The organism is Trichocoleus desertorum AS-A10, assembly GCF_039962155.1.
GTDB lineage: Bacteria > Cyanobacteriota > Cyanobacteriia > FACHB-46 > FACHB-46 > Trichocoleus.
In genome coordinates this window covers 57,672-115,342 of the sequence record NZ_JAMPKN010000014.1, presented here as the reverse complement: position 1 = coordinate 115,342, position 57,671 = coordinate 57,672, and the positions used below count along the sequence as shown (strand labels likewise).

Below are 57,671 nucleotides of genomic sequence, written 5' to 3'. Positions count from 1 at the left end.
GTATTTTGCCTAGCATGCGCGATCGCCAACAGGGAACCATCATTAATGTGGTGTCCATTGGAGGACAGCAAGTTTTTCCCAACTGGGGAGCTTACTGCGTCAGTAAGTTTGGCCTCATGGCCCTCTCCAAAGCCCTAGCGGCTGAAGAACGAGCTAACGGTATTCGGGTCTCTGCTATTTGTCCAGGCTCAGTTAACACACCGCTTTGGGATACTGAGACTGTTCAGGCTGACTTCGACCGCTCGGCGATGTTAACACCAGAAGTTGTGGCTCAAGTAATTCTACAAGCCGTGCTTTTACCCAAGCAGGCTGTGATGGAAGAGTTAACCTTGATGCCCAACGCAGGAGTGTTTTAAGTTTTTTCCACTCCTGATTCGGCAACACCCACTTTGCAGCTACAAAATCTCTAACTTATGACTACTGCTTCTTCCAACAGTGCTACCGGCTCTAACGTACCTACTGTGTCTGATTCCATAACCCCTGAAGTTCGGCCCGATCGCAATACACTTCATGGTCAAGAGGCCAAAGTAGTTCCTCCTGCGGATAACGAACTCAAGGATGAGATGGCGGATGCCGTCCGGACTCTTTTGCTAGGGGTGGGAGAAGATCCGGAGCGAGAGGGATTGCTGAAAACTCCCAAGCGAGTGGCAGATGCTATGCGCTTTCTTACGAGTGGCTATACCCAGTCTTTAGAGCAACTGGTGAATGGTGCCATTTTTGATGAAGGCCACAACGAAATGGTCTTGGTGCGAGACATTGATGTTTTCAGTCTCTGCGAACATCACATGTTACCGTTTATGGGCAAAGCGCATGTTGCTTACATCCCCAACCAAAAGGTGGTAGGTCTGAGCAAATTAGCTCGGATCGTTGAGATGTATGGCCGTCGCTTACAAGTGCAAGAGCGCCTAACTCGTCAGATCGCTGAAGCGGTACAACAGATTTTGGATCCCAAAGGTGTGGCTGTTGTCATAGAAGCGACTCATATGTGTATGGTGATGCGGGGTGTGCAGAAGCCAGGCTCTTGGACAGTCACTAGCGCGATGGTCGGTGTGTTTCAGGATGACCAGAAAACTCGTGAAGAGTTTCTCAACCTGATTCGTCATCGTCCTTCTTTCTTCTAAAGCACCATTCTGGGTGACCTAACCCCCAGCCCTTTCCCTAGCAGGGAAGGGGAGCAAAATAAAAAAGGTAGGGGTGAGTCTAACTGACCCCTATTTTTTGTGTTTGTTGAAGTTGGTGAAAGAGGTGAGCCACCTGGGATAAATCTTTGTCGCCGGGCGATCGCTCAACTCCACTTGAGAGGTCGATACCGTCGGGTTGTAGCTGAGCGAGTGCCTGAGTAATATTGTCTGGGTTTAAGCCACCAGCTAAAAACCAAGGACAAGCGGGCGCAAATTTTTGCAAGCTTTGCCAGTCCAGGGTGACACCTGTGCCTCCTAGGAGCCCAGGGTGATAGGCATCCAATAGAAGGGTATGAACGTGACTATAGTAAGCGGCGGCTTCCTGGAGTGCTGCTGCCGCTTTGATTCTGAGCGCTTTAATCACTTCTATGTCTGGTAATGTCTCACGTACCTGAACACAGAATTCTGGGGTTTCTGCGCCATGCAGTTGAACAGCGTTCAAGCCAGCGATCGCGACGACTTGACTAATCTCAGCTAGCGTTGCGTTGGCAAACACACCGATCCGATCTACTAAGTGACCTGTTTGGAGATTAAGGGGTAACTGCTCTACTACCTGACGAATTTGGTCAGCCGAAACATAGCGCGGGGAAACTGGAACACAGATAAATCCTAAAGCCGTAGCTCCCAGTTCTGCGATCGCTCGCCCTTGGTCTGGTTTGGTAATGCCGCAAATTTTAACCCGCATGCTGACTTGTAAACTCGTTAAGTAGGTTGTCGGTAAGATGTTTAACCAAGGTTCAGGATTGATCGAGGTGGTTGCAATCGCGATCGGTTGCCGAAACTGTTGCGGATTTGTAGCAAAAGTTTAGTGGACTGTTAACTCTTAAGACAAATCCTAATTGTTTAGAAGGCTCTTTTTATAATCCTTCTTGTTTGTATAAGTTTATCAATGCAGGAGACAAAATCTTGCTTTATCCGACCTTGCTAGCGCTACAGGTGGCCTCGGCTCGCTCCACTGATTGGAGCCCCACTATCGGGCTAATTATGACTGCTTGCTGCTTATTTGCAGTTGCGATCGGTCGCTTTGCGATCAGAAAGAAGGGTGTAGGTCCAAAACTTCCTGTCCAAACCCCTGCTCTCTTTAGCAATTTTGGCGTTCCTGAGTTACTCGCCACCATGAGTTTTGGTCATATCTTAGGTGCAGGTGTCATCCTGGGGCTCACCAACGCAGGTGTTCTCTAGACTCCGCACTTTTTGAAACTCTCAATCTAGTTCAGGTAGTAGCGCTCAGCCTTGCGAAGTTTCTTGACAGGCTAGCACTACTACTTTTTTTTGCCTATTTTCTAGCTGCTGATTATCTACGGCACCGCTAGCCTGATGTTTCCGTGAGCCATTGTCTATGCTATTAGGGAGAGGGCTCTAGCTAGATGGTTGTTTCATAAAATTAGTACCGCATACATCGACTGAGCCTGACTTAGCTGCACCTTTAGGAAAGGCAGCGCAGAACAATGGGGCTGGGTTTTGGCCGCATTGATCAACCTCAATTTAGGAAATTCCTATGCAGGCAGGCTGGCGAATCGGATCTGTATTTGGTATTCCCCTCTTTATCGACCCCAATTGGTTGTATGTTCTCGCGTTCTTTTCGATCCTCAACAGCGAGAACTACCTCAAACAACAATCCTGGAATCCAGCTTTTGCTTGGGCTGCGGGTTTCATACTCGCTCTATTATTGTTTACCTCGGTACTGCTACACGAATTGGGTCATAGCCTAGTAGCACAGTCGCAGGGAATCAAAGTTAACTCAATAACGCTGTTCTTGTTTGGAGGGATTGCCTCCATCGATCAGGAATCTAAAACTCCAGGCAAAGCGTTTCAGGTTGCCGTCGCGGGGCCTGCGGTCAGCCTCAGCTTATACCTGCTGTTGCGAGCGATCGCACATACTTTACCAACTCAGAGCGTGATTGCAGTCGTCACCGCTGATCTATCCCGCATCAACTTAGTTTTAGCCTTGTTCAATTTGATTCCTGGACTGCCACTGGATGGAGGCCAAATTTTTAAGGCGGCGGTGTGGAAGGCGACAGGCAACCGATTTCAAGGTGTGCGTTGGGCAGTACGATCTGGCCAAACTTTGGGCTGGTTTGCCATTATCCTCGGAATGTTCGTTGTCTTTTTGAACTCAGACTATTTCATTAGTGGATTGTGGGTGGCGTTTCTGGGTTGGTTTATCTTGCGGAATGCTAACGCTTACGATCGCATGACTGACTTGCAAGAAGCCTTGATGCAGATCAAAGCCGCAGATGCGATGACCCGAGAATTTCGAGTAGTAGATGCCAATCTCACCTTACGTCAGTTTGCAGATGACTATTTGCTAGAAGTTGCTCAACCTCCCACTTACTTTGCCGCCTCAGAGGGGCGCTATCGCGGGATGGTGGCGGCTGATGACTTACGCCAAGTGGAGCGGAGCCAATGGGAAAACCAAGCCCTACAAGCAGTGCTGCACCCATTGACAGCAATTCCTGCGGTCCAGGAGTCTACTGCCTTGATTGAGGTGATCAATCAAATGGAGACTCAGCAGCTCAACCGGATTACCGTATTGTCTCCAGCTGGTACTGTTGCAGGCGTGATCGATCGCGGTGATATTGTCCGAGCAGTTGGCAATAAACTGAATATCCAAGTTTCTGAAGCGGCCATTAAGCGAATTAAGGAAGAAGGCAGTTACCCTCCGGGTTTACCGTTGCCTGCGATCGCTCGGACAACCGCAGAATCATTTTCTCTAGAAGCTAACTAACCGCTGCCCAGAGCCAGCGCGTGATTGGCTCAGCTCTGCTTGGGTCATGAAGGCTTGCCACTCCGCGTCTGAGAGCGGTTGCGGCACTAGTTGCACCCCAAAGCAGCGTTGCAATGTTGTGGCCAAAGTTTCTATAAGCGTTTGAGTCAAAGCTTCTCCCTGTAAAGATAAAGGCAACTTCGGCAAACGCAGGTTATCAGGTCCAAATACTTGGGCAAAGAGAGTAGCATCGGGTTCTAAGCGCATAGAGCCATGCTGTAGAATTGCAGACCCTCGGCGTAGCTGGGCACTACCAATCAGTTTTTCGCCGTTTGACAGAACTAAATCTGCGCTAGTGGCTGTGCCAAAGCAGTTGGGATTGTGAATGTAGCCTCGGCCTGCCTCGCCATATTGCAACTCAACGCCAAGCGATCGCCAGCCCTGAATCAAAAACTCGCAAATGGCTTGGTACGCTTGCGTGCGGTTGCCTGCGAAACTGGAACTAATCACGGCATAAGTTAAGTCGCCTTGATGCAGCACAGCGCGACCGCCAGTTGGTCGTTGCACCAACTCTAATGGCCTTTCCTGCCAAGTAATTTCTTGCCACTCAGCAGGCCACTGCCGCTGATGGAAGCCCAAGGAAATTGCCGCTGGAGCCCAGGTATAAAACCGTAGAGTGGGAGGGTGAAGTCCTAAGCAATGTTGACGAAACAGCCAAGCATCCAAAGCCATTTGCACTCGGCCTGGCGCTTGGAATGGGGGAATGAAGCGCCACGGAGTTGCAGACTCAAGCGGCACTAAACTCAGCTTGGAGGGCGTCGTCGTTGTCATCGGCAATAGAGGCAACCACAGTAATGGCGCGGGAGATTTCACCCGGAGATAACTCTGCAACGGTGCGGGTGGCCACAACGACAACTTGCTCATCAATCAGAGCAAAACGAGCTTCAAAGGTGTCGCTCCAGTTCATCTCCAACAATTTGCGGAGAAGCTGGGCTTCATTTTGCACAGGCAGCTTCAAAATCTGCGCCCAAGTGGTAAATGTGTCGTCGTCCGTGTTGCCCGTGAGTTGGACAAAAACTTCGACGCTACCATACTTAAATTTCCACAGATGGCCGCTCTCGGTATGATTGACCATTGCGCTTTGGTCTTGATCCAAACTAGAAATCACTGTTTCAATCACATCTGCGTGATTGTTCTGGGTAGAATTCTCGATTAGCTCGTTAACCAGCTGATTGCTAGATAAACTCTGGGTTGAGACAGCTTCCGCATCGGGTTGATAGTTAGTCATAGGAGTTCCTGCTCAGTAGAGTAGATCGGCGTGACGCAAGTACCAATCTACCTCACGTCTCGTCGGTTGTCGCTACCCCAACTGTAGCTTGTGAGGGATTTTTCAATCACGGAATAATTCAAGTAAGGGCAGGTCTTGTGCCGATTCTGTCACCGGGCAGGGCAACCACAAGGGATTGCCCCTACAGACAGCATTTCATAATGTGCAATGCCATTATGTGCGTTTAGTCAATCGCCAGACCGCTAGGCGGTGGCTTTGGCGTTTTCCGGCTTGCTGGTGCTTGGTTTGCTGATGCCACTGATAAACATAGGGACAAATTTTTGTAAGAAAGCTTGAGGGTCACGCTTCCAAGCCCGTTGCACCACGTCAATCCGCGTTTGTTGCAGATCGGGTGCCAGTAGGGTTTGGGGCAACCGCTCCATCAGGTATTGAGGGCGTTGCCACAATGGCATGGTCTCGGCGATCGCCATCAGTTTCTCCACCCGACGGATCTCAGCCCCCAGCGTAATGTCCATACCTGATTCAAAGGCAGCTTGCTCAACAGCTCCGTACTTGCGCTTGGCTAAATCTACTTTCTGAGCGTGTTCTGGACTCTTGCGAGCCAGTTCTGCTAGCCAGCGGTTGCCCCAGCGTACATGCCCCGCTTCCTCAGGCAAAATCCGCTCAATGGTTTCCCGGATTTTGATATTTTCCTCAGTTTGCGGAGCTTTTTTCAAAGCATGAATGTGAGCCGAAAAATACTCGCAACCGCGCTTTTCAGTGACGTTAATGGCTGCTAGGACCGAAATCAAGAATTCATCGCGATCGCGTCCTAGATCCACAGCCTCGCTATCAAGTAAGCGCTCAAACTCTTGAATATAAGAAGAACCAGGTGGCAAGCCGACATTGGCACCCAAATCCACCAAGAGATCCGTCAGCCACATGGCGTGCCGAGCTTCATCAGAAATATGTCGAGAAAGATCACGGATTAGCTCCGGAGGCTGCCCATCCAACTGTTCGATTAAATCAGTTAAGTCTTTGCAACTGCGCTGCTCACTATAGCGGTAGCGGTTGAGAGTGACTAAATGTAGCTCGCGATCGCGCACTACTTGGCTCAAAATCTCGCGTGCGCCCAGCGTGTTGAGCAGCTTGCGAGGATAAGCAACAGTCATACTTTTTATGTGGTTTTGTAAAGCAACTCTCTCATCCTAGCGTAGTCATTCCTGGCTTAGCCTAGAAAATTGATGCGCTATGCGAGCCATAAAAAAGCCACCCCGTAGAGTGGCTTGCAAACTACCCTGAGCGGTAGCTAAAAAACTAGATGTTCAGGGCATTCAGGAGATTAGACATCGTAGTAGAGCGCAAACTCGTAGGGGTGAGGCCGTAACCGCATGGGGTTGACTTCGTTGTCGAGCTTGTACTCAATCCAGGTATTGATAAAGTCTTCGGTGAAGACGCCACCCACAGTCAGGAACTCATGGTCTTCTTCCAGAGCCTTTAGGGCATCGAGCAGAGAGCCAGGGGTGGAAGGAATCTTCGACAGCTCTTCAGGGCTGAGGTCGTAGATATCCACATCCAAAGGCTCACCCGGATCGATTTGATTCTTAATTCCATCGATACCTGCACAGAGCATGGCTGCGAAAGCGAGGTAGGGGTTAGAAGTCGCATCAGGACAACGGAACTCCAAGCGCTTCGCTTTGGGGTTAGTGCCAGACAGCGGAATCCGGATAGAAGCAGAGCGGTTGCCTTGGGAGTAAGCCAAGTTTACAGGCGCTTCAAATCCAGGTACTAAGCGCTTGTAGGAGTTGGTGGTGGGGTTGGTGAGAGCCAACAGAGCAGGAGCATGCTTGAGGATGCCACCAATGTAGTGGAGAGCCATCTGGCTCAGGTTGGCGTAGCCATCACCCCAGAATAGAGGCTGACCACCTTTCCAAATGGATTGGTGAGTGTGCATACCAGAACCGTTGTCGTTAAACAAAGGCTTAGGCATGAAAGTAACGGTTTTGCCGTGACGCTTGGCAACGTTCTTGATCACATACTTGTAGGTCATCAAGTGGTCTGCGGCGCGAACCAAAGTGTCAAAGCGGAAGCCCAGTTCGCACTGACCGCCCGTAGCAACTTCATGGTGATGCTTCTCGATGGGCACGCCGCACTCAGCCATCACCAACAGCATTTCGGTCCGGATGTCTTGCAGTGTGTCGGTGGGCGCAACGGGGAAGTAGCCTTCTTTGTAGCGAGGCTTGTAACCTAAGTTGCCGCCTTCTTCTTTGCGACCAGAGTTCCAGCGACCTTCTACCGAATCCACATGGTAGTAGCCTTCGTTCTCGGTTTGGTCAAACCGTACATCTTCAAAGACGAAAAATTCTGCTTCAGGACCTAAGTAAGCGGTGTCACCAAGGCCCGTGGAGGTGAGGTAATCGACTGCTTTTTGAGCAATGGTGCGGGGACAACGGCTGTAAGGCTCACCCGTTCTAGGCTCTTGAATGCTGCAAATAATGCTGAGAGTAGGCTCAGCCATGAACGGATCAATCCAAGCGGTGTTTGGATCGAGCACCATTGACATGTCTGATTCATTGATGGCTTTCCAGCCCCGGATGCTGGAACCGTCGAAGGGCACCCCGTCGGTGAAGCTGCTCTCATCGATTTGGTCATGATAGACCGTGAGGTGCTGCCAGGTTCCTGGCATGTCAATGAATTTAAGATCAATCATCTTGATCTGTTTTTCTTTGATCAGATTCAAGATGTCTTGTGCAGTCGCCATGAATTACTCCTTAATGTCTGGGCAAATCTAGGAAGGGAGAGGTCTGCGAGCGATGGAGGTCAGCCAGGTGATATAGATGGAGCACAACCTGATTCAGAACTGCACTGCCTCAACGGTGTGACAAAGGTAGAGCCGAGACATGAGCAGTCAGCCAATCCCAAAGTCACTAGCGGTTGATGGGTGATCAGTCACAACTTTTACTTGATGATTCCTGCGACTCGTTATTTCTAGAGGCACTTTGCATTTTGCAATGTTTGCGGCGTCTTTTAGCACACACTCATCGGCAGGGTTGGTGATACCTGAATCATCCTAAAAATAGGGTTGGGGATAGTTTGTATCCTTTGCTACCAAACTCTCTTGAAGCTTACCAAAATACGGACGAAATTAAATTTGTCGTTGTCCTCCTTCAGCCTTCTCTTGAAAAATGAAAAATTGTAGCGGAATTGACAGTTTTTCATTTTTAGGCTGAGTTGGCCCTTAAAATAGTATCAGAAGCTACAGTTCCGTATTTCTAATCACTATGATTTTTGAAACTGATTTTGACCAACAAGAGGCCCTGAAATATCGGCCAGGCCAGAAGGTTGAGCTGAAGCATCAGCCAGGTATGGTGGATGTGATTGCCAGTTACGACCCGATGATGGTACCGCCCATTTCTCTGGTGAGTGACCCTATGCCTCGCTACCCGGAAGAATTGCACGTTTTGCCAGCTCCAGCCCTGAGCCGCAATTGGCTGAGTTTCTCTGGACAAACTCAGTATCCGGCTTGTTCGTTGGGCGATCGCGAAGCATCACGGCGGGTGAATTGTGAAGTGTCACGTCAAGTGAATCGTCGAAGTCAGCAGTCAACATTTGGTCAGCGCTCTAAAGACAAAGTTTTCTCTTAAATCTTTAACCTTACTAATTCCTACTATTTCTAAATGTTGAGAGTAGTAGAAAATAAGGCACATAAAACTTAACAGATTAGAAGCCATTCAGCTCGAATTCAGCGCCAATTACGCTGATCTTGCCGTGGTAAACTTAACCCTAAATCCTAATGCACCAGCCCGACTCACGGTTGAAGTCAGCGCTGTGCTAGGAGTACAGAGTCATTTTGTGCAGTAAGCTGTAGCAATTGCATGGGCCATCTTCAACCTATTAAAACGTCCAGCGTTTAGTAGCTAGAACGACTGGCTATTAACTGGTTGACGCGGGTCAAAAATAGCAAACACGTATAGGAACCACTTAGGAGAGTCATTTCATGCGGGACGCAGTGACAAGCCTGATTAGAAACTACGACATTACGGGCCGATATCTTGATCGGGACGCCCTTGACTCACTGAAATCCTACTTTGGCAGTGGCACAGCTAGAGTTCAGGCCGCAGCAGTCATTAACGCGAATGCTGCCACCATCGTCAAGCAAGCAGGATCGCGCCTGTTTGACGAACTTCCAGAATTGATTCGTCCTGGTGGTAATGCTTATACCACTCGTCGCTATGCAGCCTGCCTGCGGGATATGGACTACTACCTGCGCTATGCCAGCTATGCTCTGGTCGCAGGAGATATGGACGTTTTGGATGAGCGAGTTTTGGAAGGTCTAAGGGAAACCTACAACTCTCTAGGAGTTCCCATCGGCCCCACAGTACGTGGCATCCAATTAATGAAGGACATTGTCAAAGAGCAAGCAACCGCCGCTGGTATTGCTGATCCTGCCTTTGTGGATCAACCCTTTGACTACATGACTCGCGAACTCAGTGAACAGGACGTTTAATTGCTCGATTAACCCCTAGGTTTTGGGGTGAGTCTTGGCATTCAGGTTTGAGCTAGATAGGGGTAGGTTTGGGAGCAAGATTTGCGAGTGGGCAAAGGTTGTTGCTGAGCTTACCCCTATTAGTTTTGCCCTTACTAGTTTTTAAGTTTTGGCATTTGTTGCCAGGATTAAAGGTGCCGGAAGTCTAACTCAGCATCCGGTTCTAATACCCAAACCACATCTCCCTTGACGCTGCTAGTAATAACAGTTTGATCACCACGACGGCTCAGCCTAGCAGCAACCTCAAGTGCTTGGGCTCGGTCTTTAACAACTTTGAAGAAGCTGTAATACTGTCCCTCGACTGCAATGGCTGACAATCGGTGCTCCAAATCCGGGACTCGGATATGGCAGGGACGATATTGGTTGCGAGATTCCAAAACTTTAGCTGTTGCTGGGCCTTCTCTATTGCCCGTTGTCTGTGCCGTGGGTGCTAAATCAGTCTGAGCCGGAAGATCTAGATAAGCCTCTCGCTCTAAGACCCAAATTGCATCCCCTTTGATGGTCGCCGTAATAACAGCTTCTTCACCTTTATTGGCGAGACGGTTGGCGATTTCTAGAGCTTGCTGTCGCTCTTTCACTAGCTTAAGTAGGCTGTAGAACTTACCATTCACACGAATTGCAGCAACGCGAGTGTCTAAGTCGGGTACTCGGATGTGGCAAGGCTGATATTGAGTTCGAGACTCTAAAATGCGAGGTGGAGGATTCACGGTCGTCTGCGAAGAACCTTCGGGTGGCATGGTGGAAGATGAGATGGCCTCAAAAGCTTTATTTTATAGGTGTTCCTTCATTTTAATTTTTTAGTGCAGTTCCTTGGCTAAGCAACGACTCGATACCTTACTTGTAGACCTAAAACTCTGTGATTCTCGACAGCAGGCCCAGCGCTTAATTCGAGCGGGGGAAGTCAGGGTGAACCAGCAGGTCGTGGATAAACCGGGTACCGAGATTGACCCTACGGCTCAGATTGCCGTGAAGCAGCGATCGCCCTACGTGTCTAGAGGCGGCGAAAAACTAGCCAAAGCCCTAGAAGCGTTTCCCATTGAAATCACTGGTCGTGTCTGCTTAGATGGCGGCATTTCTACAGGCGGCTTTACCGATTGTCTGTTGCAGTCAGGAGCGCAGAAAGTCTACGGCATTGATGTTGGCTATGGGCAAGTAGCCTGGACCCTGCGCCAAGACTCGCGTGTGGTCCTCCGAGAGCGCACTAATCTCAGGCACTTAAAACCAGAAGAGCTGTACGAGCAAGGTCAGCCCGATGCCGATCTAGGAGTTGCCGATGTCTCCTTTATCTCCTTAACGAAAGTATTACCCGCTCTGTGGCAATTGCTCAAAGAACCACGAGAAGCAATTTTGCTTGTGAAGCCACAATTTGAAGTGGGGCGATCGCGCGTTGGCAAGAACGGCGTAGTCCGCGACCCCAAAGACCAAGCAGAAGCGATCGCCCAAGTCATCCAAACTGCCCAAGCCCTCGGTTGGCACTACCAAGGCTTAACTTGGTCCCCCCTACAAGGCCCAGCCGGAAACATCGAATACCTTTTATGGCTAAGCATGAGTGACTCCGTTCCCACCCCGGACCTAGGCGCGATCGTCCAGAGCACTAAAGCGGCTCAACAAGCACTTACGGGAGTGAAGGAGGAAGGATAACGGATGAAGGGGTTAGGCGGCAAGTGTCGGAGGACAGCGAGAAAAGTTCAAGATATCGAAACACTTCCACTAAAGCTCGTTTGGAGGGGGTCTGGGGGACGCAACCGTCCCTCAGCGGGGGTTTGGGGGCGAGTGCCCCCAAGACTCGGTAACTCAGCTTCACTAGCTACCCCAAAAACTCCCCAATCTCCTGCCGCAACCGATAAACAATCGTATTCGGCTCAATTTGGCTCAAAATATCTTGAATCACCGTATTTGGCCCTTGTGGTCCCCAAGTACAACCTTGCTCCAAATACACCTGAGCCGCCCGTCCGATCGCGTAGGCTCCATATCCAGCCGCCGCTGCTTGCACCACAGCTACCCCAGCATAAGCAGAAAAGTTGGCTGGGTTCTCACCCGAAGCGATCGCCGCCGTACTCTTGCCTAAACCTAACAAAACGCCACTGCCTAATTCACTCAGCAGCAAACTGCCGGAACTGAGCAAAATGGTTTTCCAAAGCTTCCCAGCCTCATAGCGAGTCATCGGTAAGCCGTAGAGCCGCGCCAACTCTCGAATTAGCGCTAAATCCGCTACCACACCCCCGGCTAAATCCAAAAACGCGATCGGATTTAAGGCAATCGCCATTGCTTTATAGCGCGTAAACTTCCAGATCAGCGCCTCCGCTTCCGGACTGCACAGCTCAATCGTCGTTTGGGCAATCTTGGTTTCGGCTTCCCGCGCTTGCCGCAAAGCATTCAAAGCTAGGAGCGATCGCCCTTCCCGGTTCAACAACGTCAGCAGTTTGTCTTGCAACGGCTCAATCTGGGGTGGTGGCGATTCCCACTCATAGGTGACACGACCATCGGGCCACTCTACCCGCACTTGCAACGGGGCAGGCTCAGCCGCCACCATCACAATCTCCTCAGTCGAGAGCAATTGCTGGAGGCGTCGGCTGTCTCTGGTGTTGGCTCCTAGTTGCTGTAGGTTTTTATAAATCGCTTGGCGATCGCGATCGGGATACAGATCAATTTTGTTGAACACCAAAAGCAGCGGTTTTTGAGCATCCCGCAGTTCGCACAACGCTTGATACTCAGTCCGGGTAATATCGCCAGAGACCACGAACAAAATCAGATCTGCTTGGCGCGCCACATCGCGAGCCATTTTGGCCCGAGCCTGTCCTTGCACCTCATCCAAGCCAGGCGTGTCAATTAATTCGACTTGCACCTTGCTGTCTGCATTCGGCACCCAACGCACCGAGCGGGGCCATTGCGTGACCCCATTCAGCGGACCCGTTTGCAAAACTTTTTGGCCTAACAGAGCATTTAATACGGCTGACTTCCCACGACTCACCAACCCAAAGGTGGCAATCCGGATCACTCCTTGGTCCAGCTTATTCAGGGTGGTAGCTAAGCTCTCTAGCTCTGTTTGCAAAGCCGCTTGTAACTCTAAATTGTTAGGCAGCTTAAATTGCCGCAAACGGTGGGTATGCCGCGCCAAGATTTCCCGTAGGCTGGCTCTAGCTCGACTGAAATGTGATTCTTGTGGAGTAGAACGAGCGGAACTGGAGACAGACTGAGCGTTGTTAGGAGCGTTAGGTTGAGAGGAGGGAGGTTGACTCAAGGCTAGTACTGGAAAGACTGACCGCAGATCTATTCTCCTCTACCAGCTCCAATTCGTGGCTAGCTAGCTGTAGGTTTGGCAACGGGATAGATGCCAATGGTAAGGCTGGCTCTGTGGCAGCGAGTAATTGCAATTGAGGTTGTGGCTGAGGAGAGGAGGTGTGTGTAAAGCGCTCTGTCACCTGCTTCACTAGAGCCTGGAAGAGACTCACCTGCTGGTTTTGCTGAAAGACGGTTTTGAGAACTTGAGTCAGACGATCGAGACTGAGGGGATTTTCCGCCTCTGGGCGAATCGAGGCACTTTGTTCCTCAAAATATTCACTCAAACTCAATCCAGCCAAGCGAGTTAAATAAGCAGCACTAGCACCTTGCATAGCCCCACCTGCCACATAAGTAATGGCATGGCTCTTGAGTACGGTACCGATCGCCTGGGTAGATAGCTCGACTAAACCTAATTTCAGCAGCAAACTAGCCATTGTCTTAGCAATGGTCTGCGCCTGTTGTAAGGAAAACTTTTGCTGATAAATGGCACTCAGGTCTAGGACTAGCTGAGCATTAATGGCGCTGGTGGCTAAGAGATCTAGAGCAGGGACTGGGCTGGCAAAAGCCGTAGCTGCGGCGATCCATTGGTATTGCTCAATCAGCGGCAAGGCCCGATCGCGGCGAACCTGATTTAGAACTGCCTGCACCTCAGCCTTCAAAGCGATCGCGCTGCGCCAAGTGGTTGCCCAAACCAATTGCTGACTCTCCTGAGTTAACAACTGCTGCAACCGCTCGAAGAGTAAATTAATTTCGGGTTGGGGCTGTTCCATCCATTCCTGCACCGATCCATCGGCTTGGTGTTGGCGCACTTTCAAGGGGCTAGGAACTGCCGCGATCGCCACCACATCAGCGCTGTTTAGATACTCTTGAGTGCGAATTTGCAATTGCTTGAGGACTAGCGATCGCTCAGTGGGTAAATACTGATCTTGCTTATTCAGAACTAGAAGTAAGCGCTGATTGGCCGTAGCCAGTTGTTGCACCACTTGCAACTCTGACGCAGTCAAATCTCCTGCCACCACGAAAATGACTGCGTCTGCCGTTTGCACCTCAGCGATCGTATCGGCATCGAGGGTGGAAGTTTCTGCTGCGAGCAGAGCGGGTAGATCTTGCCAAGAAACAGATGACGATAAAGATAACCCTTGTGCTTGCAGGACGTGAACCAAAGAAGTTTTGCCCACCGCTTGTCCCCCCACCACGGCAACTCGAAGTGCCTGCCGCTCTAATTCCGGAGTTAAGGCTTGAAGCTGCGCTTTTAGGGTTGGAATCCGGGCAATGGTTTCCGGGCGCACCTTGTCTAAGGTGGCTACTTCAGCTTGTAACCGCTGAATTCTGTCTTCAACTTCTGTGAGGCTTTGCTTGACCTGTAGACGGCTCACAGGAGACGCTGGAGCAGAAATGGGAGCAATTTGAGCGTTAGGTTTCTGAAGAAACCAAAGACCTGTCCCTGCTGCGATCGCTCCTAGGGTGACTAAACCGCTGACCTCTGCCAACGAGTGCACCATATTCTCTAGAAACCACAGCCCAAAGGTAAGCCCTACTCCCCCGACTAAAACAGGTCGCCGCCACAGGACAGTCATAGAATTACCAGCAATTGATAAAAAGTTTTTGTTAGCAGTTCTAGCCTGACTAGTATCACTTCTGCGGCGAAAAATTCCACGCCTGACCAAAAGTGTTACTTGCCTAGCTTCACATTGCTCTTGATACCTCTATTCTACGGGTAGGACTCTGCTTCTAGAGGGTGTAGTTGGGTGGCTAACAAATTCAAGACAAAAATAAAGCTCTGTAGCGATTAACTACAGAGCTTTATTTTTATTTGGTGGCGGGGCATGGATTTGAACCATGGACCTTCGGGTTATGAGCCCGACGAGCTACCAGACTGCTCTACCCCGCGTCGGCTTTATTAATATAACCAAAAGCTTCTGAGATTGCAACCCCCAATTTCTAAATTAGGGATAATTCACCCAAAACGTCTAAACGCTTGAATGAACTCAGGGTAATAAAGCTCTCGGTTAGAGTCTCTGCGATCGCCGGTGTCACCCAACCCAGCTGCTTCAGAATGTGAATTGCTGCTGCATATTTAGCTCGCTTCGCTCCATCCACCACCTTAATGGCTAGCCCTAAGCCTTCACCCACTCGACCAATGCACTGCACGCCTTCAGCACCCGATTTGCTGACCAACTCGCCTTGAGTCAGACGCATGACCTCGGTGTCAAACTCACCCTCTCCCGCCACCATATTTGGGTGATGGGTCATGGCTCGGACAATTCGCTCCATATCTAAACTGCTGCCAGAGGCAAGCTGGGCATAGAGGGTCGCCATTTGTCCCAACTGCAAGAAATAAGTAGGAGCACCGCAGTCATCGCGTGCACCTATAAATTCCTCGGCTGGCATGCGGAGCAGCTCGGCAACCTTAGCCAAAATCAATTTCTGAACTGGATGATTGCGTTGTAAATAATTAGACAGCGGCCAGTTGCGTTGTTGACAGACTGCTAGCATCCCAGCATGTTTGCCAGAGCAGTTGTACTCCAATGGGCTGCGCTTGCCTTCAGGAGTTGGGCATTGCAGCGCCGATGGATCAATGTCGCTCCGCCACAGGATATTAAAAGCCTGCCGCACTTGCTCAATCGTGCCCTTGTGCGAGCTACAAATAATCGCTAAATCTCGATCGGTCAGGTTGTAGCGCTCTAATGTGCCCGTTGTGGTTATAGATAGCGCCTGAAACGGCTTGAGTGCAGAACGCACAAAGGTAGCAGTTTCTGCATTGCCTGCAACTGACAACACCCGCCCTCGGTCATCACAGGCGACAGCTTGGACGTGATGGCTGGACTCGACCAAACCTTCACGCAGTAATCTAACTTCTAGCTCAGCGGCTTGAGTTCGTTTTCCCCTAGTCATGGCTAAGACTGTGACATACTCCAGTTCCCAAGGCAAGCCTAGCTCACAGAGCTATAACACTTGCAATATTTTGGTTAATTTTTGTGGGACTAATTTTATCGGCTAATGTTCTGGGACTTAGATTTAAGGCTTAGAGGTATTGCCAAACAATGCCACCACAACAGAAAAGCGCGATGAGACCTCCGAAGCTGCGCTGTAAACGCCGTAAAACCGGTTGAATTTCGTAGCTGACAATTAAGCGATCGCGCGTCAGCACTTCCGGCGGCTTGGGCCAATATTGACCGTCATACCAACCAGACTCTTCGTAGAAGACAGTTTCGTTGAGGAGGCGATCGCGAATATAACTCCAGCCCAAATATAGGCGGAGTAAAGGCAGCGCCACCATCAAGCTGGCCCCTGCTGCACCGCTGAGCGCAAACTGCACTGGATGCTTCACCCAGGAAAAGCTGTAGGTTGCCACTGGCCCAACCACAACCCAACTGCAAACCCAAATCCAGAGCATTGTGGTGAAGTAAGTTTGCAGAGGTAACGTAGCCCAACGGAAAAACCAAGACTCCTTCAAGTCTTGGTATTCGTTGAGCGGTTGCTGCTCAGAAGGAACGGGACAAATAGGGGTAGAAATATCCATAGGCAACACTAGCAAGTGCAGAGGCTACCCGAGAGCCATCTAGTCCCTTTAATTTACCTAATCCTTTGCCAACGTGGAAAATTCAATTTTTTCCGCATGGCCCCAAAAGGCTTCAAGATTATAAAATTCTCGCTGCTCTGGCATAAAGATGTGGGCAATAACATCGCCGTAGTCTTGCACCATCCAGGTACCATCGCCTTGGCCTTCTGTGCGGAGTGGGAAGCGTTGGGATTCTTCCTCTACCTTGTCCTCAATGGAGCGTGCGATCGCCCGCACTTGGACGCTGGAGAAACCTGTGACTAAGACAAAATAATCTGCTAAGTAGGAAACCTCAGAGACTTTGAGGATGACAATGTCAGCTCCCTTGCGATCGTCGGCAGCTTCAGCAACCATCAAAGCCAATTGCTTACTAGTATCTTGCTTCGCCACATCAGCTGGTTGAGATGAAGTAGCAACCGCTGGGTAAGAACGTACTTTGAAATCGGTCATTATTTAGTTCTCAATTCCTTGTGTAATAACAGAATTCGTGGGATGCGATCGTTTCAAGAACCAATTGCGCGTGAGAACAGTTCGAGGATGAATTAGCCGATGGGTATTGAGAAAATACTTCAAAGAATAGTCACAAGTTAAGTAAACTGCTTGGTGTAAATCCTGCAAACTGCTTTGTCGCAAGGTCTCTAATTCAGGATTCTCTCCTCGTCCTGGCTCTAAACTATCTGCTAAAAAGACAACACAACTCAATAAACCCATTCCAGGTCTACCTAATGTGTGGTCACAGATAGCTTGCAAGACTTCTTCGTCTTCAATCCCAAACTCATCTCTAGCTACAATGGCACTTGCGGGTGCATGAAGTAAGTGAGGATGGGCCGCCTCTACAGGGTCTATCTCCAAACCCTCAGCTTCAGCCATTTCTAGGAGACGTTGGGGCTTGAAATACTTTGCTAGATCATGCATCAAGCCTGCCTGGGCCGCTTTCTCTACATCTAGACCATGATGCTGAGCTAGCTCTACAGCAGTTTGCTCCACTCTCAAAATATGCTTGAGCCGCGCGTCAGGCACATTTTCTGCTAGCCAACTCAACACCCGTGCGCGTTCTACTATACCTGGCTGATAGTCAATGCCAGGAGGGAGAGGGCCAGAAGCATTTGGAGAGTGATTAGAGGGACGATTGCCCAAACTAGAAGATGGTTTGACCTGCAAAATTTTTGAGGAAAGATTTATTCAATCTGCCTCCCATTTTAGCTGAATTATTGGTATCAGCACCTAAAGTTAGGGGTTTGTAAACCGTACAAAAATGCCCAGATACCACGATACCTGGGCTAACACTGGTTTTCAGTGTGAAGTTTCTCTCCTAGAAGATTTAGAGATCGACCAAGGATTTTTCAGTCACAAGTTCTGGTAAAACAGGACGCTTATTAGAAGCGTTTGCTGCCACCGTCTTAAACAGAGCCTCATACTGGTTAAGTGCTTGGTCAAAGGCATAGCGCTCAACCGCAAACTGTCTACCTTTCTGGCCTAGCAGTTGGGCTTTAGCAGGATTGGCGTGCAGTTCCAAGATGGCGGCGGCCAGTGCTTCAGGGCTTTCTGGCTCAACTACAACACCCCCCCCGCTTTGCTGGACTGCTCTAGCAGCCGTTCCAGTGTCAGGAACTGAGGCAATAATGGGGCGACCACTTGCCAATAGCACCTGGGTTTTGGATGGCATATTGAAAGAGATCACATTGCTCTTTTGCACAATCAAGCCAATGTCAGAGGCGGCGAGCATTTCCGGCAATTTCTCTCGTGGTGCAAAAGGCAAGAGCAGTACATTATCTGCCCCTCGAGATTGGCAGTAGTTTCGCAAGCCTTGCAGCGCTTTTTCCTCACCTACAATCACTACAGCGATTTCGGGAATGTGGCGCAGGCGGGTAGCGGCTTCAACGACTGTTTCTAGCCCTTGGGTCAGCGCGATATTGCCAGAGTAGAGGACGACAAACTTGTTTTCGAGTTTATGGGCGACTCGAAAGGCATTGTTTTCTTTAGGCAGGGGTCGGATGAAGTTGACATCCACCCAGTTGGGAATGCAGACCATCTTGTCTGGATCAACTCCCTTCGCGGTGAGGTTGTCCACGAACCCCTCCGTAATCACGCTGATTTTGGTGGCGGTGCGATAAGCAAATTTTTCTAAGGCTGAGAAGACACGAATCATAGTCTTACTCTTCAACAGCCCGACATGCACCGCTGCATCAGGCAAAATATCTTGTAGATTCAGTACCACTGGGCAGCGTCGTATCCAGCCGAGTAGCGCAGCAGGAACACTAACGGGTAAAGGTGGAACCGTGAGCAAGATGACATCAGGCCGCCAACCGCGCATGGCTTGCAGGAAGCTGGTCAAGACAAAGCTGCCATCTAGGAGAATGCGATCGAGTAAACCAGGCTTTGGCTTCACCCAAACAAAACTGCGTTGGATTGTAACTCCGTTTTTTTCTTCAGTGACATACCACTTCCCTTGATATTCGTCGTAAATGCGACGTTGGGGGTAGTTGGGCATGCCAGTGACGACGCGAACTTCGTGGCCTCGTTGCACCAATCCTTCTGCCAATTCGGTCATTAAGGGGGCAATCCCGATTGGCTCTGGATGGTAATTATAGGAATAAATCAGAATTCGCATAGTCGCTAAACTTAGATCGTTCTACGGAGCTGCGAGTCCAACGCACACCTTCAGAGTTTGCCTATGTTGCATAGGACTCTAGAATGTTGCTGCGTCCTCACTAGCAACTTAGCGATAGATCACATACTTAAGAAACTTTAATGGTTATGCTTCAGCGAATCTTTTTGTAGGATTTTGTTCTTTTAAAGATCCGATGAACCTTTCCTCTAAAAGCGGCTGTTTTTCTGAGTGGGGCCACTGAACCTAGATACACCCCGAATTTTGCGCTGTTTGGTCGTCTACAATGGGTTTTCCCTGCTAACGGCAATTGTTGAGATGACCGCTGACACCGCCACAGCTCGCTTGGTTGAAGTCTTTTCAGCTATCCAAGGCGAAGGACTAAATGTAGGCACGCGCCAACTTTTTATTCGGTTTGCCTTCTGCGATTTACGTTGCCACTTCTGTGATAGCGCTCATACCTGGACGGCCCCTACTTCTTGTCAAATTGAGCGATCGCCTGGACTACGAGATTTTGAGACGCATCCTAATCCAGTGACTTTACCCACTTTATTGGAGTGGGTGCAGCGGCAAAATCAGCCAGGGCTACACGACAGTATTAGCCTGACAGGAGGCGAACCTTTGCTGCACGCAGCATTTCTAGCCGAATTTTTACCTCAAGTGCGTCAGCAAACAGGACTGCCCATTTACCTCGAAAGTGGTGGGCATCGCCCTGAGCAGTTGGCAATGATTTTGCCGTATCTAGATGCTGTCGGGATGGATGTGAAGCTACCCAGCGTCAGTGGTGAGACTCTGTGGCAAGCTCATACCGAGTTTCTCCGACGCTGTCATGATGCTTCGGTAGAAGTGTTTGTCAAGGCGATCGCCTCCCAAGCCACCAAACTAGAAGATTTAGAGCAGACGGCTGAATTAGTAGCTGCGGTGGATCCAGCGATTCCAGTCTTTCTTCAACCTGTAACTCCCCTAGATGCTGCTCACTCCCTGGGTCATGATTTTTCGCCACCCACTCCCGATCAAGTTCTGACCTGGCAAACTCTGATGAAGCGCTATTTAAAACAAGTTCGGGTTGTCCCCCAAACTCATAAAATGTTGGGCCAACTGTAAGGCAGAGTTAGGGAGTTGGCATAAGTTAAAACGGAGCTGAGTGTTTCCCCAACTCCGTTTGATTCAACTAAAAAGTCTCAACAACGTGACTCAATAATAGATTTCTTACAGTTCCGGACGGCTACCCTTGGCTTTGGCTTTAGCTTTCGCTGCACTGCGCTTCAAAGCTTCCAAACGGGCTTCGTATTTGCCTCGTTGCCGCTTCTTGGGAGTTTGGTCAATTAAAGCTTTGAGGGCACTGCCCAGACTCTTGTAAGCATTTGGTAAGCTATAGCCAAATCGAGTTGCTAGGGCGATCGCCTTCTCATCAGCATCGATCGCTTCTCGTACTGTACGCTCGTTATTGTTCTTCTGGAACAAGCGGTAGCCCGAAACCCCACACAATCCTAGGGCTAGCAGCAACAGCAACCCATCTTGGACCCAAAGTTCTCCTACAGCGCCACCCAGACCAATGGCTAAAGCTGCCATTTCCCAACCATCTTTGGGGATTGTATCGTTCTGGATGCGAGCGACTTCGTGCCAAAATAGTAAGTTACGCTGATCGATCGCTAGTTGCTCCCAGCGAATTAAGTCAATCTGAATTTCAACTTGATCCTTGCCAATCTCTTCAGCCGTAATCAGGGGAGGGTTAACAGTTGTGGCTCCCTCCACCATGACCCAACTTTGCAGTTCAGGAGGTAGCAAGGCTTTTAAACGCCGGAGTTCGCTCATCTCGGCTCTGGTCGTGGAGGTTGCATACGATGTCATAGTCCGGGCCTTGGCAACTCGCAACAAGAAAAGATACTACTTTGGAGTATAGCCGTCTTTCTATGCCAATAATTCTCTGCTTATCTAGTTAATCTAGGGCATTAGACGAGAATTACATCAGCAAGAATAAACTAGCGATCGCCTCCGCCTTATTTATTATTTACTCAGACGGAAACGTACCGCGTCGTTTCCTAGCTTCCATTGCTCGCTCTAACAGCTCCAAAAGTCCCGGTGCTTGTTCTTGCAGCGCCAGTAATAGTCTTTCCCCTTCTTCTTCGTAGCCTGGGTCCTGCCCAGTCTCCATCACAGCTTGCAATCGTGGCATTGCAACTTCATCTACGATTTGCACTAACCCTGCTAAACAGCGGTTAAATTGGCGTTCTGTCAATAGAGAATCTTCGAGCGGAAATTCAATGATGGCTCGAATTTCACCATCGGACGGATCGTATTCCCATTGCAGCATCTTAGTTTCCCAAGAGATGCACAACATAGTTTGCAGGATGGCATTTTTGTGGGGGTGATTTTGGATATCCGAAAGGACTTGAGGGGCGAACAGTTTAAAGAACTTGCCTTCCTCGTCTAGCTGAACCACGATGACGAAGTTTTCTAGATTATCCGCCTCAACGCCTGTGACGATACGATAGTCTGCTTCATCAAGATCGTAAGTCCAACCTTTGTTATCTAAATATTTGGCAATCTGTTGCAATGTCGCGCCCATAGGTGCCTCATCGGTGATTCGCTAAGCAAGCGGGTGAAATCAAAATGCTTAATCCTCTGCCCTATTGAATTTATCTGAGAAGAGGTAATCAGACAAAACCCCCACCAAGGGTGGGGGCAGAGCAGAGGTATAGATCACAGGAGGTAGATGCTGACAGACTAGAGTTTGGCTTCTTCTCGGACCAGCTTATCCCAACCCAGGTCTTTCAGATTATTGTTTCGACGAAGGGGCCGAGTTACCAACTCGAGAATGTCACGGGAGTTAGTAAAGCCATGAATCTGAGCGAAAGTAAACTCCACAGACCATTTGGTATTGATACCGCGCGCTTCCAGAGGATTGGCGTGGGCCATACCAGTGATCACTAAGTCTGGTTTGAGTTCGTGAATCCGTTGAATTTGGTTGTAATTGTCAGGCTTTTCGACAATTCGGGGGGTTGGCACTCCCATTTCGTGACAAGTCTTCTCTAGTAGCGCCAGTTCAGCCGCTTGGTAGCGCTTGTCCATATAAGGGATGCCGATCTCTGGACAACTCATGCCACAGCGAATCAAGAAGCGAGCCAGAGAAATTTCTAGCAAATTGTCTCCCATAAAGAAGACAGATTTGCCCCGAATTAACTGGAGGTAATCTTCCAAGCTTGCCCAAATCTGAGCTTCCCGCTCGGCTAAACCTTGGGGTTCAATGCCGAAGACTGAGCAGATTTTTTCTAGCCAAGCCCTGGTGCCATCGGGACCGATGGGGAAGGGAGCACCAATCAGCTTGCATTTGCGACGACGCATGAGTGTAGTAGCAGTGCGGCTGAGGAAAGGATTTACCCCAGACACGTAGTAGTTTTCTTCGATTACGGGCAGCTCGGTGTAACGTTTGGCAGGTAGCCAGCCACTGACTTTAATTCCTTGCCGCTTCAACTCTAAGGTGAGTTGCGTAACGACAGGATCAGGCAATGAGCCAAACAGAACTAGAGGCGGATGCTCGGCGTATTCCGATTCTTCGGCGGCGACTTCTTCTTTCTTGCGACCAAAGTTGAGCAGTTTGGCGATCGCATTTTGCTCATTTTTACCTGCCTCGGTCGTCGCAGGCTTGTCTGGGCAGCGCTGAGCCATTGCCGCTAGAACAGTATCCTCTCCTTGAGTGAAGGCGTAGTCCAAGCCATTAGCGCGAGCCACCACAATCGGAATCCCAATCTCCGACTCTAGCCTGGGAGCCAAGCCTTCCAGGTCCATTTTGATGATTTCGGTAGTGCAGGTGCCGATCCAAACAATCACACTGGGGTTGCGATCGCGCTTAATTTGATCACACAAACGCTTGAGTTCTTCGTAGTCGTTGAGCTGAGCTGAGATATCTCCTTCTTCCAGTTCTGCCATCGCATAGCGAGGTTCGGCAAAGATCATCACGCCCATCGCGTTCTGTAGGAAGTAGCCGCAGGTCTTGGTGCCAATGACCAGAAAGAAGCTATCTTCAATTTTTTGGTAGAGCCAAGCCACGCAACTAATCGGGCAGAAGGTGTGATAGTTACCAGTTTCACACTCAAAATTGAGGGCTTGGGGCTGAGTATCAGCAAGGGTCATGAACGGTGTTCCTCTCCAGGGTTCTATTAATTTGGGGCGGCTGGTGCTTAAACCATCATTAGATCTAGTTCTTCGTCTTCTCTCTTGGGCGCTGGGGCGGGGTTGAGATAGAAATCGGACAATAGAGCAAACAGATCCCGATCAGGAGTATCGGTGGGTACGACACCTTCGGGTTGAGCCAAGATCTGGTCAGCAATGTTGAGGTAGTAGTCGCAGACAACGTTTAAGGAAGGATCAGACTCGGCCATCTCGAACAAAGTTTTGCCCTTGACTCGGGAAACCCGGATGTCTTCGATCAGAGGTAACACTTCGAGTACAGGCATGGGCACTTCTTCAATGTACTTGTCAATCAAGTCGCGCTTGGAAGTCCGGTTGCCGATCAAGCCAGCGAGGCGTAGGGGGTGGGTTCTAGCTTTTTCTCGGACAGAAGCCGCAATCCGATTAGCTGCAAACAAAGCGTCGAAGCCGTTGTCAGTCACAATCAGGCAGTAGTCAGCATAGTTGAGAGGTGCCGCAAAGCCACCGCAAACGACGTCGCCCAAGACATCAAACAAAATTACGTCGTACTCATCAAAAGCGTTGAGTTCTTTCAACAGTTTGACGGTTTCACCTACCACGTAGCCACCGCAACCTGCCCCAGCGGGTGGACCACCAGCTTCCACGCAATCCACGCCGCCGTAGCCTTTGTAGATGACATCTTCTGGCCAGACATCTTCGTAGTGATAGTCTTTGGCTTGCAGTGTGTCAATGATAGTGGGAATCAAGAAGCCCGTGAGGGTAAATGTGCTGTCGTGCTTTGGGTCGCAGCCAATTTGTAAAACCTTTTTACCGCGCTTGGCTAGAGCAGCTGAAATATTGCAGCTCGTTGTCGATTTGCCAATTCCGCCTTTGCCATAAACTGCTAGTTTCACGCCAGTCTCTCCTATAGCTTCGTATCAAAATCTGGGGGACGCATTAGCTGCACGGCGCTTGGTGTGACCGTGGAATGCGCTTTAGTCAACCTGTTGAATGCATTATTGTTGAACCTCCAAGGAAAAGAAAGGGGGTGTGAAGACGTTTGGAGGCGCATAAGGATGCTAGAAAGCTGTGAGAGCTCTCTAAGAGGGTTAAATCTATCAGAACCTAATTCAGGGCTAGAAAAATTCAATTAACTAGTTTTGTTGAACAGTTTTTATAGAAATTGGAACAAAAAACAAAAAATGTTCTGACTCAATTCTTATATAGAGAGGATTTGGACTCTTTCAAACCGCGATCGCTCTTAACCCACTCAATCTCTTACATGAAGGGCCAGAAATGATTAAGCGGCGATCGCGACACTCTAGGCTCCCTTTGTCTCTGCTTCAATGGCTTGAACCTGGAAACGCTTGAATACTCAGCAGTTTTAGTCAGCAGTGAACAATTGGGTGAAGGGCGATCGCCAACTTGAAATCAACCTACGATAAGTACATATCCTCAGGCGAAAAAGGCGAGACCAGGTAGTTTCAAGAGTTTTGTTAAATATGGTGAATTTTGCCCTGATCAGCCTCAAAGCTTTATCAAACGTCACATCGCATCTAATCCTCCAACAATATCCACAAAAAAATTGGGGTGAGTGAATCTCGCCCCAACTCGTAAAGATGACAAAGATGGTGATTACTTTTGTTCTGGGTGCTCGGTGTTAGGAGAAGGTAGACCCAAGCGATTGATAGCAGCAATCAGTTGGTACAGTCGGCCTAAATCACGTTGATTGAAATACAAGGCCAATCTAGGCAAGTCGATTGTCTCGTCTGGAGCTTCCTGTGGCAGGGTTTTGCTTCTTTCGATCCGACCCTTCACCACAATGTCACTGAACTCTTCATTCAGCTTTTCTATATCTTTATCCATTAACTCGGATTTGAGCCGAATGATCAGTAGACTGCCGACATAACGACTAGAGTGAAACACTCGATAGAAACTCGCGATCGCCTCGCAAGCCAAATCTAGGTCATCAGTAATCGTATACAAGCTGGGGTCCTCTGGACTAATTAAACCTCGCTGTAGCAACTGCTTGTCAATGTATTCAGCCCAGCTCCGCCAATAATCTCCACCTGGGCGATCGATCAACACCAGAGGCACAGGAGCAGATTTACCAGTCTGACTGAGCGTTAAAGACTCAAAAGCTTCATCTTGCGTCCCAAAGCCACCCGGAAACAGCGCTAGAGCGTCACTTTCCTTTAAGAACACAAGCTTACGAGTAAAGAAATACTTGAAATAAACCAGCTTGGGATCGCCTTGGATAAAAGGGTTGGCTCCTTGCTCAAAAGGCAAATGAATGTTGAGGCCGAAGGATTGACCTACTCCCGCTCCTTCATTGCCTGCCTGCATAATGCCGCCGCCTGCTCCGGTGATCACCATGAAACCTTGTTCTGTGATGCGACGGGCAAACTCAGCAGCCATTTGATACTCAACACTGTCGGGTTGAATCCGGGCAGACCCAAACATAGAAATTTTGCGAACGTGACGGTAAGGATAGAAAGCCTTAAAGGCTCGCTCCATATCCTGTAAGGAAGCAGTCACAATCTTCCAATCCAAGCGGTCTACTTCACCCTCGGCCATCCGTATAATAGTGACCAAAGCTTGTTGAATTAACTCTCCCTGCTCATGTGTCGGCAGACGATTAATTAATTCAGTGAGATTGGTCTGGAGCGATGCAAGCTCGTTGAAAGATGACGAGGAGACCATGAATGATTCTCAACTGGCGGCATTCTATTCTACCGAGATTCCCAGAGGATTTGTACGTCCCAGAAGGAAGCTGAGGCTTGAGGGATAACGGTAGGGATCAACACTGGACCCGTAAAAATTAGCAGGAACGCACTAAAACTTGGTGCAGTCGTTAAGGGTGAAAAATATAAAAAAATGCAAAAAGCGCTTCGGCATTTACATCCCAAGCGCTGATATTAAGAGAAGGCTTAAGTTCTAAGACATTAAAGCAGACAAAGCTTCGTAAACCAGGCTATTGAATCAAATAAGACCTGAAATACAAAAGATTTCTCAACAAGATGGTTTGGCCCGATCAACTTAAAGATACTTTTCTAAAGTGTTCGCTAAGGTGGTCTTTGGTACAGCGCCAACTACCATATCAACTCGCTGCCCTCCCTTAAAAATCATTAGCGTTGGGATGCTGCGGATACCATATTGGCTAGCAACGCTAGGATTTTCGTCAGTGTTGACTTTGACGACCTTGATTTGCCCGTCGTACTGTTGGGCAATTTCGTCAACGACAGGAGCGACCATCCGACAGGGACCGCACCAAGGAGCCCAAAAATCGACTAAAACTGGAACTTCACTCTCAAGTACTTCTTGCTTAAAACTAGAATCCGTAACTTGTGCGGCTGCTGACATGCTCGGAAATCCTTGCCTACGTTGTTTTCCAAAATTTTATCATAGACAAAACAGTCCCCTTGGCTCTTAAAGCTTATACATTTAGGTAGAGATTCCAGAGCACCAATCCTCAGAAAATCTTCCTTTAAAGTTAAGAACCGCCCGAACGGTAAGTCCAGGCGGAGTGTGGTGTGAGGAGTGAACGGAAACATGCGTCTCCGCTACTTCTATTGTAAGCGACAGCTTTATTTTTTCCAGGGTTCCTGGGTAGAGACCGGAAAAGTTTTAAGAATTTATTGGGAAGTAAAATTACTTGCCCATGCCTAGCTGTTGCGCTTTCTGATAAACCTTGCCTTCAGTGAGCAAAGAGGGAGCAATTACGACTTCAACTTGCTGCATTTCCTTGATGTTTTTAGCGCCTAAGGTGCCCATGCTGGTTTGCAAAGCCCCGAGGAAGTTGTGAGTACCGTCATCAAGTTGGGCGGGACCACGGAGAATCTGCTCTAGTGTGCCTGTGGTGCCGACTCGAATTCGGGTTCCGCGTGGCAAGACGGGGCTAGGAGTCGCCATACCCCAGTGGAAACCGCGACCTGGTGCTTCGGCTGAGCGAGCAAAGGGAGAACCAATCATCACTCCATCCGCGCCGCAAGCAATGCACTTACAGATGTCGCCACCTGTCACCAGTCCACCATCCGCGATCACGGGGACGTAGTTGCCCGTTTCTTGGTAGTAGTCATCCCGCGCTGCGGCACAGTCGGCGATCGCGGTGACTTGAGGCACGCCCACACCCAGGACTCCCCGAGAAGTACAAGCCGCACCTGGGCCAATGCCGACCAATACGCCTGCTGCTCCTGCTTTCATCAGGTTTAGGGCCACTTCATAGGTGACACAGTTGCCTAGAATCACAGGCATGGGCATTTCTTGGCAAAACTGAGCTAGATCCAGGGGCACAATGGACTCTGGAGATAGATGGGCTGTAGAAACGACCGTTGCTTGAATAAAGAACAGATCAGCGCCTGCTTTAGCCACAATCGAACCAAACTTGGCCGCTCCAGCGGGAGTTGCGCTAACCGCAGCAATACCGCCTTGGCTCTTAATTTCTTGAATTCGCTGCTCGATCAGCTCTGGTTTAATCGGCTCTGCGTAAAGCTCTTGCATCAGGGGAACAAACTCAGTGGTTCCTACCGAAGCGATTCGATCCAGAATGGGGTTGGGGTCAGCATAGCGGGTTTGAATGCCCTCTAGGTTCAATACACCCAACGCTCCCAACTGAGATAGGAGCACAGCCATTTTGACATCTACGACTCCATCCATTGCACTCGCAATGATTGGGATTTGCCGTTCGATGCCACCAATCTTCCAGCTTGTATCGGCCAAGCTCGGATCAAGCGTCCGCTGACCGGGCACTAACGCAATTTCGTCGAATCCGTATGCTCTACGAGCCGTCTTACCCCGCCCAAGTTGAATTTCCACGCTTCTATTTCTTCACAAGACCATTTGGACTAGACTACCAAATTTGGGTGAAGGATGGGTCTTGTCAGCGTTAAGGATTTGGTCTTTTTCGATTAAGGGTGTCGCGATCGCGTAATTTTGTCTGTCTATCCGGGAAAGCACTAAGCGGTTTTTAGTTTAACCCTGGACTATCTATTTCTTTGTCAAAAGCTAAAAGAACTTAACGATCAGCCTGCTGGCCGAAATTCTCAATCTTCAAAAGACTAATGTTGCTGGGTGTGGATGGTAGGCGATCGCAGGACAGAAGCAGCTCGTTACAATATAGATAGAAGCGTAGAGGTTCGATGATTCGGACTCGCTAAGTTTAAGATTATTTAATCAATTCCCAGTCACCCATTCATTGAGACTCGGCACTCAGACTTTGATTCAAGCTGAAACTTTAGACCTTTTAGAATGGCCGCGCCTGTGCCAACATTTATCGACCTTTGCGGCTACCAAGTTGGGGGCGATCGCAGCGCGACACCTCACCATTCCCAATACATTAGATGAAAGTTTAGGGTTGCTGGCCCAAACCAAAGAAGTTTATCAACTAGAAAGTCGCCTCGCATCGGGGCTTTCGTTTGAGGGCATCAGTGATATTGGGGAGGCGCTAGAACGGGCAGAACGCCAAGGGCTATTGACTGGAGAAGAATTATTTGCGATCGCGACAACATTGGCAGGAGCACGTAACCTCCGCCGCGTGATCGACAACCAGACGGATGTGCCCGTCTTAACGGAGTTAGTGGCAGAACTGCGAACCTATCCAGAATTAGAACAGGAAATTCACCGCTGCATTGACGAGCGCGGCAAGGTGATGGACCGAGCTAGCCCCAAACTGGGCGAAATTCGTGAGCAGCAAAAGCAGGTACGCGATCGCGTCTATCAAATGTTGCAAAGCATTCTGCAACGGCAATCGAATGCGGTGCAGGAACAGTTGATTACACAGCGAAGCGATCGCTTTGTACTCCCGGTAAAAGCGCCGCAGAAAGACGCAATTCCAGGCATTATTCATGACACTTCCATGAGTGGGGCGACGCTATATGTCGAGCCGCATTCCACGGTGCAGTTGAATAACCAGTTGCGGCAATTGCTGCGGCGAGAACAAGCGGAAGAAGAAGCGGTACGTCAAGTGCTAACCGCTCAAGTGGCTGAAGTTAAGGTGGATTTGGAGCGGTTGTTGGCGATCGCGACGACACTCGACTTAGCCACTGCCCGCGCCCGCTACAGCTTGTGGTTGCAAGCCAATCCGCCCCGCTTTGTCGATCGAGTGGCAGGGGAAAACGTGACGTTGCGAAATTTGCGCCATCCACTTCTGGTCTGGCAACAACAGCACGAACAAGGGCGAGCCGTAGTCCCCATCGATCTAATGATTCGGCCCCAAATTCGTGTGGTCGCCATCACCGGACCCAACACGGGCGGTAAGACCGTGACGCTGAAAACCTTGGGCTTAGCGGCTTTGATGGCGAAGGTGGGGCTGTTTATCCCGGCTCGCGAACCTGTAGAAATTCCTTGGTTTGACCAAGTTCTGACTGACATTGGCGATGAGCAGTCGATTGAGCAGAGCCTTTCCACGTTTTCCGGGCACATTCGCCGGATTAGTCGCATCCTGGAGGCCATGACCGAGCGATCGCTGGTGCTGCTTGATGAAGTCGGCGCAGGTACCGATCCTTCGGAAGGTAGCGCCCTAGCAGTAGCTTTATTGAAGTACTTAGCAGATCAGGCTCAACTGGCGATCGCGACTACTCACTTCGGCGAACTCAAAGCTCTGAAGTACCAGGACGATCGGTTTGAAAATGCCGCCGTGGAGTTTGATGATGTATCGCTCTCACCCACGTACCGCTTACTGTGGGGCATCCCAGGTCGTTCCAATGCTTTGACGATCGCGCGTCGCCTCGGTTTAAAGGCAGAAATCACCACCCAAGCTCAGCAATATGTGGGTGGCGCGTCCGAAGAGGTAAACGAGGTAATTGCGGGCCTGGAAGCACAGCGCCGACAGCAAGAAACCAAAGCTCAAGAAGCGTCCCAACTGCTAGAGCAAGCAGAACGGTTGCATCGCCAAGTTTCTCAGAAAGCAACGGCACTTCAAGAGCGGGAGCGGGATTTGCAACTGGCGCAAGAACGAGCGGTACAAGACGCGATCGCCCAAGCCAGAGGGGAAATTGCCCAGGTAATTCGGCAGTTGCAGCAAGGCCCGATGACTGCTCAGGAAGCGCAAAAAGCCACCAACGCGCTGAATGAGATTGCGGGTCGCCGTCTGCCCTCGAAACAGAAGCCAGCACCACCCAAGCCTGCTTTCCGTCCCCAAGTCGGCGATCGCATTCGGATTCCCCGCTTAGGTCAGACCGCCGACGTCCTTAGCGGTCCCGATGACGATGGCGAGCTGACGGTGCGGTTTGGCTTGATGAAAATGACAGTGAAACTCCAGGATGTCGAATCGCTGGATGGGCAAAAGCCAGAAATAGTAGCCAAGCCCAAGCCAGCCCCAGAACCTGCTCCGGTAGAGGTAAAGCCTGCTCCGGTGATTCGCACCTCTCGCAATACCGTAGATATTCGGGGCAGTCGTGTGGCCGATTCAGAAGCCACCCTTGAGGCTGCAATTAGAGAAGCTCAAAGTCAGGGAACCGTGTGGATTATTCATGGTCATGGCACTGGTCGTTTACGCCAAGGCGTGCATGAGTTTCTCAAGCACCATCCCCAAGTCGAGCGGTTTGAACTAGCCGAACAAGCGGAAGGCGGTTCAGGCGTAACGGTTGCCTATCTCAAATGAAGGTGGACCATTCAGTTAGTAAAATTGCAATAGCTCAGGAGCATTTCTGCGATCGCGGCGGTCTATCTTAGGAAAGAGGCGGACTGGATCTGTCTCTATCCAAGAGGGTGATTGGATTGCGTCAGGCTACTCGTTAGACTAGCTAAAATGGCCCTTAAACCCTCGCATTCCTATTTTCTTCTGTCAGGTAAAAGTTAAGAGCTTTACCTGATTCCCCCAGTCTTGTTTCAAGACTTGTAACCGTCTGCTTGTGTCTTGCCCCGTTCTCTATCCTGAAGATATGCGCTCCACCGTTAAGCCGCCTGCTTCATCTCAATGGGAAGAGTTTCCCCTACCCTCCCAACCTGACTCTGGACAACTGGACAATATCAAAGCTCATCTGGACTTGATATTGTTGGCCCTAGAGGCATTGGCAGGGATTGGTTCTGAGGCCATGCTGCAAGCAGCCACAGATCTAAACCTAGAAGAGATGGTGAGCGATCGCGTGGCTCTATGGCGGTTGCGGCAGTCGAGTCCGCTACGTAAGGGCCAGGGGGGGCGCAAGAAGTTGGATGTTGAGGAGGCGCGATCGCTCGTTTTAATTAGTTGTCACCTGGCCAAACAGCACCAAGAATTAATTCGTCGAGCTGTGGCGCTACTCGAACAACTCACAGAACAAAACAAGGAACCTCACCAAGCAGCGCTTCTGGGAGATTATCTAGACAAATTCAATAACACCTATCAGGAGCGCATGGAAGAAGGGGAAGACACGCCACCCGACATCCTGACTCACTTGGCGCTCAAGCTGCTGATCGACCTCTTGTTCTACAGTGCGCCTGGTGGCCCTCGTCGTTTCTGGCTGGCCCTCTTGGATCGTTCACGGGATGGCGTAGCCGCTGTCTAACCCTGTGGGTTAGCACCCTTACTTCACTCAGTTTCGATTGCCTAGCCTACTCCGACGCATTCCAGAACCACCCATGCCTTTTTTGTCTACCTCAGTCCTGCGACGGTATACTCCGCCTACCTGCACCCTAGAAATCGTTGCCAATGATTCGCCATTGTCTCGTTGGGCAGGTCGTCCACTCCTGAGAAAACTGCGATTTCATCTGAGTTTGGATGACCCTCGTTTGACAGACTCTGAGCAGATTTCCTTACGGGGCGATCGCTTTCAGCTAGATGAACTGTCTGATGCGGTGAGTGCCTACGTTCAAGACTTTCTCAATCAATCGCCCGCTTTGATCAGTGCCGGGGGGCGATCGTCAGTCGCAACCTTGGAAGCACCACCATTAATTCCTCCTCCCATCGATCTCAATGCTGCGAGATCAGCGAGGACTGCGGCGTTGAGCGTCATCGAGCCAGAACCGGATGCCCTCTCAACTGAGCAATCTGGTGAGCTAGCCAGTGCGGCGGAGGCAGCGGCTCCCTCGGCTCCATTGGTGCTTGAGTCACCCAGAATTTTTCTAGAACCACAAGGGCTTCTGTCTCACAGACTTCATCTAGGATCTCTAGCCAGTGGATTGTCTAGACCATTCATCACGTTAAGCGCCACTCAATTGGCTGACTTAGCCACTGCATTAGATGAATATGCGGCAGATGCGATGGCGCTGCCCGAGCTGAATCAACGTAGTTGGGTTCCAGTTCTGCCAGCTTGGGCACCCACGGCTGCAGCTGTTTTGCTAACCGCTGGTGTGACTGCTGGAGTAGTCAAGAGCCTGGATCAACCGACGCCTGAACTAAAAACAGCGGTCTCCCTTTCGACCCCTCAAGCGACCGGGCAGCAAGCAATGGTGCCAGGACAAGTAGCAACTGGACCTTTAGGTGTTCCTGCCCCTCCTCAAATGGTGCCGCCACCGCCACCCGCAGGAGCGCTCAAGTCAGGATTGCCGATTGTGCCAGTACCAGATACGGCTGCTCCGAATGCGATCGCTCTGGCTCCAGTGCCGCCAGCTCCAGCAGGTGCTAGTTCAACTCCTGCACCTACTACCAATAAGCCGATCGCCTCAATTCCGGTAGAGTCTGGACCAGTGGCTCTAGCACCCCAAGCGGAATCCGCGCCACAGCTTGAACTGGAAAATGTGCCAGAGGCAGAACCTGTACCGCCACCACCAGCAGCAGCAAAGCTTCCAACCCTAGATGCAGCTCGCAATGCCGCAGCGCCAGAGGCAGCAGGTGAAACTGCTCGTTCGGGTGCAGAGGCAGCTCAAGCTCCTGCGGCTGATGTAGCTGCTGGTTCTGCGTTTGATAGCATTCCTCAAGTAGCCGAAGTGAGGAGTTACTTTGAGGAGCGTTGGCAACCACCCGAAGGATTGACGCAGACTCTAGAGTACACACTTCTAATTGGAGCAGATGGCTCAATTCAGCGCATCGTTCCTTTAGGCCAATCGGCAGGAGACTACATCGATCGCACGGGAATGCCTTTAGTCGGTGAGGCTTTTGTAACTCCGATTCAGGGAGGCCAATCTCCACGAGTTCGAGTGGTGTTAAGCCCAGATGGACAGGTCCGCACTTTCTTAGAATGAAGCTGAGCTATGGCTTGCGAAGTAAAGGCAGGGCTTTCCCTAACCCAAGCAGGCTAATACCGTCTATGCTTTGGTGTTCACTTCAGGAACTGCCCTTGTGACTCATGTAGCTGTTGTTTGAATTGATACGTTGAGCCACAAAGCCAATTGAATTACAAGGGGCGATCAGTAAACTATGCAAGATATGGGACCTCAAGTTCACAGCCCAGGCTGGCTTATTCAGTCTTGGGCATCTTTTGCTCTCGCAATTTCTGCAACAGCCATCGGCATTGCTTATCTGCCCGTAGATAACTGGACTAAAGGGTTTATGGGCATGGGCCTAACATTCTCGGTTGGCTCTACATTCAGCGTTGCTAAAACTACCCGTGACTCCCATGAGGCGAGAAAGCTAGCTTACAAACTAGATGAAGCAAGGGCAGAAAAGTTGCTCAAAGAACATCACCCTCTCGTTTAGGCTGAATGCTGCTCTAAGCCCAGATAAGCATAAAAAATAAGCAAGGATAACTAGACACCCTTGCTTATTTTTCAGCTCTCTCAGCGATCGCTCAATCAACGCTAACAAATCACTTACGGCGAATTCTCAGCTTTTGACGGCGACGATTGGTAGCAATCACAGCCCGGTCAACTGGAAAACCGGGAAGTGGTATGACTTGATACTTCCGTTCTTCTTCTAGCTGCCTGAGTTCGGTGTAGTCTACCCAATGAATGCAGTCTACGGGACAAGTATCGATTGCTTCTTGAACAATGTCTTCCGGGTCGCCATCCTGACGAATTACCCGCGATCGCCCATAATCTGGCTCGATATAGAAGGTATTTCGTGCCACATGAGCACAATGCTTACAGCCAATGCAGGTAATCTCATCAACGTAGACTCCCTTCTGCCTAAAGCTGCCGCCCAGTTCTGGCTCCAGACCAGAGCGTTCAGCAGCGTCCCGCCAGTGACCACCGAGTTCTGGTTCAAAACCAGTCCGCAAGTCTGCTTGGCCTTCACCTCCCACATGCGAACTGTTAGGGTCTGCGAAAGGTGAAGGAAAATCAGACATTACGCACTCCAGCGCTGTAGCACTAAGCGAACTGAACCGTCTTCATTCTGTTGTTGCTCAGCAACTTGAAACCCCGATTGAGCGCCTTCTTTGACAATTGTGTGATAAGCGTAGCGCTGCGTCACTTTGTTGAGGAAGCGATCGACAGACCAATTTTGTTGCCAAAACTGCAAATCTGCCACTAGCTCGTAGGCACTACCGTTCCAGCTAAAACCAATGTCGTAACCATTCTTCTGTTCAATAGTGAGGTCAGCCGTGGTGGTCTGCCCACGGTATCCTCTAACAGCCTGAGGACCAGACTTCCAGTCAACTCCCAGATCGCTCAATGCTGCTTGTAAGGAGGTGAGGTTGCGGATTTGAGTTTTAATTTGGCTAAAGTGTGACATAGTTTTTTTGTCAAAAAATTAAACAAGGACAAAACTGAATAAACAACTTACCACTCACTAAAAGTAGCCTGAGTGGATACTGTCGTAGCCTGTTGCACCGTTGTAGCAAAAAACTCTGAGGTCGCCTCATGGCTGAGTACCTGTCCTAGCTGAGCTTCAATGGCTGCGGTAACTTCAGCACAAGAGGCACCGACAATCCCGGTTACTTTTTCCAGGACCCGACCATCTGGGTAAATCACAAACTCCAATGTTTCCATGCTTTGGCTGAGGGCTGTAGGGTGATTTAGGTAGGAGCGCGTTCAGGGGTCACTAAAACGCTGCATTATTAAATGTTTATATGATTTTAAGAGAAGTGAACTCAGTTAGCCACTGGGCTGAATTTTTATTAACCGAGATATAAAGAGTTAAAGCTTAACGAAACTTGTTATTTGAAGTGAGCTTTACCCCAGTAACTGTCAGTTTCGCTTAACTCTCCAAACCAGTCAAGGGAGAGCGAGACCGCAAAATTAAGGTTTACAAAAATATAAAATCATTTCTCATGTTTCGGCTCTTCCGCCTATGGGTTGATCTAACACTTAAATAACCCAGGATAATGAGAGTCTAATTTGATTCATGTAATCGGTAATGAGCGAAGCGCAAGCGACAGATTTGAACTATTCTCCATCCAGTTTTTCGTCTGTAAAGGCACCCATTCGAGTTGGAATCCTTGGCTTTGGCGGATTGGGTCAGGCAGCGGCTAGAGTTCTCGCTCCTAAACAAGAGATGCTCTGGGTCTCAGTAGCCGACCAAAAGGGATACGCCTATGCATCTGAAGGGTTATCTCCGCAGCACTGCATAACGACATATCAGGCTGAAGGTTCTATTGGATACCTAGAAACTGGAGGTGTGCTGAGTAATAACAGCATTGCTGACTTGATTCAACGGGTAGGTAACGTCGATGGCTACTTCTTAGCGTTACCAAACTTGCCCAACACATTTATGGCTTCTGTAGCGCGGCAGTTTATTGCAGCAGGTTGGCAAGGGGTACTGGTGGATGCGATCAAGCGCACTAGTGCTGTGGAACAGCTTTTGGGTATGCAAGCGGAATTGCAAGCAGCAGGAATTACCTATATGACAGGGTGTGGAGCGACTCCTGGCTTGTTGACGGCGGGTGCGGCTTTAGCAGCCCAAAGTTATGCGGAAATTCACAGCGTCAAAATTACTTTTGGGGTAGGGATTGCTAACTGGGAAGCCTACCGAGCAACCGTGCGAGAAGACATCGCCCATCTGCCTGGCTACAACGTCGAAAAAGCGAGAGCCATGACCGATGCTGAGATAGAAATGCTGTTGGACCAAACCAATGGTCTAATTACGCTAGAAAATATGGAACATGCTGATGATGTGATGTTGGAGCTGGCAGGCATCTGCCCTCGCGATCGCGTCACTGTGGGAGGCGTAGTTGATACTCGTAACCCCAAGAAGCCCCTCAGCACTAATGTCCAAGTGACGGGACGAACCTTTGAGGGCAAAATCTCAACTCACACCTTTACTTTAGGGGATGAAACCAGCATGGCTGCCAATGTCTGTGGCCCTGCCTTCGGTTACCTCAAAGCTGGGTTTAATCTGCGTCAGCGCGGAATCTACGGATTGTTGAGTGCTGCGGAAGTAATGCCGCAATTTGTGCGATAACAACTTCGGGTGATTACTTCAGTCTCTGAATCATTTACACTAGGAAAATTGATTTTTGCCATATACAAAGTCAATTTTTCTAGTTCTTCACCGTAGCATTGCTCATCCCCTGGGGCTGAAAGCCTTGAGGGGTGTTACACCGTGGTAGTTCCAGCCTGAATACGTAAGAATCATTACCTTGGTGAGGACCTATGAGTTCTGGCCAAGTTGGGATGGTTTGGCAAAGAACTACAAATAGCAATGACGCCCCCTTCAATTCCTGTAGGAACGCTGTTACGGCAACGGTACGCAATTCAGCAAGTTTTAGGTCAAGGTGGATTTAGCCGGACTTATTTAGCGCTGGATGTGGAACGTTTTAATGAACCTTGCGTGTTGAAGGAGTTGGCGGTACCGCAGCAAGATGGAGCTTTATTGGCAAAAGCCGAGGCTCTGTTTCAGCGAGAAGCTACGGTACTCTACCAAATTCAGCACCCGCAAATTCCTCGGTTTCTAGCCGCTTTTGAGGATAATCAACGTTTATTTTCTGTGCAAGAGTTTGTAGATGGTCAAACTTACCGTCATCTTCTGCAAGAGAGAAAAACGCAAGGAAAAGTGTTTTCAGAACTAGAAGTTTTGCAGTTTCTCAGCCATCTGTTACCAGTTTTGACCTACATTCACAATCGCAACATTATTCATCGTGATATTTCTCTCGAAAATATTATTTTACGGCTGCGACCTAGCCGAGCTGAAGAGGTGGCTGCTAACTCTACTCTGGGTTTACCCATTCTGATTGATTTTGGGGCGGTTAAATCGGTTGCTAATTATCTCTATACTGCTTTTCCTTTGTTCTCCACGTCTTCTTATCCTTCGGAGATTACCTGTGTAGGCAAAGCAGGCTACGCACCGCCAGAGCAGTTACAAACGGGCAAGGTGCATCCTCATAGCGATTTATATGCTTTAGCGGCCACTAGCTTAGTTTTGTTAACTGGCAAAGAACCCAAGACTTTGCTGGATAGCGGCACCTTGAACTGGCAGTTGCGCCCCTATGCGCAGATTAGCGATCGCTTTGAAGCCATTTTGTCCAAGATGCTGTCGTTACGTCCAGGCGATCGGTACCAGTCTGCTCAAGCAGTGCTCACCGAACTGCAACCTCTGCTAGAAACGGCTGTACCGACGACCCAGCTAAATTCTGGGGCCAATGTTGCAGCCTCTGCCGCCGTTGTTGCGGGCTCATCCATTCTGTCGTCCAAGTTAAGCCAGGCTATGAGTGGCGATCGCTCCTTCATGCAATTTGGAGCTGCTGACCAAAATAAAACTTTGAAAGGTTCCAGAAAATGGTACCGCTGGATCGGCGTGAGTGTTGGCATTGCCATCACGCTGCTGTTAGCGCTAACAGTACCAATGCTGTGGCGCTTGACCGTAGCAGGTGGACCACAGCGCAATGAGGTTTGGGTGTCTGGAGCTCGCATTCCTCAATCGGAAGCATCTCAAATCATTGGCTCTAAGCAAGATACGAATGCCACTTCATCTAGAACGAATCAGGCTGAACCGATTCAGTTTGACCCAGGAGCTATTTCCAGCGTCATCCAGGGCAACTTACAAAACCAACCGTTGAAATCTTATGTTCTTAGGGCCGCTCAGGGTCAAATTATGACAGTGGCCCTGACTGGACCTGAGGTGACAATGAACTTACTAAGGTCTGATCAACAAGGCATTGATGCGGCTGCTTACGCCACTCAGAACTGGACGGGTCAGTTGCCCAAAGATGACGACTACTTAATCCAAGTGGTTGGTGCTGGGGCTTACAAGCTAGAAGTAGCGATTACACCGCTAAGCCAAGCGATCGCAGTCTCTACCCAAGCGATCGCTCGCATTACAATTGCTCCTGGAGCAACGGGCGCTAAAGTCGCCGGAAGCGTTGTTCCAGAACAGCCCCGCCGATATTTATTAGCGGCTAAGCGAGGCCAAACAGGAGTAGTTAAGGTGATACAAGGTTCGGTTCGTATCCAGGCGATCGCCCCTAATGGTCAGTCTATCGGTAACTTGAATGGGCAACAGCCGCAAGTTTGGCGCGGCAAATTTCCTGCCGATGGAGACTATACACTCGAAATTTCGTCTCTTAAGCCTGAAAAGTTTACGATCTCCCTGCAATTTCTCTAAGGTAGCCGCGAGCTGCAAACTCTCGCTCATTCTTCCAGATTTAAGCTGCTAGAAGTTTCAGGTTCTCCTGCCTCCTCTACCTCATTCACGCTGCCAAGCGATTGATTCACGAAAGGTAGCGTAGCCCCTGTAAGGCCACGCTTGATTCTGGCTGGTGTTTCATCAAAAGTGATAAACAGAGGATGAACAGCTTCCGCTCCCTCATTCAAAATATGTTCATAGCGTGGCGGCATGAGCCATTCATATCCGCGATCGAGCCATACTTGAGTTTGTCGCCAACGTCCCAGTAAGGTGGAAAAGTCTTCTTGAGGGCGATGAATAAAGACTAAAATCTCAACTCCTGTTTTAATCTTCCATTCTGGATCACACATCATAATGGCTACCTCACAAGGCAGCCGAACTAATTCTTTAGCCCTAGGACGAGTCTGACTATAATCAGCAGCATTATGCTCTTGAAATTGCTCAGCTTGGTTTATCCTAACTAGGGGTAAAGGAATAGTAATGATGCTCTCTTCAGAACGGCGCATGCTAGGCACCATTTCTAAGTAAGGCCGATGCTGTTTTAATAGAGCGATCGCTGCTAGCTGGTTACTGTACTCAGCTAATAGCTCTTCGTAATGAGATGGTTTAATCGCCATAACTTTATTAAACTTTTGGAGTAAGCAATAGACCTTTTCTGTATTGTACCTAGGCTTAAAAGTTCAGAGTTCAATGTTTCGAAAGTAGCATTGTCTAAATCAACATTGCCTGAATCAATGCTAGTGAGAACTTGTACTAGCTGAACCATCCTTAATTCAGACTCTCCTAGCTACAAAGAAACCCCCTACTAAAGAGCAGAGGGTTTAGAGAAACTGAAAGTCAAAGCCTTTTAATGTTTAGCCAATGCTTTCGAAAACCTTGAACATAGGCAGATACATGGAAAGCAGAATCGAACCTACCATGCCTCCTAAGAACATGATCATAATCGGTTCCATAATGCTGGTTAGAGCTTTTACTGCCTGCTCCACCTCATCCTCATAAAAGTCAGCAACTTTCATCAGCATTTTGTCAACTTCCCCAGTTTCTTCCCCAATGCTAATCATCTGAATAGCCATGATTGGAAAGACTTGTTCTCTCTGGAGAGCAATGCTAATCATGCCGCCTGTTTGAATTTCTCTCCGAGCTTCATCAATCGCATTAGAAACGACTTGGTTACCCGCCGTATCTCTCACAATCTCTAGAGCTGTAAGAATGGGCACTCCAGAGCGGGTTAAGGCTCCGAAAGTACGGCAAAAGCGAGCAGTTGCAGTCTTCTGAATCAAGTCGCCAAACAAAGGTGCTTTCAGGGACAAGCGATCGATAGTTTCGCGACCTGCCCGTGTTTTGTAGTACTGCTTATAGGCAAAACTAAGGCCAAAGAGAATCAGAATTAGGCCTACAACGTACTGGGGAGTTCTTAGGAATTTACTAATAGCGAGCATAGCTTGGGTAAAAGCTGGCAGCTCTGTTCCTAATTCCTCAAAGATAGAAGCAAAGGTTGGTAAGAGGAAAACGGTCATACCAATAAAAATAACCGTTGCCAAAACACCGACGGTTACAGGATAAGCCATTGCTGACTTAATCTGGTTTTGCAACCGAGCAATATCTTCTAGAAGTTTAGCTAGACGATTGAGTACCTCGTCGAGTACACCGCCTACCTCACCTGCTTGCACCATGCTGACGTACAACATATCAAAGCACTGGGGATGCTTACGCATTGCATCCGATAGATTAGTACCTTGCTGTACGTCTCCATTAATTTCTAGAAGTGATGCTTTGAGTTTGGGATTTGTGCATTGCTCAGATAGCACACCCAAACTACGAACCATTGCCACCCCAGCATTCACAAGCGCAGCAAACTGTCGGGAGAAAACGGCCTTATCTTTGACTGAAACGCTCGTGAAAGCAAGCTGAAACTTCTGAAGGTCAATCTTACTAAGGTCAAGGCTCTTGTCCTCCTTAAGGTCTTGGACCACAAAGCCTTGTTCTCTTAACGTAGAACGAGCTTCACCCGGAGAATTTGCAGTGATTTTTTGTTTTTTGGCATTTCCTCTGGCATCACGTGCACTGGCAATGTAAGTAGGCATAGTGCAAATCTGGCTGAAAGTGGTTAAATTGGCTCAAAATTGGTTTAGGGGAGCAGCGAAGCCTAACTTAGTATCCACTGTCAAAAACAGCGATGCTACTTCTCCCCAGATATTTATTAACTTATCTGACCTGTAAAAATTACTCGAGACATGGCTAAATGGTAACGGTTTCTAGTTTCTGCTAATCAGCATGACTGATTCAATAAGTCATTATTAGTCAGAAACTAGAACTTGCTTACAACTTAACTAGTGTCTAGCGGCTGTACCTGCCTGGGCCGCAGCAGGTGCTCCACCAATCATCCGCTGCATCTCGTCAGGTCGTGAAGTCTTCGAGATGGCAGCCTCGAAAGAAATACTTCCAGCTTTATAGAGATCGGACAAAACTTTTTCCAAGGTTTGCATCCCTAATTTACCGCCTGTTTGAATCGCGGAATAGATTTGGGATGTTTTTCCTTCTCGAATCAAGTTAGCAATAGCGGGGGTGACAACCATGATTTCCTGAGCCATGATTCGACCGTATTCACCCGGCTTGACGTTCTTTTTGGGAACGAGAGTCTGACTGAAGACAGCAACTAAGGAGTTGGATAATTGTACTCGTACTTGCATTTGCTGCTCCGGGGGAAACACGTCTACCATCCGGTCAACGGTTTGTGAAGCAGAACTGGTATGCAATGTACCAAATACTAAGTGGCCTGTTTCAGCGGCTGAGATGGCAAGTTGAATCGTTTCCAAGTCCCGCATTTCACCTACAAGGATGACGTCTGGGTCTTCCCGTAAAGCCGCTCTTAGCGCATTCGCGAAACTCTTGGTGTCTTCACCGACTTGGCGCTGGTGAATCACGCTCTTAACTGATTCATAGACAAATTCAATTGGGTCCTCAACCGTGAGAATATGCTCTGCGCGAGTCATATTGATGTTGTTGATCATGGAAGCCAAGGTGGTTGACTTACCCGATCCGGTTGGGCCAGTAACGAGCACTAAGCCTCTAGGCTTTTCTGACATTTCTCGGACAATGTCTGGCAACCCTAAGAGGTCCATGCTAGGAATTTTGGAACTTAAAGCTCTTAAACAAGCGGCGTAGGTTCCTCTGTCCTTATAAACGTTGACTCGGAAACGAGCCAATCCTTTAACACCATAAGAGCAATCTAGCTCCCAGTTCTGCTCCAAATTCTTCCGCTGGGTGTTGTTTAGCATGCTGAAGATGAGTCTCTGGCAGCTCTCAGACGTCAAGACTTCGTGCTCTGTAGGAGTTAAGTGACCACTGACGCGAATGTAGGGAGGCAGTCCAGAAGAAAGGTGCAGGTCTGAACCACCCCGCTCGATCACTTCTTCCATCAAGTCTTCAATCATTAATTCCATAGATTTCTCTCACAAATTTCAAGGTAGATGGGTAAGATTCGCCTATAGCTGGGGGCGATCGCAAAAGTAGTTAACTCAGTTTTCGTCAATCTTGGAAACGAGGAGTAGTGCAGTAAGGGCAGTCTATCCATTCTGGTTTAGCCTCAGCTCCACAAACCCGACAAGTTAGGGAACTCTTGCGCTTAGCTTTAAGCTCAGCTTCCAAGCCTGTGTCAGTAAAGGTTACCCGTTCCACTTCTTCTAATATCGTAGCACCTCGACGCACTAAGTTAAGACTGTAGGCGAGTAAGGTCTGCATGCCTTCTTCAACGGCAACCTCTTTGATCCGCTCCGTAGGTGCACCTTGGGCAATCAGAACTTGCAGTTGCTCCGTAATTCGCATCACCTCATAAACACCATTACGCCCTTTATAGCCAACGCCATTACAAACAGAGCAAAGCTGATTTTGCGCTCTAGCTTCCTGAATTTGCTCTGGCTGTAGTGTGTTCGCTTTATAGAAAGTGACTCCCGCATCGTGAGTGCTAGACATCCCAAACTTGGCTAGTTCGTTAGGATCAGGGTTATAAGGAATCCGACATTCGGGGCAGACCCGTCGCATGAGACGTTGAGCCACAACTCCAAGTAGGGCTCCAGAAACCATGAATGGTTCTACGCCCATTTCATCTAGACGAGCGATCGCGCCAGCAGCGTCATTGGTATGAAGGGTGGTTAATACCAAGTGCCCAGTCAAGGCTGCTTCGATCGCTGTTTTCGCGGTTTCCTTGTCCCGGGTTTCACCCACCAGAATCACATCTGGGTCTTGTCGCAGGAACGCCCGCAGAATGGCCGCAAAGTCCATACCCTTTTCACGAATGACCTGGACTTGATTGATACCCGGTAAAGAGTACTCAATTGGGTCTTCTGCCGTACTGATATTGACGCCTGGATCGTTACGTTCTGCTAAAGCTGAGTACAAAGTAGTGGTTTTACCAGAACCAGTCGGCCCCGTCACTAGAATTAGGCCGAAGGGACGTTTAACCATCTCTTGGACAATCTGCAAGGAGTCTGGATCAGAGATCAACTTATCTAGGCCCAGTTGAGTCGCTGAGTTATCAAGGATTCGTAAAACTACCTTCTCGCCATAACGGCTAGGCAGGGTGTTGACCCGGAAGTCAATTTTGCGGTCCTGAAAAACCCGCCGAATCCGACCGTCTTGGGGAGCTCTACGCTCAGCAATGTCTAGCTCGGAAATAATCTTGAAGCGGGCTGTGACGGCTGGAATGATTTTTTTGGGTAGTGGATCAAATGCCTGACGCAGCACCCCATCCTTGCGGAAACGAATTCTTAAGTATTCCTCTTGGGGTTCAATGTGGATGTCAGAGACTCCGTCTTGCAACGCTTTGATGAGGATTTTGTTGACCAAGCTAATAACTGGAGCGTCGGATGCTCCTTTGGCGACATCATCTAGATTGGCTTCCATATCTTCAGGGGCATCCTGAAGATCCAGGTTTTCTAAGCCTTCTAAGTCAGATTGAACATCAACAGACTTTTGAATTTCGATTTGCTTAGTTTTCTCAACTTGCTCATCTAAGTATTTAGAAATCAGCTGGTTGTAGTCTTCCAGCGTGATCACCATCCGAGACAAAGCTAAGCCTTGAGCCCGCAGAATGCGATTGAGGTCATCCTGAGCGTCTAAGTTGTCAGGATCAACCATTGCGACCAAGACGCCAGGGGGGGAGTCATGCCTAGAGAGTGGTACTAATCGGTAGCGGCGGCAAATGTCAATGGGGATCAGAGTGTCAATTAAATGCCCTACCTGACTTGCAGTAATGTCACTGACTTCAGGATCAAGGGACTCAACCCCATAGAGAATCTTCAGTTCAAAAAGCTGCTGCTTCTTGTATTGCCGCAGCAGGTCGGGAGTAAGTTGACGCCCGGTAATAGTCTCTAGAACTTCTGTAATCGGTCTGCCAGATTTACGACTCTCAATCAGAGCCTGCTGCATCTGTTCGTGGTTGACATACCCAGACTGAATGAGCTTATTCCCAAAGGGAGAGAAGTCATTCTTGACGATAAGGGCGCGCCGCTGTGATGAAGAGTTAGTCATAGCTGATGAAGAAGATCTCCTTTTTAAGTGTTCCCACAAGTCCTGGGCAGAATTACGAGTAGCAATATGATGTTTGGTAAATCTATGATCCCAACTCTCTATTCTTTGGATTCTTGAGTACTTCTAGCCTTGACAAGCTGGGAGGTTTAAAGGTCACGCCTAGAGACTGCTCTATCATCTTGGTCCTTTAAACTCAAAGGGCTATGACGGAGAGTGTGAGTTGGGAAGGCAAAAATTAAATTGGCTTTAGGTATTTTTGCTATTGAGCTAATTAGCAGTCGCCAAAGCGTAGGCTATCTACCTTTGGTTTGATGTTTAGACTATAACGAAGTTCTCAAGATCATAGCCCTTGAGCTAAAAATTAGTAGGATTTTGCAACACACTTTGGTGGTATTGCACTTATAAATAACTCATTGCCCAATTTGTGAATTTTCTAACTCAACTATGTTTAGTGAGACAGATAAGCGTCTTATTGCAAAGACTCAATTTACAGATTAGGCAATCCTGGAGCTGCGATCGCAATTGCCAAGTCAGGGCACTTACTGACCCAGTCGCTACAATGAGGAATGGTATGTCGTGGAAGTTTACGGCTGCTAGCTCGTGGTTGGCCAGTTGAGAGTTAGTCAACTCTTGGCGATGGAGTTTCCTTTAAGGCATTTTAGGGAATGCCAAGAGCGGGGTTGTCAAGGTAGCATTCTCTTAATGTAGGATTAGTGCACAATGATGGGTGAAGAAAATCAGCTAGAGAACCTTCAAGATCTGACAGTTGATTCTTCTGGGTCTCCTGAAGAAATAGCCGACCAAACCATGTCAACAGAAGCAGATTTAAATTCCGAAGAATTCAACTTGGCCTCCCAGGCCAATAATGATAGTCCTACAGCAGCAAGCTCTGAGAATGGAACTTTCACTTTGGAGCCTGATAATGCTGCAAGTGAATCTGAGTATCAGGCAGCTCTAGAAGAGTTATCTCAAGAAGTGGAGTCTCTCAGGACTCAGGTAGACGACCGGACTAATCAATATGTCAGGATCGCCGCAGACTTTGATAACTTCCGCAGACGGGCTCAGAAAGAAAAAGAAGAGCTAGAAGAAAAAATCAAGTGCTCCACCATTACCGAGTTGTTGCCTGTCGTAGACAACTTTGAGCGGGCTCGCTCCCACATCAAGCCGCAAAATGACGGCGAGATGAACATTCACAAGAGCTATCAGAGTGTCTATAAGCAGCTAGTAGACTGCTTGAAGCGGGTTGGCGTTTCGCCGATGCGATCTGAAGGTAAAGACTTCGACCCAAACCTGCATGAAGCAGTGATGCGAGAAGCCACAGATGAGCATCCAGAGGGCACCGTTGTAGAGGAGTTAGTCCGAGGCTATATGCTTGGCGATCGCGTCTTGCGCCACGCAATGGTGAAAGTTGCTGCTGCTCCGGACCCCGTGGTAACCTCTGAGGAGAGTGACCGAGGTCATGAAGACAGCTGATAGGCTTTGATTTGACAGGAATCCTTGTGAGCTTCAGATGCAGTTACGGGTAGTCTAGCTTCTGAGTGCTTAAGGGTTGAATTAGTTACGGAATCTCAAAGCATGGTTCCTTGCTCTGAGATTAGGGTTCCACAAACGCTCAAGCTCTGTCCACTTCTGTTGTCCTACATTAACCGCCGCTAGCTATGGGAAAGGTCATTGGTATCGACTTAGGCACGACGAATAGTTGTGTTGCTGTCTTAGAAGGCGGGCAACCGAACGTTATCTCGAACTCTGAGGGTGGGCGGACAACTCCGAGTATTGTGGGATTTGGTAAGGCTGGCGATCGCTTAGTTGGGCAACTGGCTAAGCGTCAAGGCGTAACCAACGCTGAGAATACAATCTTCAGTATCAAACGATTTATCGGTCGCCGCTGGGAAGATACCGAAGCTGAGCGCGGTCGGGTTCCGTATGGATGCATTAAAGGTCGAGACGAAACCGTTGATGTGCAAGTGCGCGGACGGACCTATACTCCGCAAGAGATTTCAGCCATGATCTTGCAAAAGCTCAAGCAGGATGCTGAAAACTATTTGGGTGAGCCTGTTACCCAAGCTGTGATTACAGTTCCTGCCTACTTTACAGATGCTCAGCGGCAAGCAACTAAGGATGCAGGGACCATTGCTGGCTTGGAAGTCCTGCGCATTATTAATGAACCGACTGCTGCTGCCCTTTCCTATGGCTTAGACAAACAAGATCAAGACCAACGAGTTTTGGTTTTTGACTTAGGTGGTGGCACCTTTGACGTTTCCGTTTTGCAGTTAGGCGATGGAGTATTTGAAGTAAAAGCCACAGCAGGCAACAATCACCTCGGCGGCGATGACTTTGACAACTGCATTGTTCGCTGGATGATTGATTGCTTCCGCGATCAAGAAGGCATCGACCTCTCAATGGATAAGATGGCACTTCAACGTCTGCGGGAAGCTGCGGAAAAGGCCAAGATTGAGTTGTCTAGTACAGTGACAACCTCCATCAACTTGCCCTTCATTACTGCCGATGAGACTGGACCCAAGCATTTGGAGATGGATCTCAGTAGAGCTAAGTTTGAAGAACTGGTCGGACATTTAGTCCAAGGCACCATTGACCCGGTTAGTCAGGCCCTAAAAGATGGTGATCTAAAAACTGATGACATCGATCGCATTATTTTAGTGGGCGGTTCCACGCGGATTCCGGCGGTACAAGACGCAATTCGGAAGTTCTTCGGCGGTAAAGCTCCCGATCGCTCTGTGAATCCTGATGAAGCAGTGGCTTTGGGTGCTGCAATTCAAGGTGGAGTGCTGGGTGGCGAAGTCAAAGACTTACTTCTCCTAGATGTGACTCCTCTATCTCTAGGTATTGAGACGCTAGGCGAAGTCTTTACCAAGGTGATTGAGCGAAATACAACCATTCCAACTAGTAGGACTCAAGTTTTCTCAACCGCAACAGATGGTCAAACCTCGGTAGAGATTCATGCTCTCCAAGGGGAACGGGCGATGGCTAGAGACAACAAAAGCCTAGGAAAATTCCAGCTGACTGGGATTCCTCCAGCCCCTCGCGGTGTCCCTCAAATTGAAGTAGCTTTTGATATTGACGCGAACGGTATTTTAAAGATTTCGGCCCGTGACAAAGGTACAGGACGCGAACAAAGCATCCAGATTACCAATACAGGGGGGTTGAGTGACAGCGAAATTGAGCGGATGCGGCAAGAAGCTTCTCTCTTTGCAGACGAGGACACCAGACGCAAGCAGGTAGTCGAACTGAAGAACCAGGCAGACAGTTTGTTCTACAGCTACGAGTCTACAATTAGAGACAATGGTGCTTTAATTGGGGACGCTCTCAAGGCTCAAGCTAACGAAAAAGCGACAGAGTTACAAGCTGCTCTTGGCGACCGCTCCATTAGTATTGAAGAAATGAAGCAGCGGCTCGATACCTTCCAGCAAACCTTGTTTGCAATTGGGGCAGCCGTTTATCAACAAGCAGCAGATTCCAGTGACGATCAAGGTTACTCTTTCACGGACAGTGACCCCACGTTCGATGGCAGTGGTAACTCTAAAGCTTCTCAAGATGAAGACGAAGATGTGAATTTCGATGATGATACAGTAGCCGCTGACTACGAAGCCATCGACTAGCCCCGGTGGTAATGCTCTACTCTATTGAATGGTTCGTTCCGCTCTTTTAGTCATTTTCTTATCCTAAATTACCCCCAGAACAGCATTCTATGGCCCGCGATTACTATGAAATACTTGGTGTCTCTCGAGACGCTGATAAGGAGGAAATTAAGCGTGCCTATCGTCGTTTAGCACGGAAGTACCATCCTGATGTCAATAAAGAGGATGGAGCTGAGGAGCGCTTCAAAGAGATCAATCGGGCTTACGAAGTTCTTTCCGAGCCAGAAACTCGTTCTCGTTACGATCGCTTTGGTGAAGCAGGCGTAGGCTCCGCAGCGGGAGCTGGCTTCCAAGATATGAGCGATATGGGGGGCTTTGCGGACATCTTTGAAAGCTTCTTTAGCGGCTTTTCTGGGGGGATGGGCTCAACTGGGCGGAGACGTGGCGGTCCGACGCGAGGAGATGACCTTCGTTTAGACCTGAAGCTAGACTTTCGTGATGCGGTTTTTGGTGGCGAGAAAGAAATCCGGATTAGTCACTTAGAAACTTGTGCAACTTGCAGCGGTTCTGGTGCTAAACCGGGAACTAGACCGCGGACCTGTTCTACTTGCACGGGTTCTGGCCAGGTGCGTCGTGCGACTCGCACTCCCTTTGGTAGCTTTACTCAGGTCTCAGTCTGCCCGACCTGTAATGGCTCTGGGCAGATGATTGAGGACAAATGCGAGGTTTGTAGTGGTAACGGCCAAAAGCAGGAAACCAAGAAGCTGAAGATTACAGTTCCTGCTGGGGTTGATAATGGCACTCGGTTGCGAGTTTCCAGTGAAGGCGATGCTGGACAACGGGGTGGCCCACCTGGCGACCTTTATGTTTACCTCTTCATCAACGAAGACCCAGAATTTCAGCGAGATGGCATTAATGTCCTTTCGGAAATAAAAATTAGTTATCTTCAAGCAATTCTAGGGTGTCGTTTAGAGGTGAATACAGTAGATGGTCCAGCCGAACTGCTGATTCCACCTGGGACACAGCCAAGCACTGTATTAACGCTGGAAAATCGAGGCGTGCCTCGCCTGGGCAATCCTGTCAGCCGGGGGGATCACTTAATTACGATTTTAATTGATATTCCGAATCGCATTACGGCTGAGGAGCGAGAGCTACTCGAAAAGTTAGCTAAAATCAAAGGCGATCGCACGGGTAAAGGCGGATTAGAAGGATTTCTGGGAGGGCTGTTTCGGGGATGAGCAACGCTGAATCATTGACGAACTCTGGTAGCCCAGATGCTCAAATTGATCTGCGTGGCACTCCCTGTCCGCTCAACTTTGTGCGAGCCAAGCTCCGCTTAGAACAAATGGCTCCTGGTTCACTGCTAGAGGTCTGGCTTGATCCAGGAGAACCGATTGAGCAAGTGCCTGACAGTCTAGCAATGGAAGGCTACGGCATTGAACTAGTGGAAGATCGGAGTGAATTCTTTGCTTTAAGGGTTCGACGGCCAACTGTTTCTACATGAATGTTGCTGGAGTAGAACTCAATGCTGCCGAAGCTGCACCCCAGCTTCTCGGAACGGTTGTGGCTGTTCAAGCAAATTATTATCAGGTGCGATTAGACACTGCTCACTTGTTGTCTGCTGAGCCAGAGACATTAAAAGTGACAGAGTTGTTATGTACCCGTCGCGCTCGGCTGAAGAAGATTGGTCAGCAGGTGATGGTGGGCGATCGCGTACAAATTGAAGAACCTGACTGGGCAGGTGGACGAGGCGCGATCGCCCAGGTTTTGACACGCACATCTGAACTGAGTCGTCCCCCCATTTCTAATGTGGATCAAATTCTGTTGGTGTTTGCTCTAGCAGAACCGACGCTAGATCCACACCAACTGAGTCGATTTTTAGTCAAAGCGGAATCGACTGGGATAGATGTAGTGTTGTGTTTGAACAAGCGAGATTTGCTGACACCAGCCGAACAGGAGCAATGGTACGATCGCCTTACCCAATGGGGCTATGCACCAATTTTGATTAGTGTGTATCAAGAGGATGGCCTGACGGAATTACAGCAGCGCCTGAGTCAAAAAATCACGGTAGTGGCGGGGCCTTCTGGCGTTGGCAAGTCGAGTTTAATTAACCATTTGATTCCAACGTTGGACTTACGGGTCGGTCGCGTTTCCGGCAAGTTGGGGCGGGGTCGCCACACCACTCGGCATGTGGAATTGTTCGAGCTACCTACAGGAGGGCTGCTAGCTGATACGCCTGGGTTTAACCAGCCGGAAGTGGATAGTGCGCCAGAAGATTTAGCTTACTGTTTCCCAGAAGCACGACAGCGCTTGGCAAGTGCCAACTGTCAATTCAGTGATTGCTTGCACCGTGATGAACCGAACTGCGCGGTTCGGGGTGACTGGGAACGCTACGAGGATTATCTAAATTCGCTGGATGAAGCAGTCGCTCGGTATACCGCGATCGCCCGCCTCAAAGACGCAGAATCAACCACCAAAGTGAAAAGTGGAGAAGAAGGACAAGTTCAATACGAACCTAAACTGGAAACTAAGCGGTATCGTCGCGTGTCTCGTCGGGTGCAACAACAGAACCTCAAAGAACTATACAAAGATATGGATAGCGGTTTAGTTGAGCCTGACTAACCGTGACTAGATTTCCGCTGAGTCAGCGTAGCAAGAACGAAATGCTCTGAAAAGAGCCGATGACAAAACCAAGAATGCCGCCTAAATTGACGATCGCTTGTAATTCGCTACGGACGATGCCTTGAATTGCCCCTTCTAAATCAGCCGCAGAAGTGGCTTTGACTCGATCGATAATTACCTGATCGATGTCTAAAATCGGAATTGCTTGCGCCACAATAGATTCCAAATCTCGCTCTAAATATCGTTCTAGAACCAAAGCGAGTTCCTGACTCACTGTTTCTAGGGAAGCATTAACCACAGCGGAATCGCGTAAGCGGCTGAGCACAATCGTCGCGATGTTTTCCCAGTCGATGGATTTGCTCAAGCCCTGCAAGACCTCAGCTCCCCGATTCTGCACATAAAGCCGCACGCTATCACGCATGGTTTTGCGTAGCTGCCGAACGGTAGAGACGGGCAAATTCTGTAAAGACAGATTTTGCAACCACTCCCGCAAGCGCTGTTTTACGGCTAAGGACAAAATCAGCTCGGCAATACGAGTGTTGCTAGCTTCCCGTTCATCCAGGCAGAAAGTGCGTAGACGCGTCAAAGAGTTACGCAGCCCGAAGAGATTGGCAACGACCCAATAAGTACCACTCGCTTTTTCCCGAAAGCCCTCATCAATAATTTGAATGTTGCGATCGGTCAAAAAATCGATTAGGGCCTGACGAACTACATCCGGTGGTAGCACGACTTGTAGCAGCCAGTCTGACAATTTGCTCGCTTGGTCTTCTGTCAGTTGAAACTCCAACAAAACCTGATCAAAAATCTGATTCAACTGAGTTTCTAAAAAATCTTCTCGCCGCGCTAGGACTTTGAGCAAGCGCGGCATCGACTGGCCCAACAAATCTCGTAGAATGCCACCTAAAATCTTGGCGGTTTTTTGCTCTTTATCTGCCTGAACTTGATCCAGCCCTAACTGTAGCAGCCATAGAATGGCCCCTTGAACTCGCTCTGTCTTCAGCAGGCGACGGGCTAGATTTTGCAATTCCTCTGGAGTCAACAAAGACCCCATGATGGTATCTGCAATTCGTTTCGCCAAACGTTCCTGATTTTTGGGAATCAAGCCAGGCGTAAATGGCAGTTGCTTCTTACCCAGATAATAGGGCCGATAGGGGCGAAACAGCATCTTGATGGCAATATCATTGGTGAAGTAGCCAATGATGCCACCGACGACAGGAGGACCAGCGAAAAGCCAGAGGTTAGACAGCTCCAAGGTACTTAGTCAGATCCTTTTGTCACAACTAATACTCCCATCGTACCCCCGGCGATTGGGTAGTGTGTGGCTTCAGAGAAACCAGCCTGACGAGCTAGATACATCTGCTCAGAGCCGATAGGGAACTTTTCTAGGCTAGGACTGAGGTAAGCATATTCTTCGCGCAGGCCAAATTGTTCTGCCAGGGGCACCACAATGGTATTCAGATACCAAGCTTGAAACGCTTGAAAATCTTGATTAGCAGGACGATGAAAGTCGAGAATCGCTGCTTTGGCCCTTGGTTTTAAGACACGATGTAATTCTTTTAAGCTACGGGGAATATCGGTCACGTTGCGCAACCCGTAACCCATTGTCGCTGCATCGAATTGAGCATCTGAGAACGGAAGATTTAGTGCGTCCGCCTCAACCCAATCGATGATGGCAGGACAAGAGCTAGCTTCTAGCCGTTGCTGAGCGATCGCTAACTGGGCTTTAGAAAAGTCTGCGCCAACCACTCGACCCGTCGGGCCAACTTGCCGAGCCAACCGCTGGGCTAAATCACCGCTGCCACAGCACAGATCTAAGCAAGTGTCTCCTGGTTGGCAATTGCTCCATTTGACCGCCATTTGTTTCCAAATTCGATGCTGCCCCAAGCTCAGCCAATCATTAAGTTGATCATAGATGGGAGCAATCCGGTCAAATAAAGCTTGAATCGGAGCGGCTTGAGCCGCATTCTGTAGCTCTACAGTGCGTTGAGCACTACGGCTGTCTTCTCCCAAAGAAGTTTTGCGATCGCAATCGGGTGTCATTACCAAACTTATAAAACCGCATCAAAATTAGGCCAGTTACACTAGCCTACTACTCTACCTTGGCATTGAAGACAAGCTTGGTAACTAAACATGCCGATGGGTACCCATGATTTGGAAGGTTTTAGGAAGTTTGGTGAGCGCGATCGCACCCACCCCTTGATCACCCAAACTATGGAAATGCATTTTTGGCCCAAATTAAACCCTAACCCTAGACCACAGGACGATAGTAGCGAGTGCAGGTTAAAGCCAGTGCCACTTGCTGAGCCGATAAGTGAATCAAGGTCAACTCGTCCTCCCGCAACTTGCAAGGCTTTTTCCATTGCAGCGAGAGTACTGCCAAGACTTCACCACGATAGGTAATAGGGACAATAAGATGCGCTTGCACTCCAGAAGTTTGATAGTGACCGACGCTAGCCAAAGCATCATCTGTGGGGATGTTGACCGCAACTTGCATTTGCTGATTGGCGATCGCTGCTTTCGCTAACGGATCTTGATCTAGCCAGTTTTCTAGACCGTCTGCTGTACTGTAAGTGCCCTGACCTGCCACTAAAGCGTTACCTTCTACCAATTGCAGAATGCAGCCATGCGCCAGAAAGTTTCTGCCAAAGGCGATCGCAATCGGTTCTAAGCAATCCTCTAAGCTGGAGGAGCTTTGGGCAACATGGACAATGGCGGAGAGTAGATTTGTCTGGGCCTGAGCTCGTCGTAGCTCCTCAGTCCGCTGCTTCAGCAGTTCGTAAGTTTCTGCGGCTCGTTGCACTACAGCCTTGAGTTCGTTAGGGTCCCAGGGTTTAGTGATGTACTTGTATACCTGTCCAGAGTTGATAGCCTCTACTAAGTCCTCAACATCTGTAAAACCTGTCAGGATGATCCGCATGGTGTTAGGAAATTGCGGGACGGTTTTACTGAGAAACTCCGTTCCCTTCATTTCTGGCATGCGTTGATCTGAAATAATCACCGCTACTTCACCTTCGGTGGCGAGCACGTCCAACGCCATGACGCCGCTCTCAGCTCGTAGGACTTGAAAATCACGCCGAAAGGTACGGTAGAGCAAATCCAGATTATCTGGTTCATCATCTACCACGAGCATTTTGGGCTTTTGAGGTTTTTCTAGGCTCATTAACTGACGACTAATATTATCAAGTTCGGGGATCGCAAGTTCTGGGATAGCGTTGTCCATAAGGATGTTAATAGATTTCTGCGGAAGATCTGGGTGAGCAACTCATCCACTTTATTCAAAGTTCCCAAAGACACTCGTGAGACTACAAACAAAGTTGTAAATGATAAATGCCAATATTATTTGACTATCAACTTAACTTTAGTTGTTTAAATTGGCCTCACGGCAGGTCAAAGGCTGGATAGATTGGACCCTGGATCGAACCAGATGCTAAGTCTATAAGTGAAGAGGTGAAGCCCTTCTAGTGTGGCCTCTAGTTCCGTATTTCTAACCTGATGCGGAAAAATTTCTAGTAAAGTTTAACTGCTTTCCTAGCCCAGGAAATTTGTATAATTTTGACTTTAAGTTTCGAATCTTATCGAGTTTTAAGCTTTCACCTGCTATCTCAGGATTGCTCAGAGCTGCGTGATCCCTAGCAACCCCAAGCATTTTATGAATTTCCCGTCGAAAGAGCGAGACACCAATATTCTTGTTATTAGGGACTTACAGTAGCGAAGGTTTGAGGAGCACGCTTCTGTAAGGTTTCTCGATGCAGCGGTAGGTTGATTTGGGTCATTTCTTCGGCTTGAATTTCCCAAATCGGCAGTTCGGAAAAAGTGTAGGTTACGTAAGGACGCTGGGCGAGCTGGCTCACGTAACCCATGTAGTCGCCCATCATCAGATAAACTCCCATGATTGCAGCGGCGGCTGTCGCAACTAAGCACCCTGCCAGCATCAAAGAAAATTCTTGATGCTCAATGGCTTCTTGCATCAAGCGTAAGGCCCAGGTCACGAGGGCAATAACGACCATCAAAATAGCGAGAACGATCAAAGGAGTAAACATTGGTTGTTTACGAAAGGCAATCTTTACGGATTGTAACAGAAATTAAGATAGCCTAACCGTTAAGCGCCGTCCGGGATCTAGACCGCTGTCTGTGATTTCAGTGCATTGCCTTTGTTATCAGTTTGTTATCAGTAGAGGCTGAGAGTAAAACTAGCCAAAGTTACAGCAACCTGACTGGCACCTGATGATCAGCAAGGTGATGTTTAATCTGGCTTACCGTTAACTGACCGTAGTGCAGCAGAGAAGCCAGCAGAGCTGCTTCGGCCTTGCCTTCAGTTAAAACCGTATGGATGTGCTCACAGTTTCCGGCACCGCCAGAGGCAATGACTGGAATCTGCACTTGCTCAGCGATGGTGCGGGTCAGCTCTACGTCGTAGCCTGCTTGGGTGCCATCCGCGTCCATGCTGGTAATCAGCAGTTCACCCGCTCCTCGTTGCTCGACTTCTTTGGCCCAGGCGATCGCATCGAGTCCTGTATTTTCTCGCCCACCTCGCACAAACACATCCCAACCAGGGTTGGTGAGATCTTGCCGCCGCCGAGCGTCAATGGCAATGACAATGCACTGTCTACCAAAGCGATCGCTGGCTCGATTGATTAAATCTGGGTCGCGTACCGCCGCAGAATTTAAACTGATTTTGTCAGCTCCCGCTCTTAACAAATTCTTAATTGTCTCTAAGTTTTGGATGCCTCCACCCACCGTCAAAGGAATGAACACTTGTTCGGCGGTACGGTGAACGACATCAAAAATGATGCCTCGGTCTTCGTGGGTTGCTGTAATATCCAAAAAGACCAGCTCATCAGCCCCAGTTGCGTTATAGGCTTGCGCCAACTCCACCGGATCGCCAGCGTCACGCAGATCTACGAAATTGACTCCTTTTACTACTCGTCCTGCTTTTACATCCAAGCAGGGCAAAATCCGCTTCGCTAACATCGCAGTTTCCTTGCACAGTATCAATATGGTGCCAGCAATGACGGTTGATTGTGCAACCTCTACCAGCCCATTTGACTTTACCGCAGGAGCAGAGGCCAGGGTTTTCGAGGGAACCAAATTTCTTGCCTCTGGGGATGCTGTTGCAATAGCAAGACGCTGATAGACTGTGAAATGGTTTGTAACAATTGAGTTCAACTGAGTTTAACAATGAAAGTCGGTCAAAAAGTACAGCTTCGCCGTTTGAGAGATCGGGTTCCGCCTGCGGTCATTAGTAAATTGGGCCAAACTGGCACCATTCGTGATTTCAGGATGGTGGATAGCAGCAGTGTGGGTGTGCTCGTAGAGTTTGATGATAAATTTGCGACTTGGTTTTTTGAGGATGAAATAGAAGTAAGCCAATAGGACGGTTGCTGAAGTGAGCCAATCTTGAAGCGCTCCGTTCTTACAGTGGTTGACGCTGAACCTACCGCTAAGCTGAGGACAGTCTTCAGTGCAGCCATTTAGCATAGAAGTCCTAGGCAGCAAATGAGTTGCGCGCTGTTGTTATAGGAAGCTTTTAATGTCCTTAATTTTGACGTTTTTGGGAAAAGGTGGCACAGGTCGGACAACGGTTGCGATCGCCACTGCCAAACGCTATGCCAGTGAAGGTAAGCGAGTCCTGCTCGTCGGTCAAGCGCCAGACCCAAACTTGGGTGGGTTGTTGGGAACTGTTTTGACGGCTGACCCTCAGGAAATTGCCTCTAACTTGCAGGCTGTGCAATTGCAAAGTGCTGCTTTGCTAGAACGCAGTTGGGAAGAAGTAAAGAAACTGGAAGCTCAGTATTTGCGGACTCCCATCTTAAAGGCTGTGTTTGGCCAAGAGTTGGGCGTGCTACCCGGTATGGATAGTGCTTTGGCCCTCAATGCTTTGCGCGAGTACAATGCCAGCGGTCAGTATGATGTCATTGTCTATGACGGTTCCGGCGACCAAAGTACGCTGCGGATGCTGGGTATGCCCGAAGTGTTGAGTTGGTATGTGCGCCGCTTTCGTAAGGTGTTTACCGATTCCGATTTAGGTAGAACTATTTTAGAATCTCCCTTTATTCAGCCTTTGGTTGGCACCGTGCTAAACGTCAGTTGGTCGCCAGATAATTGGGCTCAGCCTACCAACCAGGTGAGCAATATATTAGACGACGGGAGAGCCGCTGTTACTAATCCTCATCGTGTGGTAGCCTACCTAGTTACCACCGCTGACCCAGCAGCGATCGCAACGGCTCGTTATCTGTGGGGCAGTGCTCAGCAGATTGGTCTCACCGTAGGCGGGGTGATTCTGAATCAAGCAATGGTGAGTCAGGCTGTGGCTCAAACGGTCACGACTGAGTTTGATCCGCTCAAAATTAATGCTTTTCCGGTGCGAACAGGGGATGATTGGCAGCCTTTAATCGACGCGTTGCCTGACTTCAGCCAAGCCGATCAAGCGCCTAGAGCGATCGCAGTCAATGTGGCCGAGCGCAAAGTCGCTCTGTTCCTCCCAGGCTTTGACAAAAAGCAAGTTAAGCTGTCTCAAAATGGCCCTGAAATTACGATTGAAGCAGGGGACCAACGGCGTAACATTTCCTTGCCACCGGAATTAAGCGGTAAACCCGTGACAGGTGCCAAATTCCAAGATGGTTACTTAATCATCTCGTTTTAATCTATAAGATCTGTTGAGCACTAATTGCCTGGACTAGGCATGGAATCTAGAAACCCTATGTCTGACCCGACTCCCTTAACTCCAGACTCCAACGTTTCTCCAGCAGTTGAGGTGGCACAAGGCCAAAATACTGCCGCAGATCTAGAGGTGCAAGCCAATATTGCTGCACCTCTGAGCACAACTGCTCCAGAGGCTGCTAATCGGAGTGCCAAAGCTCGGCAACTTCTAGGTATGAAAGGAGCGGAAGCAGGAGAAACCTCGATTTGGAAGATTCGCCTGCAACTGATGAAGCCGATTACCTGGATTCCTCTAATCTGGGGAGTCGTTTGTGGTGCAGCTTCTGGCGGACGCTTCAGTTGGAGTCTAGAGAATGTCTTGATCTCAGCCGCTTGTATGTTGATGTCGGGACCCATGCTGACGGGCTACACCCAAACCATCAACGATTTTTATGATCGAGATCTAGATGCGATCAACGAACCCTACCGCCCCATTCCTTCGGGAGCCATTTCTCTACCTCAAGTCAAGGTCCAAATTTGGGCCTTGCTGCTGGGTGGGATTGGTATTGCCTACGCCCTAGATCAATGGGCAGGGCATACATTTCCCACACTGACGGCTTTAGCGGCGGGGGGTTCGTTGGTGTCT

General features: G+C 49.1%; 54 protein-coding genes and 1 tRNA gene (2 of these 55 cut by a window edge). 22 read left to right on the top strand and 33 right to left on the bottom strand.

The annotated features are described in order from the left end of the window. Positions 1–356, top strand: the 3' portion of a protein-coding gene (locus tag NDA01_RS18450; protein WP_348229087.1) for an SDR family oxidoreductase. The gene continues 370 nt to the left of window position 1, outside the view; only the last 356 of its 726 coding nucleotides appear in the window; its start codon lies off the left edge, out of view; the stop codon is at positions 354–356. 57 nt (positions 357–413) lie between these two features. Next, on the top strand, positions 414–1,121 hold the full coding sequence (folE, locus tag NDA01_RS18445) for a GTP cyclohydrolase I FolE (protein WP_190434647.1): 708 nt from the start codon (positions 414–416) through the stop codon (positions 1,119–1,121). Positions 1,122–1,200: 79 nt separating this feature from the next. Here the strand turns inward: folE and NDA01_RS18440 are convergent, their stop codons facing one another. After that, a complete protein-coding gene (locus NDA01_RS18440; RefSeq protein ID WP_348229086.1) occupies positions 1,201–1,866 on the bottom strand; it encodes a phosphoribosylanthranilate isomerase in 666 nt (221 codons plus the stop codon). Between the two features lie 221 nt (positions 1,867–2,087). Between NDA01_RS18440 and psaK the strand changes: the two genes are divergently transcribed. Both psaK and NDA01_RS18430 read left to right on the top strand, forming a co-directional pair. Next, positions 2,088–2,363: a photosystem I reaction center subunit PsaK gene (gene psaK, locus NDA01_RS18435; RefSeq protein WP_190434640.1), complete on the top strand. Its 276-nt coding sequence runs from the start codon at positions 2,088–2,090 to the stop codon at positions 2,361–2,363. Positions 2,364–2,679: 316 nt separating this feature from the next. Further along, positions 2,680–3,909, top strand: coding sequence for a site-2 protease family protein (locus NDA01_RS18430; RefSeq protein ID WP_348229085.1), 1,230 nt, complete (start codon positions 2,680–2,682; stop codon positions 3,907–3,909). Here NDA01_RS18430 and NDA01_RS18425 read toward each other — a convergent pair. From NDA01_RS18425 to glnA, 4 genes are all read right to left on the bottom strand, one after another. Beyond that, positions 3,895–4,719: a lipoate--protein ligase family protein gene (locus tag NDA01_RS18425; protein WP_348229084.1), complete on the bottom strand. Its 825-nt coding sequence runs from the start codon at positions 4,717–4,719 to the stop codon at positions 3,895–3,897. The two genes, NDA01_RS18430 and NDA01_RS18425, sit on opposite strands and share 15 nt — an antisense overlap. Next, positions 4,676–5,176 (bottom strand): YbjN domain-containing protein, encoded by a 501-nt coding sequence (locus NDA01_RS18420; RefSeq protein WP_190555167.1) that lies wholly within the window; start codon positions 5,174–5,176, stop codon positions 4,676–4,678. Before NDA01_RS18420 ends, NDA01_RS18425 begins: the two co-directional genes overlap by 44 nt. Before the next feature lie 242 nt (positions 5,177–5,418). Next, positions 5,419–6,327, bottom strand: coding sequence for a ferritin-like domain-containing protein (locus NDA01_RS18415; protein ID WP_190434629.1), 909 nt, complete (start codon positions 6,325–6,327; stop codon positions 5,419–5,421). A gap of 170 nt (positions 6,328–6,497) precedes the next feature. After that, positions 6,498–7,916 carry a type I glutamate--ammonia ligase gene (gene glnA / locus NDA01_RS18410; RefSeq protein WP_190434626.1) on the bottom strand — a complete coding sequence of 473 codons (1,419 nt, stop codon included), beginning with the start codon at positions 7,914–7,916 and terminating at the stop codon, positions 6,498–6,500. A 520-nt stretch (positions 7,917–8,436) separates the two neighbouring features. Here glnA and NDA01_RS18405 point away from each other — a divergent pair. Together NDA01_RS18405 and apcB are read left to right on the top strand one after the other, a co-directional pair. After that, on the top strand, positions 8,437–8,799 hold the full coding sequence (locus tag NDA01_RS18405) for a hypothetical protein (RefSeq protein WP_348229083.1): 363 nt from the start codon (positions 8,437–8,439) through the stop codon (positions 8,797–8,799). A gap of 353 nt (positions 8,800–9,152) precedes the next feature. Continuing rightward, on the top strand, positions 9,153–9,662 hold the full coding sequence (gene apcB / locus NDA01_RS18400; protein WP_190434623.1) for an allophycocyanin subunit beta: 510 nt from the start codon (positions 9,153–9,155) through the stop codon (positions 9,660–9,662). Positions 9,663–9,829: 167 nt separating this feature from the next. Here the strand turns inward: apcB and NDA01_RS18395 are convergent, their stop codons facing one another. Then, entirely contained in the window at positions 9,830–10,438 is a 609-nt protein-coding gene (locus tag NDA01_RS18395; protein ID WP_348229082.1) for a hypothetical protein, read from the bottom strand. Positions 10,439–10,511: 73 nt separating this feature from the next. On the opposite strand from NDA01_RS18395, the gene NDA01_RS18390 reads away from it, so the two are divergent. Beyond that, positions 10,512–11,342: a TlyA family RNA methyltransferase gene (locus NDA01_RS18390; protein ID WP_348229081.1), complete on the top strand. Its 831-nt coding sequence runs from the start codon at positions 10,512–10,514 to the stop codon at positions 11,340–11,342. Between the two features lie 166 nt (positions 11,343–11,508). Here NDA01_RS18390 and NDA01_RS18385 read toward each other — a convergent pair whose 3' ends face one another. The 8 genes from NDA01_RS18385 to NDA01_RS18350 form a co-directional block, all read right to left on the bottom strand. Continuing rightward, a complete protein-coding gene (locus tag NDA01_RS18385) occupies positions 11,509–12,942 on the bottom strand; it encodes a DUF697 domain-containing protein (protein ID WP_431193443.1) in 1,434 nt (477 codons plus the stop codon). Further along, entirely contained in the window at positions 12,914–14,560 is a 1,647-nt protein-coding gene (locus NDA01_RS18380) for a slr1306 family protein (protein ID WP_348229080.1), read from the bottom strand. The genes NDA01_RS18385 and NDA01_RS18380 overlap by 29 nt, the downstream gene beginning before the upstream one ends. A 237-nt stretch (positions 14,561–14,797) precedes the next feature. Then, positions 14,798–14,874: transfer RNA gene (locus NDA01_RS18375), tRNA-Met, on the bottom strand. Positions 14,875–14,924: 50 nt separating this feature from the next. Then, a complete protein-coding gene (locus NDA01_RS18370; protein ID WP_431193442.1) occupies positions 14,925–15,914 on the bottom strand; it encodes an asparaginase in 990 nt (329 codons plus the stop codon). Between the two features lie 94 nt (positions 15,915–16,008). Further along, positions 16,009–16,506, bottom strand: a complete 498-nt coding sequence (locus NDA01_RS18365; RefSeq protein WP_190434611.1) for a CGLD27 family protein — start codon at positions 16,504–16,506, stop codon at positions 16,009–16,011. A 57-nt stretch (positions 16,507–16,563) separates the two neighbouring features. After that, positions 16,564–16,995, bottom strand: coding sequence for a ribosome silencing factor (gene rsfS / locus NDA01_RS18360; protein ID WP_190434608.1), 432 nt, complete (start codon positions 16,993–16,995; stop codon positions 16,564–16,566). 3 nt (positions 16,996–16,998) lie between these two features. Further along, positions 16,999–17,706, bottom strand: a complete 708-nt coding sequence (gene yqeK, locus NDA01_RS18355; RefSeq protein ID WP_431193441.1) for a bis(5'-nucleosyl)-tetraphosphatase (symmetrical) YqeK — start codon at positions 17,704–17,706, stop codon at positions 16,999–17,001. A gap of 160 nt (positions 17,707–17,866) precedes the next feature. After that, entirely contained in the window at positions 17,867–19,156 is a 1,290-nt protein-coding gene (locus NDA01_RS18350) for a glycosyltransferase family 4 protein (RefSeq protein WP_190434603.1), read from the bottom strand. 228 nt (positions 19,157–19,384) lie between these two features. Between NDA01_RS18350 and NDA01_RS18345 the strand changes: the two genes are divergently transcribed. After that, entirely contained in the window at positions 19,385–20,257 is an 873-nt protein-coding gene (locus NDA01_RS18345) for a 7-carboxy-7-deazaguanine synthase QueE (protein ID WP_431193440.1), read from the top strand. A gap of 105 nt (positions 20,258–20,362) precedes the next feature. Here NDA01_RS18345 and NDA01_RS18340 read toward each other — a convergent pair whose 3' ends face one another. The 7 genes from NDA01_RS18340 to NDA01_RS18310 all read right to left on the bottom strand — a co-directional run bounded on the left by NDA01_RS18340 (position 20,363) and on the right by NDA01_RS18310 (position 28,099). Beyond that, positions 20,363–21,004 (bottom strand): DUF3318 domain-containing protein, encoded by a 642-nt coding sequence (locus tag NDA01_RS18340; protein ID WP_190434596.1) that lies wholly within the window; start codon positions 21,002–21,004, stop codon positions 20,363–20,365. 160 nt (positions 21,005–21,164) lie between these two features. Beyond that, positions 21,165–21,722: a hypothetical protein gene (locus NDA01_RS18335; RefSeq protein WP_348229079.1), complete on the bottom strand. Its 558-nt coding sequence runs from the start codon at positions 21,720–21,722 to the stop codon at positions 21,165–21,167. A 158-nt stretch (positions 21,723–21,880) separates the two neighbouring features. Beyond that, positions 21,881–23,287, bottom strand: coding sequence for a ferredoxin:protochlorophyllide reductase (ATP-dependent) subunit N (locus NDA01_RS18330; protein ID WP_190434588.1), 1,407 nt, complete (start codon positions 23,285–23,287; stop codon positions 21,881–21,883). A 47-nt stretch (positions 23,288–23,334) separates the two neighbouring features. Next, positions 23,335–24,198 carry a ferredoxin:protochlorophyllide reductase (ATP-dependent) iron-sulfur ATP-binding protein gene (gene bchL / locus NDA01_RS18325; protein WP_190434586.1) on the bottom strand — a complete coding sequence of 288 codons (864 nt, stop codon included), beginning with the start codon at positions 24,196–24,198 and terminating at the stop codon, positions 23,335–23,337. A gap of 721 nt (positions 24,199–24,919) precedes the next feature. Continuing rightward, positions 24,920–25,987, bottom strand: coding sequence for an LOG family protein (locus tag NDA01_RS18320; protein WP_348229078.1), 1,068 nt, complete (start codon positions 25,985–25,987; stop codon positions 24,920–24,922). A gap of 336 nt (positions 25,988–26,323) precedes the next feature. Further along, positions 26,324–26,647, bottom strand: a complete 324-nt coding sequence (gene trxA, locus NDA01_RS18315) for a thioredoxin (RefSeq protein WP_190434580.1) — start codon at positions 26,645–26,647, stop codon at positions 26,324–26,326. Positions 26,648–26,935: 288 nt separating this feature from the next. Further along, positions 26,936–28,099 carry a GuaB3 family IMP dehydrogenase-related protein gene (locus NDA01_RS18310; protein WP_190434577.1) on the bottom strand — a complete coding sequence of 388 codons (1,164 nt, stop codon included), beginning with the start codon at positions 28,097–28,099 and terminating at the stop codon, positions 26,936–26,938. Between the two features lie 400 nt (positions 28,100–28,499). On the opposite strand from NDA01_RS18310, the gene NDA01_RS18305 reads away from it, so the two are divergent. The 4 genes from NDA01_RS18305 to NDA01_RS18290 all read left to right on the top strand — a co-directional run bounded on the left by NDA01_RS18305 (position 28,500) and on the right by NDA01_RS18290 (position 33,836). Further along, the gene (locus NDA01_RS18305; protein WP_348229117.1) at positions 28,500–30,884 is read left to right on the top strand and encodes an endonuclease MutS2; all 2,385 of its coding nucleotides are present in this window, start codon (positions 28,500–28,502) and stop codon (positions 30,882–30,884) included. A 250-nt stretch (positions 30,885–31,134) separates the two neighbouring features. Beyond that, the gene (locus NDA01_RS18300; RefSeq protein ID WP_370588109.1) at positions 31,135–31,767 is read left to right on the top strand and encodes a DUF3038 domain-containing protein; all 633 of its coding nucleotides are present in this window, start codon (positions 31,135–31,137) and stop codon (positions 31,765–31,767) included. A gap of 37 nt (positions 31,768–31,804) precedes the next feature. Then, the gene (locus NDA01_RS18295) at positions 31,805–33,382 is read left to right on the top strand and encodes a DUF4335 domain-containing protein (RefSeq protein WP_348229077.1); all 1,578 of its coding nucleotides are present in this window, start codon (positions 31,805–31,807) and stop codon (positions 33,380–33,382) included. A 175-nt stretch (positions 33,383–33,557) separates the two neighbouring features. Next, positions 33,558–33,836 carry a YiaA/YiaB family inner membrane protein gene (locus tag NDA01_RS18290; RefSeq protein WP_190434567.1) on the top strand — a complete coding sequence of 93 codons (279 nt, stop codon included), beginning with the start codon at positions 33,558–33,560 and terminating at the stop codon, positions 33,834–33,836. Positions 33,837–33,945: 109 nt separating this feature from the next. Here NDA01_RS18290 and NDA01_RS18285 read toward each other — a convergent pair whose 3' ends face one another. The 3 genes from NDA01_RS18285 to NDA01_RS18275 are packed head-to-tail and all read right to left on the bottom strand — an operon-like array spanning position 33,946 to position 35,068. Next, complete coding sequence (locus NDA01_RS18285; protein ID WP_348229076.1) at positions 33,946–34,425, bottom strand: ferredoxin; 480 nt, start codon at positions 34,423–34,425, stop codon at positions 33,946–33,948. After that, positions 34,425–34,811: a DUF1257 domain-containing protein gene (locus tag NDA01_RS18280; protein WP_190434562.1), complete on the bottom strand. Its 387-nt coding sequence runs from the start codon at positions 34,809–34,811 to the stop codon at positions 34,425–34,427. The genes NDA01_RS18285 and NDA01_RS18280 overlap by 1 nt, the downstream gene beginning before the upstream one ends. Positions 34,812–34,858: 47 nt before the next feature. Continuing rightward, complete coding sequence (locus NDA01_RS18275; protein WP_190434558.1) at positions 34,859–35,068, bottom strand: DUF2997 domain-containing protein; 210 nt, start codon at positions 35,066–35,068, stop codon at positions 34,859–34,861. 367 nt (positions 35,069–35,435) lie between these two features. Here NDA01_RS18275 and bioU point away from each other — a divergent pair, with 367 nt between their 5' ends. Beyond that, complete coding sequence (bioU, locus tag NDA01_RS18270; RefSeq protein WP_348229075.1) at positions 35,436–36,479, top strand: (S)-8-amino-7-oxononanoate synthase BioU; 1,044 nt, start codon at positions 35,436–35,438, stop codon at positions 36,477–36,479. A gap of 240 nt (positions 36,480–36,719) precedes the next feature. Continuing rightward, positions 36,720–38,618 (top strand): protein kinase domain-containing protein, encoded by a 1,899-nt coding sequence (locus tag NDA01_RS18265; RefSeq protein WP_348229074.1) that lies wholly within the window; start codon positions 36,720–36,722, stop codon positions 38,616–38,618. 26 nt (positions 38,619–38,644) lie between these two features. Here NDA01_RS18265 and NDA01_RS18260 read toward each other — a convergent pair whose 3' ends face one another. From NDA01_RS18260 to NDA01_RS18245, 4 genes are all read right to left on the bottom strand, one after another. Continuing rightward, positions 38,645–39,256, bottom strand: a complete 612-nt coding sequence (locus NDA01_RS18260; RefSeq protein WP_348229073.1) for a hypothetical protein — start codon at positions 39,254–39,256, stop codon at positions 38,645–38,647. 237 nt (positions 39,257–39,493) lie between these two features. Next, positions 39,494–40,723 carry a type II secretion system F family protein gene (locus NDA01_RS18255; protein ID WP_190434549.1) on the bottom strand — a complete coding sequence of 410 codons (1,230 nt, stop codon included), beginning with the start codon at positions 40,721–40,723 and terminating at the stop codon, positions 39,494–39,496. A gap of 246 nt (positions 40,724–40,969) precedes the next feature. Beyond that, positions 40,970–42,082 (bottom strand): type IV pilus twitching motility protein PilT, encoded by a 1,113-nt coding sequence (locus tag NDA01_RS18250; protein WP_190434546.1) that lies wholly within the window; start codon positions 42,080–42,082, stop codon positions 40,970–40,972. Between the two features lie 85 nt (positions 42,083–42,167). Then, the gene (locus tag NDA01_RS18245) at positions 42,168–44,168 is read right to left on the bottom strand and encodes a GspE/PulE family protein (protein WP_348229072.1); all 2,001 of its coding nucleotides are present in this window, start codon (positions 44,166–44,168) and stop codon (positions 42,168–42,170) included. A gap of 720 nt (positions 44,169–44,888) precedes the next feature. Here NDA01_RS18245 and grpE point away from each other — a divergent pair. From grpE to rsgA, 5 genes are all read left to right on the top strand, one after another. After that, a complete protein-coding gene (grpE, locus tag NDA01_RS18240; RefSeq protein WP_348229071.1) occupies positions 44,889–45,641 on the top strand; it encodes a nucleotide exchange factor GrpE in 753 nt (250 codons plus the stop codon). 185 nt (positions 45,642–45,826) lie between these two features. Further along, entirely contained in the window at positions 45,827–47,785 is a 1,959-nt protein-coding gene (gene dnaK / locus NDA01_RS18235) for a molecular chaperone DnaK (protein WP_348229070.1), read from the top strand. Positions 47,786–47,874: 89 nt separating this feature from the next. Beyond that, positions 47,875–49,002: a molecular chaperone DnaJ gene (gene dnaJ / locus NDA01_RS18230; protein WP_348229069.1), complete on the top strand. Its 1,128-nt coding sequence runs from the start codon at positions 47,875–47,877 to the stop codon at positions 49,000–49,002. Then, on the top strand, positions 48,999–49,268 hold the full coding sequence (locus NDA01_RS18225; protein WP_190555151.1) for a sulfurtransferase TusA family protein: 270 nt from the start codon (positions 48,999–49,001) through the stop codon (positions 49,266–49,268). The genes dnaJ and NDA01_RS18225 overlap by 4 nt, the downstream gene beginning before the upstream one ends. After that, complete coding sequence (gene rsgA / locus NDA01_RS18220; RefSeq protein WP_348229068.1) at positions 49,265–50,386, top strand: small ribosomal subunit biogenesis GTPase RsgA; 1,122 nt, start codon at positions 49,265–49,267, stop codon at positions 50,384–50,386. Before NDA01_RS18225 ends, rsgA begins: the two co-directional genes overlap by 4 nt. Before the next feature lie 22 nt (positions 50,387–50,408). Here rsgA and NDA01_RS18215 read toward each other — a convergent pair whose 3' ends face one another. From NDA01_RS18215 to hisF, 5 genes are all read right to left on the bottom strand, one after another. Then, complete coding sequence (locus NDA01_RS18215) at positions 50,409–51,638, bottom strand: DUF445 domain-containing protein (protein ID WP_348229067.1); 1,230 nt, start codon at positions 51,636–51,638, stop codon at positions 50,409–50,411. 5 nt (positions 51,639–51,643) lie between these two features. Further along, on the bottom strand, positions 51,644–52,426 hold the full coding sequence (gene ubiE / locus NDA01_RS18210; protein WP_348229066.1) for a bifunctional demethylmenaquinone methyltransferase/2-methoxy-6-polyprenyl-1,4-benzoquinol methylase UbiE: 783 nt from the start codon (positions 52,424–52,426) through the stop codon (positions 51,644–51,646). Between the two features lie 208 nt (positions 52,427–52,634). Beyond that, a complete protein-coding gene (locus tag NDA01_RS18205; protein WP_190559766.1) occupies positions 52,635–53,606 on the bottom strand; it encodes a response regulator in 972 nt (323 codons plus the stop codon). 472 nt (positions 53,607–54,078) lie between these two features. Continuing rightward, a complete protein-coding gene (locus NDA01_RS18200; protein ID WP_348229065.1) occupies positions 54,079–54,426 on the bottom strand; it encodes a hypothetical protein in 348 nt (115 codons plus the stop codon). Between the two features lie 160 nt (positions 54,427–54,586). Next, on the bottom strand, positions 54,587–55,357 hold the full coding sequence (hisF, locus tag NDA01_RS18195) for an imidazole glycerol phosphate synthase subunit HisF (protein WP_348229064.1): 771 nt from the start codon (positions 55,355–55,357) through the stop codon (positions 54,587–54,589). Positions 55,358–55,564: 207 nt separating this feature from the next. Between hisF and petP the strand changes: the two genes are divergently transcribed. From petP to chlG, 3 genes are all read left to right on the top strand, one after another. Next, entirely contained in the window at positions 55,565–55,759 is a 195-nt protein-coding gene (petP, locus tag NDA01_RS18190) for a cytochrome b6f subunit PetP (protein WP_190555147.1), read from the top strand. A 157-nt stretch (positions 55,760–55,916) separates the two neighbouring features. Next, complete coding sequence (locus NDA01_RS18185; protein WP_348229063.1) at positions 55,917–57,029, top strand: Get3/ArsA fold putative tail anchor-mediating ATPase NosAFP; 1,113 nt, start codon at positions 55,917–55,919, stop codon at positions 57,027–57,029. A gap of 57 nt (positions 57,030–57,086) precedes the next feature. Continuing rightward, positions 57,087–57,671: the 5' portion of a chlorophyll synthase ChlG gene (chlG, locus tag NDA01_RS18180; protein ID WP_348229062.1), read on the top strand. It continues 507 nt past the right edge of the window; 585 of the gene's 1,092 nt are visible here — the first part of the coding sequence; it begins with the start codon at positions 57,087–57,089; its stop codon lies off the right edge, out of view.

What these genes read in the sequence shown, in the direction of transcription:
- folE (WP_190434647.1), top strand. Translation starts at nt 414, where the DNA reads ATGACTACTGCTTCTTCCAACAGTGCTACCGGCTCTAACGTACCTACT.
- NDA01_RS18440 (WP_348229086.1), bottom strand. Translation starts at nt 1,866, where the DNA reads ATGCGGGTTAAAATTTGCGGCATTACCAAACCAGACCAAGGGCGAGCG.
- NDA01_RS18430 (WP_348229085.1), top strand. Translation starts at nt 2,680, where the DNA reads ATGCAGGCAGGCTGGCGAATCGGATCTGTATTTGGTATTCCCCTCTTT.
- NDA01_RS18425 (WP_348229084.1), bottom strand. Translation starts at nt 4,719, where the DNA reads ATGACAACGACGACGCCCTCCAAGCTGAGTTTAGTGCCGCTTGAGTCT.
- NDA01_RS18420 (WP_190555167.1), bottom strand. Translation starts at nt 5,176, where the DNA reads ATGACTAACTATCAACCCGATGCGGAAGCTGTCTCAACCCAGAGTTTA.
- NDA01_RS18415 (WP_190434629.1), bottom strand. Translation starts at nt 6,327, where the DNA reads ATGACTGTTGCTTATCCTCGCAAGCTGCTCAACACGCTGGGCGCACGC.
- glnA (WP_190434626.1), bottom strand. Translation starts at nt 7,916, where the DNA reads ATGGCGACTGCACAAGACATCTTGAATCTGATCAAAGAAAAACAGATC.
- NDA01_RS18405 (WP_348229083.1), top strand. Translation starts at nt 8,437, where the DNA reads ATGATTTTTGAAACTGATTTTGACCAACAAGAGGCCCTGAAATATCGG.
- apcB (WP_190434623.1), top strand. Translation starts at nt 9,153, where the DNA reads ATGCGGGACGCAGTGACAAGCCTGATTAGAAACTACGACATTACGGGC.
- NDA01_RS18395 (WP_348229082.1), bottom strand. Translation starts at nt 10,438, where the DNA reads ATGCCACCCGAAGGTTCTTCGCAGACGACCGTGAATCCTCCACCTCGC.
- NDA01_RS18380 (WP_348229080.1), bottom strand. Translation starts at nt 14,560, where the DNA reads ATGACTGTCCTGTGGCGGCGACCTGTTTTAGTCGGGGGAGTAGGGCTT.
- NDA01_RS18365 (WP_190434611.1), bottom strand. Translation starts at nt 16,506, where the DNA reads ATGGATATTTCTACCCCTATTTGTCCCGTTCCTTCTGAGCAGCAACCG.
- rsfS (WP_190434608.1), bottom strand. Translation starts at nt 16,995, where the DNA reads ATGACCGATTTCAAAGTACGTTCTTACCCAGCGGTTGCTACTTCATCT.
- NDA01_RS18350 (WP_190434603.1), bottom strand. Translation starts at nt 19,156, where the DNA reads ATGCGAATTCTGATTTATTCCTATAATTACCATCCAGAGCCAATCGGG.
- NDA01_RS18340 (WP_190434596.1), bottom strand. Translation starts at nt 21,004, where the DNA reads ATGACATCGTATGCAACCTCCACGACCAGAGCCGAGATGAGCGAACTC.
- NDA01_RS18335 (WP_348229079.1), bottom strand. Translation starts at nt 21,722, where the DNA reads ATGGGCGCGACATTGCAACAGATTGCCAAATATTTAGATAACAAAGGT.
- NDA01_RS18330 (WP_190434588.1), bottom strand. Translation starts at nt 23,287, where the DNA reads ATGACCCTTGCTGATACTCAGCCCCAAGCCCTCAATTTTGAGTGTGAA.
- NDA01_RS18320 (WP_348229078.1), bottom strand. Translation starts at nt 25,987, where the DNA reads ATGGTCTCCTCGTCATCTTTCAACGAGCTTGCATCGCTCCAGACCAAT.
- trxA (WP_190434580.1), bottom strand. Translation starts at nt 26,647, where the DNA reads ATGTCAGCAGCCGCACAAGTTACGGATTCTAGTTTTAAGCAAGAAGTA.
- NDA01_RS18290 (WP_190434567.1), top strand. Translation starts at nt 33,558, where the DNA reads ATGCAAGATATGGGACCTCAAGTTCACAGCCCAGGCTGGCTTATTCAG.
- NDA01_RS18285 (WP_348229076.1), bottom strand. Translation starts at nt 34,425, where the DNA reads ATGTCTGATTTTCCTTCACCTTTCGCAGACCCTAACAGTTCGCATGTG.
- NDA01_RS18280 (WP_190434562.1), bottom strand. Translation starts at nt 34,811, where the DNA reads ATGTCACACTTTAGCCAAATTAAAACTCAAATCCGCAACCTCACCTCC.
- NDA01_RS18275 (WP_190434558.1), bottom strand. Translation starts at nt 35,068, where the DNA reads ATGGAAACATTGGAGTTTGTGATTTACCCAGATGGTCGGGTCCTGGAA.
- bioU (WP_348229075.1), top strand. Translation starts at nt 35,436, where the DNA reads ATGAGCGAAGCGCAAGCGACAGATTTGAACTATTCTCCATCCAGTTTT.
- NDA01_RS18265 (WP_348229074.1), top strand. Translation starts at nt 36,720, where the DNA reads ATGACGCCCCCTTCAATTCCTGTAGGAACGCTGTTACGGCAACGGTAC.
- NDA01_RS18260 (WP_348229073.1), bottom strand. Translation starts at nt 39,256, where the DNA reads ATGGCGATTAAACCATCTCATTACGAAGAGCTATTAGCTGAGTACAGT.
- NDA01_RS18255 (WP_190434549.1), bottom strand. Translation starts at nt 40,723, where the DNA reads ATGCCTACTTACATTGCCAGTGCACGTGATGCCAGAGGAAATGCCAAA.
- NDA01_RS18250 (WP_190434546.1), bottom strand. Translation starts at nt 42,082, where the DNA reads ATGGAATTAATGATTGAAGACTTGATGGAAGAAGTGATCGAGCGGGGT.
- NDA01_RS18245 (WP_348229072.1), bottom strand. Translation starts at nt 44,168, where the DNA reads ATGACTAACTCTTCATCACAGCGGCGCGCCCTTATCGTCAAGAATGAC.
- grpE (WP_348229071.1), top strand. Translation starts at nt 44,889, where the DNA reads ATGATGGGTGAAGAAAATCAGCTAGAGAACCTTCAAGATCTGACAGTT.
- dnaK (WP_348229070.1), top strand. Translation starts at nt 45,827, where the DNA reads ATGGGAAAGGTCATTGGTATCGACTTAGGCACGACGAATAGTTGTGTT.
- dnaJ (WP_348229069.1), top strand. Translation starts at nt 47,875, where the DNA reads ATGGCCCGCGATTACTATGAAATACTTGGTGTCTCTCGAGACGCTGAT.
- NDA01_RS18225 (WP_190555151.1), top strand. Translation starts at nt 48,999, where the DNA reads ATGAGCAACGCTGAATCATTGACGAACTCTGGTAGCCCAGATGCTCAA.
- rsgA (WP_348229068.1), top strand. Translation starts at nt 49,265, where the DNA reads ATGAATGTTGCTGGAGTAGAACTCAATGCTGCCGAAGCTGCACCCCAG.
- ubiE (WP_348229066.1), bottom strand. Translation starts at nt 52,426, where the DNA reads ATGACACCCGATTGCGATCGCAAAACTTCTTTGGGAGAAGACAGCCGT.
- NDA01_RS18205 (WP_190559766.1), bottom strand. Translation starts at nt 53,606, where the DNA reads ATGGACAACGCTATCCCAGAACTTGCGATCCCCGAACTTGATAATATT.
- NDA01_RS18200 (WP_348229065.1), bottom strand. Translation starts at nt 54,426, where the DNA reads ATGTTTACTCCTTTGATCGTTCTCGCTATTTTGATGGTCGTTATTGCC.
- hisF (WP_348229064.1), bottom strand. Translation starts at nt 55,357, where the DNA reads ATGTTAGCGAAGCGGATTTTGCCCTGCTTGGATGTAAAAGCAGGACGA.
- petP (WP_190555147.1), top strand. Translation starts at nt 55,565, where the DNA reads ATGAAAGTCGGTCAAAAAGTACAGCTTCGCCGTTTGAGAGATCGGGTT.
- NDA01_RS18185 (WP_348229063.1), top strand. Translation starts at nt 55,917, where the DNA reads ATGTCCTTAATTTTGACGTTTTTGGGAAAAGGTGGCACAGGTCGGACA.